This window comes from Actinoplanes regularis (assembly GCF_900188005.1).
GTDB lineage: Bacteria > Actinomycetota > Actinomycetes > Mycobacteriales > Micromonosporaceae > Actinoplanes > Actinoplanes regularis.
In genome coordinates this window covers 115,344-173,014 of record NZ_FZNR01000001.1, presented here as the reverse complement: position 1 = coordinate 173,014, position 57,671 = coordinate 115,344, and the positions used below count along the sequence as shown (strand labels likewise).

Annotated in this window: 45 protein-coding genes and 1 pseudogene (1 of these 46 only partly in view); 27 read left to right on the top strand and 19 right to left on the bottom strand. The window is 70.7% G+C overall.

Annotated features, from left to right (window positions below):
- Positions 1–30 precede the first annotated feature (30 nt).
- Positions 31–2,391 (top strand): ATP-binding cassette domain-containing protein, encoded by a 2,361-nt coding sequence (locus CHC09_RS00745; protein WP_089290980.1) that lies wholly within the window; start codon positions 31–33, stop codon positions 2,389–2,391.
- A 148-nt stretch (positions 2,392–2,539) separates the two neighbouring features.
- Here CHC09_RS00745 and CHC09_RS00740 read toward each other — a convergent pair whose 3' ends face one another.
- Genes CHC09_RS00740 through CHC09_RS00730 form a run of 3 tightly spaced genes read right to left on the bottom strand, consistent with a single transcriptional unit; the run spans position 2,540 to position 4,449 of the window.
- On the bottom strand, positions 2,540–3,028 hold the full coding sequence (locus CHC09_RS00740) for a beta-class carbonic anhydrase (protein ID WP_089290979.1): 489 nt from the start codon (positions 3,026–3,028) through the stop codon (positions 2,540–2,542).
- 48 nt (positions 3,029–3,076) lie between these two features.
- Positions 3,077–3,925 carry a hypothetical protein gene (locus CHC09_RS00735; protein WP_143232166.1) on the bottom strand — a complete coding sequence of 283 codons (849 nt, stop codon included), beginning with the start codon at positions 3,923–3,925 and terminating at the stop codon, positions 3,077–3,079.
- Positions 3,922–4,449: a SigE family RNA polymerase sigma factor gene (locus CHC09_RS00730; RefSeq protein WP_089290977.1), complete on the bottom strand. Its 528-nt coding sequence runs from the start codon at positions 4,447–4,449 to the stop codon at positions 3,922–3,924. The genes CHC09_RS00735 and CHC09_RS00730 overlap by 4 nt, the downstream gene beginning before the upstream one ends.
- Before the next feature lie 170 nt (positions 4,450–4,619).
- Here CHC09_RS00730 and CHC09_RS00725 point away from each other — a divergent pair, with 170 nt between their 5' ends.
- The gene (locus CHC09_RS00725; RefSeq protein ID WP_089290976.1) at positions 4,620–5,630 is read left to right on the top strand and encodes a phosphatidylinositol-specific phospholipase C; all 1,011 of its coding nucleotides are present in this window, start codon (positions 4,620–4,622) and stop codon (positions 5,628–5,630) included.
- 3 nt (positions 5,631–5,633) lie between these two features.
- On the opposite strand, the gene CHC09_RS00720 is transcribed toward CHC09_RS00725, so the two are convergent.
- From CHC09_RS00720 to CHC09_RS00700, 5 genes are all read right to left on the bottom strand, one after another.
- Entirely contained in the window at positions 5,634–6,134 is a 501-nt protein-coding gene (locus CHC09_RS00720; RefSeq protein ID WP_089290975.1) for a hypothetical protein, read from the bottom strand.
- A gap of 171 nt (positions 6,135–6,305) precedes the next feature.
- The gene (locus tag CHC09_RS00715) at positions 6,306–8,747 is read right to left on the bottom strand and encodes a glycogen/starch/alpha-glucan phosphorylase (RefSeq protein WP_089290974.1); all 2,442 of its coding nucleotides are present in this window, start codon (positions 8,745–8,747) and stop codon (positions 6,306–6,308) included.
- A 119-nt stretch (positions 8,748–8,866) separates the two neighbouring features.
- Positions 8,867–10,234, bottom strand: a complete 1,368-nt coding sequence (locus tag CHC09_RS00710) for a M14 family zinc carboxypeptidase (protein ID WP_179276903.1) — start codon at positions 10,232–10,234, stop codon at positions 8,867–8,869.
- A gap of 223 nt (positions 10,235–10,457) precedes the next feature.
- Positions 10,458–10,886, bottom strand: a complete 429-nt coding sequence (locus CHC09_RS00705) for an SRPBCC family protein (protein ID WP_089290972.1) — start codon at positions 10,884–10,886, stop codon at positions 10,458–10,460.
- 75 nt (positions 10,887–10,961) lie between these two features.
- On the bottom strand, positions 10,962–11,957 hold the full coding sequence (locus CHC09_RS00700; protein WP_089290971.1) for a LacI family DNA-binding transcriptional regulator: 996 nt from the start codon (positions 11,955–11,957) through the stop codon (positions 10,962–10,964).
- A gap of 135 nt (positions 11,958–12,092) precedes the next feature.
- Between CHC09_RS00700 and CHC09_RS00695 the strand changes: the two genes are divergently transcribed.
- The 5 genes from CHC09_RS00695 to CHC09_RS00675 are packed head-to-tail and all read left to right on the top strand — an operon-like array spanning position 12,093 to position 18,630.
- Entirely contained in the window at positions 12,093–13,322 is a 1,230-nt protein-coding gene (locus tag CHC09_RS00695; protein WP_089290970.1) for a sugar ABC transporter substrate-binding protein, read from the top strand.
- Positions 13,319–14,245 (top strand): carbohydrate ABC transporter permease, encoded by a 927-nt coding sequence (locus CHC09_RS00690; protein WP_179276902.1) that lies wholly within the window; start codon positions 13,319–13,321, stop codon positions 14,243–14,245. Before CHC09_RS00695 ends, CHC09_RS00690 begins: the two co-directional genes overlap by 4 nt.
- A complete protein-coding gene (locus tag CHC09_RS00685) occupies positions 14,238–15,047 on the top strand; it encodes a carbohydrate ABC transporter permease (RefSeq protein ID WP_089290969.1) in 810 nt (269 codons plus the stop codon). Before CHC09_RS00690 ends, CHC09_RS00685 begins: the two co-directional genes overlap by 8 nt.
- 13 nt (positions 15,048–15,060) lie before the next feature.
- Positions 15,061–16,941: a glycoside hydrolase family 127 protein gene (locus CHC09_RS00680; protein WP_089290968.1), complete on the top strand. Its 1,881-nt coding sequence runs from the start codon at positions 15,061–15,063 to the stop codon at positions 16,939–16,941.
- Between the two features lie 3 nt (positions 16,942–16,944).
- Positions 16,945–18,630, top strand: coding sequence for a carbohydrate-binding protein (locus tag CHC09_RS00675; RefSeq protein WP_089290967.1), 1,686 nt, complete (start codon positions 16,945–16,947; stop codon positions 18,628–18,630).
- Between the two features lie 41 nt (positions 18,631–18,671).
- On the opposite strand, the gene CHC09_RS00670 is transcribed toward CHC09_RS00675, so the two are convergent.
- Genes CHC09_RS00670 through CHC09_RS00660 form a run of 3 tightly spaced genes read right to left on the bottom strand, consistent with a single transcriptional unit; the run spans position 18,672 to position 20,955 of the window.
- Positions 18,672–19,814, bottom strand: coding sequence for an RNA polymerase sigma factor (locus tag CHC09_RS00670; protein ID WP_089290966.1), 1,143 nt, complete (start codon positions 19,812–19,814; stop codon positions 18,672–18,674).
- Complete coding sequence (locus CHC09_RS00665; RefSeq protein WP_089290965.1) at positions 19,811–20,218, bottom strand: YciI family protein; 408 nt, start codon at positions 20,216–20,218, stop codon at positions 19,811–19,813. Before CHC09_RS00665 ends, CHC09_RS00670 begins: the two co-directional genes overlap by 4 nt.
- 47 nt (positions 20,219–20,265) lie before the next feature.
- Positions 20,266–20,955 (bottom strand): HAD family hydrolase, encoded by a 690-nt coding sequence (locus CHC09_RS00660; RefSeq protein ID WP_239138114.1) that lies wholly within the window; start codon positions 20,953–20,955, stop codon positions 20,266–20,268.
- A 50-nt stretch (positions 20,956–21,005) separates the two neighbouring features.
- Here CHC09_RS00660 and CHC09_RS00655 point away from each other — a divergent pair, with 50 nt between their 5' ends.
- On the top strand, positions 21,006–21,986 hold the full coding sequence (locus CHC09_RS00655; RefSeq protein ID WP_089290963.1) for a LacI family DNA-binding transcriptional regulator: 981 nt from the start codon (positions 21,006–21,008) through the stop codon (positions 21,984–21,986).
- 88 nt (positions 21,987–22,074) lie between these two features.
- Here CHC09_RS00655 and CHC09_RS00650 read toward each other — a convergent pair whose 3' ends face one another.
- Positions 22,075–22,446 carry a hypothetical protein gene (locus tag CHC09_RS00650; RefSeq protein WP_089290962.1) on the bottom strand — a complete coding sequence of 124 codons (372 nt, stop codon included), beginning with the start codon at positions 22,444–22,446 and terminating at the stop codon, positions 22,075–22,077.
- Positions 22,447–22,669: 223 nt separating this feature from the next.
- Between CHC09_RS00650 and CHC09_RS00645 the strand changes: the two genes are divergently transcribed.
- The 4 genes from CHC09_RS00645 (at position 22,670) to CHC09_RS00625 (ending at position 27,649) form a co-directional block, all read left to right on the top strand.
- On the top strand, positions 22,670–23,302 hold the full coding sequence (locus CHC09_RS00645; RefSeq protein WP_089290961.1) for a 4'-phosphopantetheinyl transferase family protein: 633 nt from the start codon (positions 22,670–22,672) through the stop codon (positions 23,300–23,302).
- Positions 23,303–23,366: 64 nt separating this feature from the next.
- Positions 23,367–24,596, top strand: a complete 1,230-nt coding sequence (fes, locus tag CHC09_RS00640) for an enterochelin esterase (protein WP_179276901.1) — start codon at positions 23,367–23,369, stop codon at positions 24,594–24,596.
- A gap of 109 nt (positions 24,597–24,705) precedes the next feature.
- Positions 24,706–26,205, top strand: coding sequence for a glycosyltransferase family 39 protein (locus CHC09_RS00635; protein WP_239138115.1), 1,500 nt, complete (start codon positions 24,706–24,708; stop codon positions 26,203–26,205).
- A gap of 601 nt (positions 26,206–26,806) precedes the next feature.
- On the top strand, positions 26,807–27,649 hold the full coding sequence (locus CHC09_RS00625) for an LLM class flavin-dependent oxidoreductase (RefSeq protein WP_089290959.1): 843 nt from the start codon (positions 26,807–26,809) through the stop codon (positions 27,647–27,649).
- Positions 27,650–28,105: 456 nt separating this feature from the next.
- Here CHC09_RS00625 and CHC09_RS00620 read toward each other — a convergent pair whose 3' ends face one another.
- The 3 genes and pseudogenes from CHC09_RS00620 to CHC09_RS47330 all read right to left on the bottom strand — a co-directional run.
- Positions 28,106–29,293 (bottom strand): CynX/NimT family MFS transporter, encoded by a 1,188-nt coding sequence (locus CHC09_RS00620; protein ID WP_089290958.1) that lies wholly within the window; start codon positions 29,291–29,293, stop codon positions 28,106–28,108.
- A 167-nt stretch (positions 29,294–29,460) separates the two neighbouring features.
- Positions 29,461–30,303, bottom strand: coding sequence for a siderophore-interacting protein (locus CHC09_RS00615; RefSeq protein WP_089290957.1), 843 nt, complete (start codon positions 30,301–30,303; stop codon positions 29,461–29,463).
- 1,049 nt (positions 30,304–31,352) lie between these two features.
- Positions 31,353–31,892, bottom strand: a pseudogene (locus tag CHC09_RS47330) (hypothetical protein); the annotation flags it as partial.
- Positions 31,893–32,688: 796 nt separating this feature from the next.
- Between CHC09_RS47330 and CHC09_RS00605 the strand changes: the two are divergent.
- From CHC09_RS00605 to CHC09_RS00535, 15 genes are all read left to right on the top strand, one after another.
- Positions 32,689–34,200 (top strand): GMC family oxidoreductase, encoded by a 1,512-nt coding sequence (locus CHC09_RS00605; RefSeq protein ID WP_239138116.1) that lies wholly within the window; start codon positions 32,689–32,691, stop codon positions 34,198–34,200.
- A gap of 4 nt (positions 34,201–34,204) precedes the next feature.
- Entirely contained in the window at positions 34,205–35,239 is a 1,035-nt protein-coding gene (locus tag CHC09_RS00600; protein WP_089290955.1) for a quaternary amine ABC transporter ATP-binding protein, read from the top strand.
- Positions 35,240–35,413: 174 nt separating this feature from the next.
- Complete coding sequence (locus CHC09_RS00595; protein ID WP_089290954.1) at positions 35,414–37,309, top strand: ABC transporter permease; 1,896 nt, start codon at positions 35,414–35,416, stop codon at positions 37,307–37,309.
- Entirely contained in the window at positions 37,309–38,265 is a 957-nt protein-coding gene (locus CHC09_RS00590) for an ABC transporter substrate-binding protein (RefSeq protein ID WP_089290953.1), read from the top strand. The genes CHC09_RS00595 and CHC09_RS00590 overlap by 1 nt, the downstream gene beginning before the upstream one ends.
- A 3-nt stretch (positions 38,266–38,268) precedes the next feature.
- Complete coding sequence (locus tag CHC09_RS00585) at positions 38,269–40,587, top strand: GcvT family protein (RefSeq protein WP_089290952.1); 2,319 nt, start codon at positions 38,269–38,271, stop codon at positions 40,585–40,587.
- A gap of 2 nt (positions 40,588–40,589) precedes the next feature.
- Entirely contained in the window at positions 40,590–41,753 is a 1,164-nt protein-coding gene (gene solA, locus CHC09_RS00580) for an N-methyl-L-tryptophan oxidase (RefSeq protein ID WP_089290951.1), read from the top strand.
- Between the two features lie 4 nt (positions 41,754–41,757).
- Positions 41,758–42,870, top strand: a complete 1,113-nt coding sequence (locus tag CHC09_RS00575; RefSeq protein ID WP_089290950.1) for an aromatic ring-hydroxylating oxygenase subunit alpha — start codon at positions 41,758–41,760, stop codon at positions 42,868–42,870.
- Between the two features lie 84 nt (positions 42,871–42,954).
- Positions 42,955–43,728, top strand: a complete 774-nt coding sequence (locus tag CHC09_RS00570) for an L-type lectin-domain containing protein (protein ID WP_089291775.1) — start codon at positions 42,955–42,957, stop codon at positions 43,726–43,728.
- 133 nt (positions 43,729–43,861) lie between these two features.
- Entirely contained in the window at positions 43,862–44,707 is an 846-nt protein-coding gene (locus CHC09_RS00565) for a glycosyltransferase family 2 protein (protein ID WP_089291774.1), read from the top strand.
- Complete coding sequence (locus CHC09_RS00560) at positions 44,704–45,813, top strand: glycosyltransferase family 4 protein (RefSeq protein WP_089291773.1); 1,110 nt, start codon at positions 44,704–44,706, stop codon at positions 45,811–45,813. Before CHC09_RS00565 ends, CHC09_RS00560 begins: the two co-directional genes overlap by 4 nt.
- Positions 45,810–47,801 carry a hypothetical protein gene (locus CHC09_RS00555; RefSeq protein WP_239138117.1) on the top strand — a complete coding sequence of 664 codons (1,992 nt, stop codon included), beginning with the start codon at positions 45,810–45,812 and terminating at the stop codon, positions 47,799–47,801. Before CHC09_RS00560 ends, CHC09_RS00555 begins: the two co-directional genes overlap by 4 nt.
- The gene (locus CHC09_RS00550; RefSeq protein WP_089290949.1) at positions 47,798–48,682 is read left to right on the top strand and encodes a hypothetical protein; all 885 of its coding nucleotides are present in this window, start codon (positions 47,798–47,800) and stop codon (positions 48,680–48,682) included. Before CHC09_RS00555 ends, CHC09_RS00550 begins: the two co-directional genes overlap by 4 nt.
- Positions 48,676–49,950, top strand: a complete 1,275-nt coding sequence (locus tag CHC09_RS00545; protein ID WP_089290948.1) for a lipopolysaccharide biosynthesis protein — start codon at positions 48,676–48,678, stop codon at positions 49,948–49,950. Before CHC09_RS00550 ends, CHC09_RS00545 begins: the two co-directional genes overlap by 7 nt.
- The gene (locus tag CHC09_RS00540) at positions 49,947–51,188 is read left to right on the top strand and encodes a glycosyltransferase family 4 protein (RefSeq protein ID WP_089290947.1); all 1,242 of its coding nucleotides are present in this window, start codon (positions 49,947–49,949) and stop codon (positions 51,186–51,188) included. Before CHC09_RS00545 ends, CHC09_RS00540 begins: the two co-directional genes overlap by 4 nt.
- Positions 51,166–52,359, top strand: a complete 1,194-nt coding sequence (locus CHC09_RS00535; protein ID WP_239138118.1) for a glycosyltransferase — start codon at positions 51,166–51,168, stop codon at positions 52,357–52,359. The genes CHC09_RS00540 and CHC09_RS00535 overlap by 23 nt, the downstream gene beginning before the upstream one ends.
- 109 nt (positions 52,360–52,468) lie before the next feature.
- Here CHC09_RS00535 and CHC09_RS47050 read toward each other — a convergent pair whose 3' ends face one another.
- The 4 genes from CHC09_RS47050 to CHC09_RS00500 all read right to left on the bottom strand — a co-directional run.
- Positions 52,469–53,965: a S8 family peptidase gene (locus CHC09_RS47050; RefSeq protein ID WP_244911586.1), complete on the bottom strand. Its 1,497-nt coding sequence runs from the start codon at positions 53,963–53,965 to the stop codon at positions 52,469–52,471.
- Between the two features lie 230 nt (positions 53,966–54,195).
- Positions 54,196–55,965 (bottom strand): glycoside hydrolase 5 family protein, encoded by a 1,770-nt coding sequence (locus tag CHC09_RS00510; protein WP_089290945.1) that lies wholly within the window; start codon positions 55,963–55,965, stop codon positions 54,196–54,198.
- 117 nt (positions 55,966–56,082) lie between these two features.
- A complete protein-coding gene (locus tag CHC09_RS00505; RefSeq protein ID WP_089290944.1) occupies positions 56,083–57,594 on the bottom strand; it encodes a precorrin-2 C(20)-methyltransferase in 1,512 nt (503 codons plus the stop codon).
- 16 nt (positions 57,595–57,610) lie between these two features.
- Positions 57,611–57,671: the end of a precorrin-8X methylmutase gene (locus CHC09_RS00500; RefSeq protein WP_089290943.1), read on the bottom strand. The gene runs 557 nt beyond the window's last position; the window shows 61 of its 618 coding nt (coding positions 558–618); the start codon falls outside the window, past its right edge — the gene reads right to left on this strand; its stop codon occupies positions 57,611–57,613.

Here is a 57,671-nt window from a genome sequence, read left to right as displayed (position 1 = left end):
GGGCCGCCACCCGCCACTAGCCTTTCGGCCATGGAGAGAACGCACGCAGCCGACAGCCATGACCTGATCCGCGTGCACGGCGCGCGTGTCAACAATCTCAAGGATGTCAGCGTCGAGATCCCGAAGCGCCGGCTCACCGTCTTCACCGGGGTCTCCGGCTCCGGCAAGAGCTCCCTGGTCTTCGGCACCATCGCGGCCGAGTCGCAGCGGATGATCAACGAGACGTACAGCGCGTTCGTGCAGGGGTTCATGCCGACCCTGGCCCGTCCCGAGGTGGACGTGCTGGAGGGCCTGACCACGGCCATCCTGGTCGACCAGGAGCGGATGGGCGCCGACCCGCGCTCCACGGTCGGCACCGCCACCGACGCTAACGCCATGCTGCGGATCCTGTTCAGCCGGCTCGGCGACCCGCACATCGGCTCCCCGCAGGCGTACTCCTTCAATGTCGCCTCGATCTCCGGCGCCGGCGCGGTGACCATGGAGAAGGGCGGCGTCACCACCAAGGAGCGGCGCAGCTTCAGCATCACCGGCGGGATGTGCCCGCGGTGCGAGGGCCGCGGCGCGGTCACCGATTTCGACCTTTCCGCGCTGTACGACGACAGCAAGTCGCTGAACGAGGGCGCGCTGACCATCCCCGGCTACAGCATGGAGGGCTGGTTCGGCCGGATCTTCCGGGGCTGCGGGTACTTCGATCCGGACAAACCGATCAAGAAGTACACCAAGCGGGAGCTCAACGACCTGCTCTACAAGGAGCCCACGAAGATCAAGGTCGACGGGATCAACCTGACCTACTCCGGCATCATCCCGTCGATCCAGAAGTCCTTCCTCGCCAAGGACCGGGAGGCGATGCAGCCGCACATCCGGGCCTTCGTCGACCGCGCGATCACGTTCACCACCTGCCCCGACTGCGACGGCACCCGGCTCAACGAGGGCGCCCGCTCCTCGAAGATCAAGGGTGTCAACATCGCCGACGCCTGCGAAATGCAGATCAGCGACCTTGCCGAGTGGGTGCGCGGGCTGGACGAGCCGTCGGTCGCCCCACTCCTGGCGAAACTCCAGCACACCCTGGACTCGTTCATCGAGATCGGGCTCGGATACCTGTCGCTGGACCGGCCGGCCGGCACCCTCTCCGGTGGCGAGGCGCAGCGGACCAAGATGATCCGGCACCTCGGTTCGTCGCTGACCGACGTCACGTACGTTTTCGACGAGCCGACCATCGGGCTGCACCCGCACGACATCCAGCGGATGAACAAGCTGCTCCTCGAGCTGCGGGACAAGGGCAACACCGTGCTGGTGGTGGAGCACAAGCCGGAGGCGATCGCGATCGCCGACCATGTCGTCGATCTCGGCCCGCGCGCCGGGTCCGCCGGCGGCGAGGTGGTCTTCGAGGGCACCCTGGACGGGCTGCGGGCCAGCGGCACGCTGACCGGGCGGCATCTGGACGACCGGGCGGCGCTCAAACCCGACGTCCGCAAGCCCTCCGGGCATCTTCCGGTACGGGGGGCGGACTCCCACAACCTCCAGAACGTGGACGTGGATGTCCCGCTCGGGGTGCTCGTCGTGGTCACCGGCGTGGCCGGGTCCGGCAAGAGCTCCCTGATCCACGGCTCGGTCGCCGGCCGGGACGGCGTCGTGGCCGTCGGCCAGGGCGCGATCAAGGGTTCCCGGCGGAGCAACCCGGCGACGTACACCGGCCTGCTGGACCCGATCCGCAAGCAGTTCGCCAAGGTCAACGCCGTGAAGCCGGCGCTGTTCAGCGCGAACTCGGAGGGCGCCTGCCCGAACTGCAACGGCAACGGCGTCATCTACACGGACCTGGGGATGATGGCCGGGGTGGCGACCCCGTGCGAGGTCTGCGAGGGGCGGCGGTTCGACGCCTCGGTGCTGGACTACAAGGTCGCGGGGAAGGACATCAGCGAGGTCCTCGCGATGCCCGTCTCCGAGGCCGTGGAGTTCTTCGCCACCGGGGACGGCAGGAACCCGGCCGCTCACAAGATCCTGGAGCGCCTCGCGGACGTCGGTCTCGGATACCTGACGCTGGGGCAGCCGCTGACGACGCTCTCCGGCGGTGAGCGGCAGCGGGTCAAGCTCGCCGTCCACATGGGGGAGAAGGGTGGCGTCTTCATCCTCGACGAGCCGACCACCGGCCTGCACCTGGCCGACGTGGAGCAGCTCCTGGGCCTGCTGGACCGTCTCGTCGACGCGGGCCGCTCGGTCATCGTGATCGAACACCACCAGGCCGTGATGGCTCACGCCGACTGGATCATCGACCTGGGGCCGGGCGCGGGCCACGACGGTGGTCGTGTCGTCTTCGAGGGCACCCCGGCCGACCTGATCGCCGCCCGCTCCACCCTTACCGGCGAGCACCTGGCCGAATACGTCAAGTCCTGACCTCTTCCGGTCGCCCTATCGCCATCGGATTTATGGGGATAGGGCGACCATCCCTGGACGGGATCGCGGCTCCGCGCCCTCCGCTCCGCCGATTTCCGACAGGCAGGTGAGGCGTGCGGGTGCCGAGGCCGGAACGGAGCGGGGGCGGTCAGGCGACTTCGGTGAGTTTGCCGGTGGCCACGTCGAAGACGAAGCCACGGACGGCGTCCTTGTGCGGCACGAACGGATCGGCCCGGATCCGGCGGATCGACTGGCGCACGTCCTCGTCCAGGTCGGAGAACGCCTCGGCGGCCCACTGCGGCCGGATTCCGACCTCGGCCTCGACCGCCGCCTTGAACTGGTCGTCGGTGAAGGTGAGCATGCCGCAGTCGGTGTGGTGGATCAGGATGATCTCGGTGGTGCCGAGCAGTCGTTGGCTGATCGCCAGGCTGCGCAGCGCGTCCGCGGTGACCACCCCGCCGGCGTTGCGGATGACGTGCGCGTCGCCCTCTCGCAGGCCGAGCACGGCCTGCGGGTCGAGCCGGGCGTCCATGCAGGCCAGCACGGCGACGTGCCGGGCGGGCGGCAGGGGCAGGGGGCCGCCGAAGCCGGCGGCGTAATGCTCGGCGTTGTCGATCAGTTCGTCGGTCGCGCTCATGGCCGCATGCTATCCCTATCTAGCCGATAGGAATACCCTCCTGATGGCTCAGTTCGACGGGAAGAAGTCGCCGTAGACGTCCAGTTGCCGGCCGCTCGCCGTGGTGGCGACCGCCGCGTAGGTGTCGCCACCCGCGTCCCGGTCGCCCGAGGCGTGGGAGTACTTGGCGGTGAACGTGTACGTGCCCGGTGCCACCTCGTCCGACGGCGACAGCGTGAACGTGTAGAGCAGGACTTCCGGCTGGTCGGTCACGTCCACGCCGACGCTCGCGCCCGGCACCGATTTCGTACCGCCGCGGGAGGTCAGACCCGGGGTCTTCACGACGCGGACCGTGACTTTCAGGGCGGTCAGCCGCTCCGTCGTCTTCAGGGTGATCACGCTCGCGCCCTGGGTGTCGCCGCTGTCCGGATCGACGGAGCCGTCGGACCAGAGCGGACCCTGCTCGGGCCGGGTGCCGCCGGGCCCGCCCGCGGAAGGGGCCGGTGAGCCGGTGGCCGGGGCCGTCGCCGGTGCGCTCCTCGACGCATTGCCGGACGTGGACGGGTGGGGCGTGCCGGCGGACGGTGCGACCGCGGGTGTGGCGGTCTGCGGTGTCCCGGGCGTGGTGACGACCACCGGCGGGACGGCGTCCTGCCGGTCGGAGTCACCGGCCAGGGCCCACTGCACGGCGAACCCGCCGCCGCCGAAGAGCGCGACCAGCGCGCCGACGACCACCGGCCGCAAGCGTGGGCCGCCGCGACGGGCCGGGGCCGGGTCGTTCATCGCGGTCGACGTGATCCGGGCCAGCATCGCCTCGCGGTCGGGTCGGTGCGTGGCCGCCTCGGCGCTCAGGACTGACCGCAACTGATCGTCGGACAGTCGCGCGGGACCGCCGGGGTTCTCGCCCGAGGGGCTCATCGGGCCGCCTTCCATCCGTCGATCCGGGTGACCGGTCCGCCGAGCAGCCCGGCCAGCTGTCGCGCGCCCCGAGAGGTGGCGCTCTTCACCGCTCCGGCGGAGATGCCCAGCGTCGTGGCGACCTCCTGCTCGGAGAGGCCGAACGCGTACCGCAAGACTACGCACGCCCGCCGGCGGTGCGGCAACCTCCGCAGGGCGCTGCGGACGTCCAGGACCGCGGGCACATCATGATCATCGCGGGTACGCCCGGACGACCCGAAAGTGAGCCCGGAGAGCCCGGAAGTGAGCAGCCGCTCCCGCCCACGGCGGCGGACCCACCGGCGGGCCAGGTTCATCAGGATGCCGTGCCCGTACGCGGCCGGATCGTCCGCCGACCGGACCCGGTCCCAGTGCCGCCACACCTCGGTCAGCGCGTCCGCGGCCAGGTCGTCGGCGATCGACGCGTCCCCGGTCATCAGGAACGCCAGCCGCGACAGCGACGCGTGATGTCGCTCGAAGTACGCGCGGAACGCGTCGTCGCGCATCGGCGCCTCTCCTCACGACCGCTGGGCTTCCCGGACCGGATGACGCTAGAGACGAGCCGGTTGTGCTGGCAAGGTCCGAGCGGCCGGTGAGACGCGATCCATCCGAGCGTTCCCTGTCGATAACCCGGTAAGGGTTCTCGCGATCCCGAAAGATAGATAATCTTCGTCGCGTGAAGCGTGTGATGGCCGCCGTGGGCGGATTGGTCCTGTGTCTGGGTCTGCTCGTGACGCCGTCGGCGGCGCTCGCGGCCGACGCGTCCTACCGGACGTTGAGCACCGCGAACCACCCGGACTGGATGCGGCCGCTGCCCGACGGGACGAGCCTGGCCGCGCTCTCGATCCCGGGCACCCACGAGACGCTGTCGATCCACGGCGGCTCGTGGACGCAGACCCAGGAGGACTTCGGGGACGGCGCGGCCACCCTGACCGCCCAGCTGAACGCCGGGATCCGGATGATCGACATCCGGGCCCGGGTGAACAGCGGGAACACGTTCACCATCCACCACGGCGCGACGTACCAGAACGCGAACCTCGACGACGTGCTGGCCAGGCTCGGGGCGTTCCTCGCCGCGCATCCGGGCGAGAGCGTGGTGATGCGGCTCAAGCAGGAGTGCACCGGCGAACTGGGCTCCTGCACCGACGTCTCGGGGCAGAGCGCGTTCCAGGACATCTTCGACGCGTACGTGGCCCGCCGCCCCGGACTCTTCTGGACGCCGTCGGTGACCCGTTCCGCCGGAGCGGCCATGCCGACGCTCGGTCAGATCCGTGGCAAGGTCGTGCTGGCGGTGCTGAACGGCTCGCGTGGCGGTGTGATCGAGCGTTACGGGCTGGCGCAGTTCGCCGGCTGGCACGACGGCTCGTCGGCGTACGTGCAGGACGAGTACAACGTCCCGAACGTCGGGGCGATCGCGACCAAGCGTGACCAGGTGCGGCGCTTCCTGGACGCGACGAGCGCCGCGAGCCCGGCCCTGATGTATGTCAACTTCGCCAGCGGCGCCAGCGTGTTCGCCCAGCCCCAGCAGGTCGCCGGCGGTGCGTGGGGGGTCCAGGGTGTGGACCCGTTCCTGCTGGCCTACCTCAACCAGGGGCCGGAGGTGCACACGCCGGTCGTCCGGACGGGAGCGCTGATGCTCGACTTCCCTGGTGGTGGGCTGATCGACAAGATCCTGTCGTACAACTGAGGCTCAGGTGGCGGAGCATCGTGCGACGGCGTGCGGGCCGTAGGCCTCGTCCTCGAACAGGGGCGGGCTGAGGGGACCGGCCTCGCTGCTGGAGACGCGGCAGGCGACCGTGGCGTCCGGGCTGTCGGCCGTCGCGGTGGCGGTCAGCGTGATGGCGTTGGCCGCGATGTGCGGCGGTGCCTGCACGGTCTCGGTCCACGGTGTCTTGACCCTGGTCCGGACCTCCGCCCCGCCCGGGCCGGGGAAGTAGGCGACGTCGACCTCCCCGCCACCGGTGACCTCGAAAGTGAGCGGCAGGGGCTCGTCCCCGTCGACGACCTCAACGGTGAGCGAGGACGACGCGTTGATGCGCAGCTCGAGGGTGTGGGGGTAGTCCGGACCGGGCGACCTGGTCGCGGTCACGGTCTGCGGTTGCCCGGGCCACGCCTCGACCGTGTGGTAGGCGATCGCGCTGACCGCGACGGCGGTCAGCGCGACGAGGGACAGCTCGAGACGGCGGCGCATCGATGCTCCTAAGCCAGAAGATGATCATGAGATCATCGCGCATCGAGGGCTTCCGGGGGAACCCGGTGGGAGCCGCGTGGCGGTCTGGAGCGGAGGCGGTGTCGCGCGGGACCGCTACGGGGCTTGGCTCGTAGCCTGTGAGCGGGACTCCTTAAATCGTAAAATATAGGGTTATTGATCTTCTTTAGGGACCGTGACCGGAGCGACCCGCCAGATCCGGGCGGCGTAGTCGGCGATCGTGCGGTCCGAGGAGAAGAATCCGCTGTGCGCCGTGTTCAGGATCGACATGCGGGTCCAGCGGGCCGGGTCGCGCCAGGCGCGTTCGACCTCCTCCTGGGCGTCGAGGTACGACCGGTAGTCCGCCAGCGTCAGGTACTCGTCCCAGCCGAGCAGGGAGTCCACCAGTTCGCGCCCGGCCCCGTCGAACCGCCCGGCGGTGATCGCGTCCAGCGCCGCCTTCAGCTCGGTGTCCCACTCGTAGTGCTCCCGCGGGTTGTAGCCGCGGATCTGTACCTCGGCGGCCTGGTACGCGTCCAGACCGAAGAGGAAGAAGTTCTCCTCGCCGACCCGGGCCCGGATCTCGATGTTCGCGCCGTCCAGCGTGCCGACGGTGAGGGCGCCGTTGAGCGCCAGCTTCATGTTGCCGGTGCCGCTCGCCTCCTTGCCGGCCAGCGAGATCTGTTCGCTCAGATCGGCGGCCGGGATGATCCGCTCGGCGAGCGTCACGTTGTAGTTCTCCGCGAAGACCACTTTGAGGTACGGCGATACGACCGGATCGGCCGCGATGGTGGCACCGACCGCGTTGATCAGCCGGATGATGTTCTTCGCCGCGTGGTAGGCCGGCGCGGCCTTGCCGGCGAAGAGCACCGTCCGCGGCACCCAGTCACCGGCCGGATTCTGCCGGATGCGCTGGTACATCGTGATGACGTGGAGCAGCTTGAGCTGCTGCCGCTTGTACTCGTGGAACCGCTTGATCATCACGTCGGTCAGCGAGTCCGGATCACCGGCGGCGAGGTCCACCTTGTTCGCCCGCTTCACCGCCCGCCAGCGCTCCATGAAAGCCGCGTCGTCGGCGAGGGACTCCAGCTCGGCGAGGCGTTCCAGGTCGTTGAGCCAGCCGTCGTCGCCCAACCCCTCGGTGATCAGGTCGGCGAGCCGCGGGTTGGCCAGCTTGACGAACCGGCGGGGCGAGACCCCGTTCGTGACGTTCTGGAACTTGGCCGGCCACAGGTCGGCGAAGTCCTGCAAGACTGTCTCCCGCAGCAGCTTCGAGTGCAGCTCGGCGACCCCGTTGACGGCCTCGGTGCCGACCACCGCCAGGTGCGCCATCCGGACCCGGCGCTCGTCGCCCTCGCCGATGATCGACATCCGGCGGAGCCGGTCGTTGTCGCCGGGGAAGCGGGCCTCCACCTCACGCAGGAACAGCAGGTTGATCAGGTAGATGATCTCCAGGTGCCGGGGAAGCAGCCGCTCGAACAGGTGCACCGGCCAGGTCTCCAGCGCCTCCGGCAGCAGGGTGTGGCAGGTGTAGGCGAACGTGCGCCGGGTGATCGACCAGGCCTGGTCCCAGTCCAGCTCGTACTCGTCGACGAGCAGCCGCATCAGCTCGGGGATGGCGATCGTCGGGTGCGTGTCGTTGAGCTGGATGATCGTCTTGGCGGCGAAGTCCGCCCAGTCGCTGTTGCGCAGCCGGAACCGGCGGATGATGTCGCGCAGGGAGCAGGAGCAGAGGAAGTACTGCTGCTTGAGCCGCAGCTCACGGCCCAGCTCCGTGCTGTCGTCCGGGTAGAGGACCTTGCTGATGTTCTCGGCGCGGACCGCCTCCTGGACCGCCTCGGCGTACTGCCCGGCGGAGAAGCGCGACAGGTCGAAGGAGGCCTCGCTGCCCCGGGCCCGCCACAGCCGGACGATGTTGACCGTCTCGGTGCCGTACCCGGGAACCAGCATGTGGCTGGGCTCGCCGAGAACGATCTCACCCGGCACCCAGCGCTTGCGGGTCTGCGAGCCGGCGATCGGCTCGGTGTGACCGTAGAAGCCGACGGTCTGCCGGTCGTCGGGGGCCGGGAACTCCCACGGGTTGCCCTGGAACGCCCAGTCGTCGGGGCGCTCGGCCTGCCCGCCGTTCTCCAGGGACTGCTTGAAGATGCCGAAGTCGTAGCGGATGCCGTAGCCGACCGCCGGGATGTCCCGGGTCGCCATCGAGTCGACCAGGCAGGCGGCGAGCCGGCCCAGGCCGCCGTTGCCCAGCCCGGGCTCGACGTCGAGATCCTCGATCTCCTGCAGCGAGCGGCCGAGCGCCTTGACCGCCTGCGCGGCCACCTCGCCGGTGCCGGAGTAGAGCAGGTTCTGTTCGAGCTGGGCGCCGAGCAGGTACTCCGCGGAGAGGTAGTAGACCCACCGGGGGTTGCTGGCGTAATGCGCGGCCGCGGTGCGAGCCCGGCGATCAGCGAGGCGGTCGCGGACGGTGAGAGCGAGAGCGTCGTACGCGTCGTGCGCGCTCGCCGATTCGACGGTCGTGCCCCTGCGGTAGTAGAGGCTGCTCAGCAGATCTTGTTGGAACTCGTCCGTGGTGGTGCCCAGTCGTCGCAGACCGATGCCTTGGCGAAGATCCATGGGGCCCATTCTGCCGCGAGCACGTTTCCGGCGGCTGACGTTCCCCATTCCCTCAGGAGAAGAGGCCTCCGGCGGCCGGGTAGGGCGGGGTCCGTGACCCCGCTCCACCCGGCCCGGCGTCAGCTCCCGGTCGGATAGGGGCGGGCCGCCGCGTTCGCCAGCGTCATGAAGGCGGGCAGGTTGAGGCTCCAGAACGACGACATGCAGGAGTACGCCGGAAAGAAGCCGCTGCACCCGGAAGCGCTCGGGCCGACCTCGATCGTGTAGCCGGGAACGCCCAGCGTGCCGTAGATCCAGTCGTCGGTGGCCCCCGGTGCGAAGTAGTTCAGACCGCCGTCGCCGTGCACGGCGTCGTACCCGTTCGACCGGCTCATCGCCGTGGCGATCGCCTTGAGATCGGTGTTGTTCGGCGCGAGCGAGTTGGTCCAGCCGTACGGATAGATGTTGAGCTCGGCGTAGCTGTGCAGGGTGAGGAACGTGCCGGTGGTGGCGGTCGTCGCCGGGGAGAAATCGGCGGCGGGCTTGGTGTCGCGGTAGATCTGGGACAGTAAGCCCTGGATGCCTTTCGTCTCCGGCTCGCTCGCAGCCGCTGTGCCCGGGTAGGTCTCGCTGCACTTGGTGCCCTGGTTGACGTCCCAGTGGTAGCTGGAGTTGCGGTTGAGGTCGACCCCGAGGCCGGTGCCGGAACACCCGTTGGTGTGGGCGTTCTTGCGCTGGGAGACGGGCCGGGTCGAGTTCGACGACACGATGTCGACGCCGTCCGGGTTGGCGATCGGGATGACCCACAGCTCGGTCGTGTTCATCAGGTTGGTCACCGCGGCGACGTTGCCGTAGTTGCCGACCAGGTAGTCGATCCATTTGTAGGCGAGTTCGCCGGTCGCGAGCTCGCGGGCGTGCATCTGGGCCATGAGGGTGAACTTCGGCTTCGAGCCGCTGGTGTTCGCCGCGCAGTCGCCCGTAGCGATCTTGGTGATGCACAGGGCCTGAATGTCGTGGCCCCCGGAGCCCTGGGTCTTGCGCCACGACTGCCCGATCGTGCGCAGGACGGCCAGGTCGGGGTGCGCGGTGACGACCTGCTGGTTGTGGGTCTCGTGCCCGGCGGCGGTGTGGTAGCCGCCGTAGTAGGTGTCGGCGGCCGCCTGGAACGACGCTGCCACCGGCTGGTACAGCGGGCCGGCGTAACGGACCGTCAGCCCCTGCCGCCGCAACCGCTGCGCGGCGGCCTCTGTCGCCAAGATCGGCACGCCGTTGCTGAGCGGACCCTCCAGTACGTCGTAGCCGCGCCGGGTGAGATCGGCGGCGAGGCTCCCGGCCGGCGCGGACGGCGACGTGACGTCGTAGTAGGCCAGGTCGGCGCTGCTCGGGGTGGCAGCGGCGGCGTTGCCGGGCGTGGTGAGCCCGGCGCCGAGCAGTACGAGCAGCACGGCTGTTCCGGTGGCGATCAGCCTCCGGAGACGCGACTGCGGGAAGAGCGAGAACCAGTTCATCGGTACCTCGATCGTGGATGGGCCGGGGCACAGTGCCCCAGACCGCAAGACATCCATGATCATCGATACAACTGTTTCGCGTCAACCACGCGGGCATGACAATCGAAGCCTGCGTCGCCCCGATTTCGCCCCGTGGCCAGGAAGGTTTCCAGTCGGGAAAACCGAGCGGACCCGCTGGAAGGCGGTGCTCGGCTTCCTGCCCAACCCTCGTTTGCGGCCGCTTCTAGGCGGTCATGCGGCGGGTCAGTTCCGTGGCTCGGTGCTGTTGGACGGAGCGGGCCTGGCCCAGGACGAAATTGCGGAGCGGGGCCGGGGCGGTGAGCGCGATCGACTCGTGGACCGTGGTGCCGTCGCCGGCCGGGGTCAGGGTGACGATCAAGGTCAGGGTGACGAAGCCGGGGCTGCGGACGGCGCTGACGATCGTCCGGCCGTCGGCTGAGCCGGTCATCCTGACCTTGATCGGGTTGTTCCAGTGAAACGGGCCGAAGTCGAAGCGCTCGACCGCGACGTACGAGATCGCCTCGTCGGTCTCGGTGATGTCGCGAACCGCGACCACCAGCGGGGACAGGCCGATGTAGCTGCGCGGATCGATCAGGTGGGCGTAGACCTGGGCGGGCGGCGCGGCCACCGTGAACGAGTGCGCGAGCTCCATGAGCGCGCACCCTAATGGATCGCGGTCGTGCTGCGGGAGAGCGCTTGACGGATCGGGCGACCGGCGGGGGACCGCTCAACGGATCGCGGTCGACTCCCGGGGGACGAGGCGGCACGGCCGGGTGATCGGGCCGTGCGCCGGTGAGCCGTTGATCGCCGCCAGCAACACCTCCGCCGCGGTCCGGCCGATCCCCTCCAGGTCCATGTCGACGCTGGTCAGCGCGGGCCGGCAGGCGTCGACCATGACGTCCCAGTTGTCGAAGCCGACCAGCGCCACCTCGCCCGGCACGTCCCGCCCGGCCTCCCGCAGCCCTTCCGCGACCCCACGGGCGATCTGGTCGTTCCCGCAGAAGACCGCGTCGAGGTCGGCCCCGCCGGAGAGCAGCATCCCGGCCGCCTGCCGCCCCCACGCCTCGGTCCACTCGCCGTGCAGCACGGGCGCGGCGAGCTCCACCTCAGCGGCCGCGGCGGCGGCCCGGACCTGCGCCGAGTGGTGGTGCTCCGGGCCGGTGACGTGCGCGATCCGGCGGCGGCCGGTGTCCAGCAGGTGGCGGATCGCGCGGCGGGCGCCGTCCGCCTCGTCCGGGACGACCGAGCAGTCCCGCGGGTCGGTCGAGCTGATGAACGCGTACACCACCGGCACCGGAAGCTCCGCGCCGATCGGGGTGCGCGCCTGGGTCCGGCGGCCGGTCACGATGATCCCGTCGACCTTGCGGCTCAGCAACGTGCGCAGGTAGTACTGCTCCCGGATCGGATCGTCGCGGGCGTCGCAGAGGAAGACCGACATCTGACCGGCGCCCAGCGCGTCTTCCGCACCGATGAGCAGCGGGATGCTGAACCGGCCGATGGTGTCCGTGGTGATCATCCCGACCGTGTACGTCCGGCCGGTCTGCAGGCTGCGCGCGGCCGCGTTGACGACGAATCCGAGCTGGTCGGCGGCCTGTCGCACGCGCAGGCGGGTCTCCGGGCGCATGGTGCCGCGGCCGTTGAGCGCCTTCGAGGCCGTACCGGTGGAAACCCCCGCGAGTGCGGCGACCTCGCTGATCGTGGCGCCGCGTCGATCGTTGCTCAGTTTTTCCTCCCAGGTTTCCGTCGCCCCGTGTAATGCGACGGTAACTTCCTATTGACAGCCCTGCAAGGACCTCTTTAGCGTCTAGGCAATCGTTTTCCTAGAGTTTCCCCACACCGCTCTTGAGGGGTAACAACCATGAATCTCCGAGGCCTCGGCGCCGTCCTCGCGGTCACCGTCTGCCTGCTCTCCGCCTGCTCGTCCGGTGGTGGCGGCGGGGACGCGACTTCTTCCAAAGCAACCGACTACGCCATCTGGGACCCGTACCCGCAGTTCGACGACAGCTCGGACTGGGTGAAGCTGCTGACCAAGTGCGGCACCGACGCCGGCGTCACGGTCAAGCGCACCGGTTACGACACCACCGACCTGACCAACAAGGCGCTGCTCGCCGCTCAGCAGGGCAACTCCCCGGACGTGCTGATCGTCGACAACCCGGTGGTCTCCACCCTGGCCGAGGCCGGGGTGCTGACCACCACCGAGGAGATGAAGGTCGACACCGCCGCGGTGTCGCCGAACCTGCTCGCCGCCGGCCAGCAGGGCGGCAAGACGTACGGCATCCCGATCGGCGCCAACACGCTCGCGCTCTACTACAACAAGAAGGTCCTGGACGCGGCGAAGGTCGACCCGTCGACGATCAAGGACTGGGCCTCGCTGACCGCCGCGCTGGAGAAGGTCAAGGCGGCCGGCAAGAAGGGCATCACGTTCTCCGCGATCGGCACCGAGGAGGGCTCGTTCCAGTTCCTGCCCTGGTTCTGGGGCTCCGGCGCGAACCTGACCCAGCTCGACTCGCCGCAGGGCGTCGCCGCGCTGACCCTCTGGACCGACTGGCTCAAGAAGGGCTACGCCCCGAACTCCGTCCTCAACAACACGCAGACCACCAGTTGGCAGGAGTTCGCCGCCGGTGACTTCGCGTTCAGCGAGAACGGCACGTGGCAGCTGGCCAACGCCAAGAAGACCGGTTTCGAGTACGGCATCATCCCCATCCCGTCCCAGGCCGGCGGAACCGCCCCGGCGCCGACCGGCGGTGAGTTCGTCACCGCCCCGGTCCAGTCGGACACCGGCAAGTACGCCACCACGCAGAAGCTGATCTCCTGCCTGACCAGCGCGGACAACGCGCTCACCACGGACACCACGCTCTCCTACGTGGCGGCCACCGACGCCGTCCAGCAGAAGCAGGTCGCGGCGAACCCGGAGCTGACCGTCTGGGTCGCGGCCGTCAAGGCGGCCAAGGGCCGGACCAGCGACGACCTCGGCACCAAGTACCCGAAGATCTCCGAACCGATGTGGGGCGCGTTCCAGGCGGCCCTCTCCGGATCGAAGCCCCCGCAGCAGGCGCTCACCGACGCCCAGGGCGCGGCGGGCAAGTGACGACGCACGCGGAAACGCTCGTCCGGACCCGGGGCACCACCCGGGTCCGGCGGGCCCGGGGACCGTGGGCGGCCTGGGCGTTCCTCGCCCCGGTGATCATCTACCTGGTCGCGTTCTACGCCTACCCGCTCTACCGGAACCTGGACCTGAGCCTGCGGCACTACACCGTGCGCTCGTTCGTGCAGGGGGACGCGCCGTTCTCCGGGCTCGACAACTACCGGGCCGTGTTCGACGACGCGACGTTCCTGCCGGCGCTGCTGCACACGATGGTGTTCACGCTGGTCAGCATCGCGTTCCAGTTCGCGATCGGGCTGGCGCTGGCGGTGTTCTTCACTGCTCACTTCAAGCTCTCCGCGACGTTGCGGGCGTTGTTCCTCGTACCTTGGCTGCTGCCGTTGATCGTCTCGGCGTCGACCTGGTCCTGGATGTTGAACAGTGACTCCGGGATCGTGAACTACGCGCTGAGCATCGTCGGCGTCGAGCAGATCAACTGGCTGACCTCACCGGACTGGGCGCTGACCAGCGTGATCATCGCGAACATCTGGATCGGTATCCCGTTCAACCTGGTCATCCTCTACTCGGGACTGCAGACCGTCCCGGGCGAGATCTACGAGGCGGCGGCGCTCGACGGCGCGACCGGCTGGCAGCGCTTCTGGCGGGTCACCTTCCCGCTGCTGCGTCCGGTGTCGGCGATCACCCTGCTGCTCGGCCTGGTCTACACGCTCAAGGTGTTCGACCTGATCTGGATCATGACGAAGGGCGGCCCGACCGACGCGTCGACGACCCTGGCGACCTGGTCCTACCGGCTGTCGTTCGGCAATCTGCTGCCCGAGTTCGGCCCCGGGGCCGCGGTCGGCAACCTGCTGATCCTGATGGCGCTCTTCTTCGGCCTGTTCTACATCTGGAGGCAGCGTCATGACTAAGCCGCTGAGGACCGGCATCGGCGTGATCCTGACCGCGATCATGCTGTTCCCGGTCTATTGGATGATCAACGTGTCCTTTACCCGGGACACCGACATGCGCGCCGATCCGCCACACCTGTTCCCGTTCAACGGCACCCTCGAGGGCTACCGGGCCGTGCTGGACCAGCAGATGCCGTACCTGGGAACGAGTCTGATCATCGGTCTCGGCACCGTCGCCCTGACTCTGATCATCTCCGCGCCGGCCGGATACGCCCTGGCCAAGCTGCGCTCGCGCGGCGCGGGGGTGCTGAACTTCGTGCTGCTGATCGCGCAGATGATCCCCGGGATCATCATGGCGATGGGCTTCTACGCCATCTACCTGCGCGCCGGCGTGCTGAACACGGTGCCCGGCCTGATCCTGGCGGACTCGACCATCGCCGTACCGTTCGGTGTCCTGATCTTCACGGCGTTCATGTCCGGCATCCCGGACGAACTGATCAACGCCGCGATGATCGACGGCGCCTCGAGGTGGCGGACGTTCCGTTCGGTGGTCCTGCCGGTGTCACGCAACGCGATCGTCACTGTCAGCCTGTTCGCCTTCCTCTGGGCCTGGTCCGACTTCGTCTTCGCGACCACGCTCGACGGCGGCGGTGAGTACCAGCCCATCACGCTCGGCATCTACCACTACATCGGCAACAACAACCAGCAGTGGAACGCCATCATGGCCACCGCCGTGATCGCGTCCATCCCGGCGACGTTGCTACTCATCGTTGCCCAGCGTTACGTCGCCGCCGGTGTCACCGCCGGCGCCGTCAAGGATTGAGGAAGACTCCGCCATGGACGTTTCGAACGGGCCCGTCGTGCCCACCTCCCGTGCCGTCTCCGCGCTGCGGCCGCTGCCGCGCGAAGCGGTGACGCTGCGGCCGGAGAGCCTGTTCGGCGGCTGGCAGGCCCGCAACACCGCCGCCACGCTGCCGCACTGCGTCGACCGGCTGGACGCCTACGGCAACCTCGCCAACCTGCGCCGGGTCACCGGCGACGACGACGGGGAGTTCCGCGGGTTCTGGTTCGCGGACTCCGATGTGTACAAGACGCTTGAGGCGGCGTTCTGGGCCGGCACCGGCGCCCCCTTCGTCGCCGACGCCGCGGCCCTGCTGGAGAAGGCGCAGGACGCGGACGGCTACCTCGACTCGTACTACCAGGTCGACCACCGCGACAAGCAGTGGAGCGAGCTGCACTTCAGCCACGAGATGTACTGCGCCGGGCATCTGTTCCAGGCCGCGGTCGCGGCGGCGCGCTCCGCGCCCGGCGACCCCGCGGCGCAGCAGGTGCTCACGGTCGCCCGCCGATTCGCCGACCTGCTGGTACGCCGGTTCGCCGAGTCCCCGGAGGTCGACGGGCACCCGGAGGTCGAGACGGCGCTGGTCGAGCTGTACCGGGTGACCGGCCACCGGCCCTACCTCGACCTGGCCGCCCACTTCGTCGAGAGCCGCGGCCACGGGGTGCTCGGGGAGGGCCGCTTCGGCCCGCGCTACTTCCAGGACCACGAGCCGGTCCGCTCCGCCGGCGAGGTCACCGGGCACGTGGTCCGGCAGGTGTACCTGCTGGCCGGGGCGGTCGACGTGGCCGTGGAGAACGGCGACGCGGAGCTGCTGGCGGCCGCGGAGCGGCTGTGGGACTCCGCGTTGGAGAGTCGCACGTACCTCACCGGCGGCCAGGGGTCGCGGCACCGGGACGAGGCGTTCGGGGATCCGTACGAGCTGCCGCCGGACCGTGCGTACGCGGAATCCTGCGCCGCGATCGGCAGCTTCCAGTGGGCCTGGCGGCTCCTGCTCGCCACCGGCGCCGCGAAGTACGCCGACGAGATGGAACGGCTGCTGCACAACGGCATCGCCGGGAGCACCGGGCTGGACGGCGCCACCTTCTTCTACTCCAACCCGCTGCAGCTGCGCACCGGCCACGACGGCTCGCACGAGGACGCCCCCTCGCAGCGTCTGCCCTGGTACTCGTGCGCCTGCTGCCCGCCGAACCTGGCCCGGCTGATGGCCTCGCTGGACGCGTACGCCGCCACCGGCGACCCCAGCGGCCTGCAGCTGCACCTGTACACCGCGGGCACGTTCCGGTCCGGCGGGCACACCGTCGACGTGCGGACCCGGTACCCCTGGGACGAGACGATCAGCGTGACGATCACCGAGGTCGGCCCCGGCCCGTGGACGCTGTCGCTGCGCGTCCCGGCCTGGTGCACCGACGCGCGCCTGACCGTCAACGGTGAACCGGTCGCGGCGGAGGCCGGCTACGTGCGGCTCACCCGTACCTGGCTGGTCGGCGACCGGGTCGAGCTCACCCTGGTGATGCTGCCCCGGCTGATCGCCGCCCACCCGCGGGTCGACGCGGTCCGCGGCGCGGCCGCCGTCGTCCGCGGCCCGATCGTCTACTGCCTCGAGCACGCGGACGCCCCCGCCCACGTGCCGTTCGAGGACCTGGAGCTGGACGCCACCGCCCCGCTGCAGGTCAGTCGCGACCCGGACGGGATCGCACCGGTGCTGCTGCGGATCCCGCTGCGCGCCCGTCCCACCGACACCCCGCATCTCTACCGGCCCCTCCCGGCCCCGGCGCGCGCCACCCCACCGGTGGCCGTCACCGCCATCCCCTATTTCCTCTGGGCCAACCGGGAGCCGGGTCCGATGCGGGTGTTCATCCCCCTATCCGAGAGGTGACCCATGCGCCGCTCCGTAGTACCCGTCCTGTTCCTCGTCGCCGCCGGGTTGTTCGTCCCCAGCCCGGCGTCGGCCGCGGGTAACACCCTCACCGTCAACGTCGGCACGACCGTCCGGCCCGTCACGCACGTGGCGTCCGGTGGTCTCTACGCCGTCGACACCGGCACCAAACCGCCGCTCGAGCAGATGTACCCGCTCAAGATGAACCACCTGACCCAGCCGCCGTACGGCGTCCAGCAGCTCGGCAACGGCGCGACCGTCCCGTGCTGCGACGGCCTGCAGGTCGCCGGCAAGGTCACCGCCGCCGGCGCGCGGCAGTTCTGGCGCCTGCCGGACATCTACAAGGACTTCCCGTACAAGTGGGTCAGCTGGGCCGACTGGGAGTCCAAGGTCCGCACCATGGTGAACGCGCGGCTCGGCGCGACGACCACCACGAACATCGACGGCTACGAGCTGTGGAACGAGCCCGACTGGACCTGGAACACCAGCTCCGCCGGGGCGTTCAACGCCGGCTGGACCCGCACCTACCAGCTGATCCGCACGCTCGACACGGTCACCCCGATCGTCGGGCCGAGCTACTCGATCTACAACCACGACTGGCTGGTCGCGTTCCTGACCAACGCCAAGAACACCGGCACGCTGCCCGACGTGATCGTCTGGCACGAGCTGGACGTGCACAGCTACAACAACGTCGCCGCGCACGTCAGCGACTACCGGGCGATCGAGCAGTCGCTGGGCATCTCCGCCCGGCCGATCTCGATCAACGAGTACGCGTCGCCGGACCAGGTCGACATCCCCAGCGTCGCCGCGCACTACATGGCGGTCTTCGAGCGGTACGGCATCCGGGACGCCGAGCGCGCCTACTGGTACGAGGCGGGAACGCTGAACGGCCTGCTCTACAACAACTCGCCGACCGCCAGCTACTGGGCCTACAAGTGGTACGGCGACATGGCCGGCAACATCGTCCAGACCGTCCCGCAGTCGTGGCTCGACGGTGTGGCCGCCTATGACAGCACCCGCAAGATCGTCAACGTGGTCTTCGGCGGTGACAGCGGTGCCAACACCGTCAAGGTCAACGGCCTGAGCGGGCTCGGTTCGCAGGTCAGCGTGGTGCTGTCCAGGACCGGCACCACCGGCCGTACCACCAATTCCTCCCCGACCACCGTCTCCACCAGCACCTACCCGGTGTCCGGCGGCAGCATCACCGTCCCGGTCTCCGGCATGGACGCGCTCGCCGCCTACCAGCTGCTGATCACGCCCACCTCCGGGGTCTCCACGTGGCAGCAGCGCTACGAGGCGGAGAACGCGACCGCCGTCAACGCCAACCGCTTCTCGTCGGGTTCCGCCTCCAACGGCGGTTACGTCGGCCAGATCGACGGCACGGCCAACATGCGCAACCAGTCGTTCGTGGACTTCATCGTCAACGTCCCGGCCGCCCGCGCGTACACGATGACCATCGGCTACGCCAACGCCACGGGCGCCACCGCGACCCAGGGCCTGGCCTACAACGGCGGTGCCTGGCAGACCGTCAGCTACCCGCCGACCGCCGCCTGGGGCGTCTTCGGCTCCACGATCAGCACCTCGGTGACGCTCAAGGCCGGCTACAACGTGATCCGGCTCGCGAAGGGCGCACCGAACTTCGCCGGTGGTACCGGCTACGCCGAGCTGGACTACCTCCAGCTCGCCTGAGGTCCGCTCCCGGCCGCCGGGTCCGTCGCGGGACCTGGCGGCTACCTCTCCCGTACGTTCAACCGGGCCGCCTGCCGCGTCAGGTGATCGCGTTCGGCGAGGTTGGTGGCCTTCCGCGCCGCCTCGGCGTAGAGCCGGGCCGCCGTCGCCGGATCGCCGTCGCGCTCGTGCAGGTACGCCGCCACCGCCGTGTAGCGGGGCAGCGAGTCGTCCAGCTCGGCGAGCGCGGCCAGCCCGGCGCGCGGCCCGTCCGCCGCACCGACCGCCACCGCGCGGTTGAGCCGGACGACCGGGCTGTCGGTCAGGCGCAGGAGCTCGTCGTACCACTCGACGATCTGCACCCAGTCGGTCTCCCCGGCGGTGGGCGCGTCGGCGTGCAGCGCCGCGATGGCGGCCTGGGCCTGGAACTCGCCGAGCCGGTCGCGGGCGAGCGCGGCCTGCAGGATCTCGACGCCCTCGGCGATCAGCCCGGTGTCCCACCGGCCGCGGTCCTGCTCGGCCAGCGGTACCAGGCCACCGTCCGGCGCGGTCCGCGACGCGCGCCGGGCATGGTGCAGCAGCATCAGGGCGAGCAGCCCGGACACCTCCGGATGGTCGATCGCGGCCGCGAGCCGCCGGGTGAGCCGGATCGCCTCGGCGGCGAGGTCGACGTCGCCGGAGTAGCCCTCGTTGAAGACCAGGTAGAGGACGCGTAGCACGGTGCCGACGTCACCGGGCCGGTCGAACCGCACGCTGGAGACGGTGCGCTTGGCCCGGCTGATCCGCTGCGCCATGGTCGCCTCGGGCACCAGGTAGGCCTCGGCGATCTGGCGGGTGGTCAGGCCGCCGACGGCGCGCAGGGTGAGCGCGACCGCGGACGACGGCGTCAGCGACGGGTGGGCGCAGCGGAAGTAGAGCTCGAGCGTGTCGTCCGCCGTGGGCGCGGGACCGGGCGGCGGCTCCCGGTCGAGGAGCTCCTCACGCCGGCGGCGGGCGGTGTCCGCCCGGGTCGTGTCGAGGAACTTGCGCCAGGAGACGGTGACCAGCCAGCCCCGCGGGTCCCGTGGCGGGTCGTCCGGCCAGACCCGGATCGCCTCCACCAGCGCGTCCTGCACAGCGTCCTCGGCCGCCGCGAAGTCTGCTCCGCGGCGGACGAGGATGCCGAGCACGCCCGGGATGAGGCTCCTGAGCAGTGCCTGGTTCATTCCGTGACGGTCGGTGACGCGGTGTAGAACGGGCGCACCTCGAGCCACTCGTGGATCGGCTTCCCGCCGGCTCCGGGAGCGGCCGACAACTCCCCGGCCAGCTCGATCGCCCGCTCGTGGCTGTCCACGTCGATCACCATCCACCCCGCGATCAGGTCCTTGGTCTCGGCGAACGGGCCGTCGGTGACCGGCGGGCGCCCCTCACCGTCGAACCGGACCCAGCTCCCCTCGGCGGCCAGCGCCTGGGCGTCGACGAACTCGCCGGTCTGCTCCAGCCGGGCCGCGAAGTCGCTCATGTACTTCATGTGCGCCGAGATCTCCTCCGGCGTCCACTTCTCCATCGGTACGTCGTTGACCGGTGCCGGTGCGCCGCGGTAGTGCTTGAGCAGCAGGTACTTGGCCATGATGTGCCCTCCTGAGGTTCTCCGTCGCGACCGGCTCCGGTCACGCTTCACGGCTGGGACGGAGCCGCCACCGGGTTCTCGACATCACCCGCCAGAATTTTCCCGAGAATCTCCGGGAAGGTGTCGACCGCCGCGGTGACGTAGCGCGGATCGAACTCGTCGAGACGGCGCACCCCGCTCTGCAGACAGGCGATGAACCGCAGGCCCGCGCCGCCGGCGGCCACCGCGTCGCCCGGCGAGTCCCCCACGTAGACGCACTCCCGCGGCTGCAGCCCGGTTTCGGCGAGCAGTTCGTCGAAGACCCGCGGGTCCGGCTTACGGAAGCGCGTGTTGCCCTGGTGGTAGGCGCCGGTGACCCGGCCGGCGAGCACATGGTCCGGTTCGAGCAGGTGCTGGACCTCGGCCTCGGCCCGGGAGGTCAGCAGCAGCACGGCGTATCCGTTCTCGATCAGCCGGTCCAGGGTGTGCAGATTCTCCGGCGGGATCACGTCGAGCCGGCCGTCGGCGAGATAGCGCTGGTGCCACACGGGGAACAGCTCGGCGAACCGGTCCAGATCCACCCCCGGCGACCGGTGCGGCATGGCGTCCAGCAGCACCTCGCCCCAGGTGGCGAGGTGGATCTCCCGGGACATGGGCGGCCGGCCCAGCTCGACCAGCACCTCGTTCTCCAGCTCGAACGAGGCCGCCTCGGTCAGGCACAACGTGTCATCGACATCAACGATCACTGCTCGAATCACGCTGCCAGCGTAGGTCGGCGTCCCGGGACCGGGCACGGTACGTTCTCGGGATGCCCCGTCCGCGTCCTGCCACCATCCGCGACGTGGCGGCGCTGGCCGGCGTCTCGGTCGGGACCGCCTCGAAAGCGCTGAACGGGCGCGGATCGCTGCGCGCGGAGACCGTGGCGCGGGTGCGGCGGGCGGCCGGGCAACTCGACTTCCGCCCCAACCAGGCGGCGCGCAGCCTGCACGCCGACCGGACGTACACGGTCGGCATGATCACTACGGACACCATCGGGCGGTTCAGCATCCCGCTGCTCATCGGGGCGGAGGACATCCTCGGCGCGGGGCAGGTCTCGGTGCTGCTCTGCGACGCGCGCGACGACCCGATCCGGGAGCGGCACCACCTGCAGGTGCTGCTCAGCCGCCGGGTCGACGGGATCATCGTGACCGGCCGGCGGGCCGGGACGAGGGCGCCGGTCGGCACCGGCCTGCCGGTGCCGGTGGTGTACGCGTTCATCAGCTCGACCGAGCCGGGGGACTGCTCGGTCGTTCCGGACGAGACCGGCGGGATCCGGCTGGCCGCCGATCACCTGCGCAGCACGGGGCGGACCCGGCTGGTGCACGTCACCGGTCCGGCGCACCACCACTCCGCCCGGGTGCGGGCGGAGGCCCTGACGGACCTGGTGGCCGAGCCGCTCTTCGGGGAGTGGAGTGAGGCCTGGGGGCGGCGGGCGGCCGGGCTGCTGCTCGCCCGGGGCCTCGACCTCGACGGCGTGGTCTGCGGGAACGATCAGATCGCGCGGGGGATGACGGAGGCGCTCCGCGAGGCCGGCCGGGATGTGCCGCGCGAGGTCGCGGTGACCGGTTTCGACAACTGGGACGTGATCGCGGAGGCCAGCCGGCCACCGTTGACCAGCGTGGACATGGATCTGGAGGGGCTCGGCAGGGCGGCGGCCGGTCTGCTCCTGGAGGCCGTCGCCGGAAATCCGGCGCCCGGCGTCCACCGCCACCCCAGCCGATTGATCATCCGAGACTCCACGGTCCGCTGAGCGGCTCGAGCCGGCTTCCTCCGGTCGTAGCGAGACCGCTGACGCGACCGGAGGAAGCCGGCCGGGCTCCCGGGCATGGCGCTCTTGATCAAATGTCGATCGTCCGCTCGATCGCGCGCAGCTGGTGGCGGGCCATGGCCAGGTTCGCCCGGTCCTTGTTGAGGACCAGGTAGAGGAACAGCCCCCGGCCGGACCGGGCACCCAGGGGACGGATCAGGTGATATTGGGTGTCCAGGGTGATCAGGATGTCCTCCACCTTCTCCGTGAGGTTGAGCATCTCCATGGCGCGCAGCTTCGCCCGCACCACATCCGTGTTGCCGGCCGCGGCGACCGTCAGGTCGAGATCCTTGCCGCCACCGACGGTGCCCAGCGCCATCCCGCTGGTGTGATCGACAAGCGCGGCGCCGACGGCACCGTCGATCTGCATCGTCTCCTTGAGCGCAACATCCATTTCCGGCATCTCCCACTCCTCAGGGCTCGTAGGTCGTGATGCGTCGAGGATGGTTTCGGTGTACGGCGGGGTGTCGCACGCGCTGTCCGGTCCCGATCGATTCACGCTTGCGATGCTGAAGCGGTCGATGAATCGACTTGAAGACTTTTGCAATTGACGAAGTCGTCAGTAGGCCACCGCCGATCGCCGGCCTCATGCGCCGCCCGGAAAAGGAGGTGGGACACTCCCGTACGTGCTGAATCGGTTGTTGCCACCGCCGGTGCGATCGTCCGTGGCCTACGCCGATGATCCGGACGAGGCGTGCTATCCCGGCGAGGAGTCGCTGGTCGAGTCGGTCGTGCCGAACCGCCGCCGGGAGGTGCTGACCGCGCGGCGCTGCGCCCGCGAGGCGCTGCGGGCGCTGGGTCACGCCCCGACGGCCATCCCGCGCGGGCCCCGCCGCGAGCCGGTGTGGCCGGACGGTGTGGCCGGCAGCATCACCCACTGCACCGGGTTCCGGGCCGCCGCGGTCGCGCGCACCAGCGAGATCACGAGCGTCGGCATCGACGCCGAGCCGCACGGGCCGCTGCCGCCCCGGGTGCTCGGCGCCGTGACCACCCCCGCCGACCGGGACCTGCTGGCCCGGCTCGCGTCGACGCGTCCGGAGGTCTGCTGGGACCGGTTGCTGTTCAGTGCCAAAGAGTCGATCTACAAGGCGTGGTACCCGGTGACCGGCCGCTGGCTCGGTTTCGAGGACGCCTCGCTGCACATCGACCCGGACGCCGGGACATTCACCGGCGAGATCCTGATCGACTCGCCGATTCCCGCGATCCACGGTCGCTACCTGGTCGATCGGGGGCTGATCGTCACCGCTGTCTGCCTGTGACTCACGGAGCGTGCTAGTTAGGGTAGCCTAACTATATTCGCGCGGCCCCGTGATGGAGGTTCGTATGTCTTCGTCCCGGCCGGCGAGGGTGCCTCCCACCTCTGTTCCGCCTCGCACTCCGCGTCCGTGGCCCGCCCCGATCGCGGCGAGCCCGCGGATCGCGGCGCTGCGCCCGGAAGACGTCGAGGAGTTCTGGGCGGACGTGACCCGCGAGGGCGCTCCGCTGGTCGAGAAGGACGGCGACGGCACCCTGCTCACCTTCCTGTGGCGCGACCGGGGACCGACGAACGACGTGCTGGTGCTGGTCAACAAGCTGGCCGACCGGAACCGCCTGGACCTCTCCCGGATGAGCCGGCTGCCCGGCACCGACCTGTGGCACCTGACCTACCGGGTCCGGAACGACTGGCAGGGCAGCTATCAGCTCGCCCCGGACGAGGAGCCGGCTCCACCCGCGGAACGGGACGCCGCGCACTGGCGGCGGGTGGCCACGAATCTGACGGCCGACCCGCTCAACCCGGAGACGCTGCCGCAGAGCCGCCCGCCACACCGGTCGGTGGCCGCCGCGCCCGGTGCCGCCGCCGGTCCGCGCTGGTGGCAGCCGCGCCACGGGACGCCGGCCGGAACCGTCGACGTCGTCGAACTGCCCCGGCGGGTCTGGCGGTACACGCCGCCGGGATACCGGCCGGCGGCCGGGCCATACCCGTTGCTGGTGCTGCTCGACGGGGACGTCTGGGGGCCGCTGCTGCCGGTCGCCCCGATCCTGGACAACCTGATCGCGGCCGGCCGGATCCCGCCGCTGGTCGCGTTGCTGCCGCACAGTGTGGACCGGCCCACCCGGTTCACCGAGTACGCCTGCCGCCCTGACTTCATCTCCTTCCTCGCCGACGAACTGATCCCGCGGAGCGGTCTGTCCGTCACGGCAGACCCGGCGTCGACAGTGGTCGCCGGGCAGAGCCTGGGCGGGCTGACCGCGGCGTTCGCCGGGCTGACCCGGCCGGACCGGTTCGGCAACGTGCTGAGCCAGTCCGGGGCGTTCTGGTGGCAGAGCAACTCGCCGGACGATGTGGACGCCGAATGGTTCGCGCGACAGGTCGCGGTCACCGAGCGGCGGGCGGTGCGCTGGCATGTCGAGGTCGGGCTGGACGAGTGGGTCAACCTGCGGCCCAACCGGCACCTGCGTGACGTGCTGACGGCGCGGGGATATCGGCTGACCTACGCCGAGTTCGCCGGCGGGCACGACCGGCTGTGCTGGCGTGACCGGTTCGGCGACGCCCTCGCCGGGCTGTTCGTCTGAGCGGTTCAGCGCAGACCCCGTACCGCCCGGGCCGTGTAGGGGTGCCGGCGTAGGAAAACCGTACTGAAGAAGGGTGTGAAGCCCGGTCGGCGCCGCATATTTTTGCTGCGTGACCGAAACGCTGACGCCGCGGGCGGAGGTCGGCCGCGAGCCGATGGCCTGGCTGCCGGTCGGCCTCATCGCGTCCGCCGTGACCCTGCTTCTGTTGGCTACCGCCAGCCGATATGACTACCACCGCGACGAGCTTTACTTCCGGGTGCTCGGCAACCACCCGGCCTGGGGCTATGTCGACCAGCCTCCGTTCACCCCGCTGCTCGACCGCCTGGCGATCGAGATCTTCGGTGACTCGGTCTGGGCGATCCGTGTTCCCTACGCCCTGATGCTCGGCCTGGCCGCGCTGCTGCCCGCCGTGATCGCCCGTGAGGTTGGCGGCGGCGCGGGCGCTCAGTCGCTCGCGGCGTCCGTCGTCTTCGGCACCTTCCCGCTCAGTTCCGCCCACATCGGTTCGACCGCCGCGCCTGACCTGCTGGTCTGGCTCGGCGTGATCCTGTTCGTGATCCGCGCGCTGCTCCACGACCGGCCCCGCGCCTGGCTGTGGGCGGGTCTGGTCGCCGGGCTGGGCCTCTACAACAAGCATCTGGTCGTGCTGCTGTTGCTGTGCCTGGCCGCCGCGCTGCTCGTCCTCGGGCCACGCCGGGCGTTGCGGTCCCCGTGGCTGTGGGCCGGAGCCGCTGTCGCGCTGCTCGCCGGCCTGCCGAACCTGATCTACCAGGTGGCCGACGGCTTCCCGCAGCTGGAGATGGCTCGGGCGCTGGCCGAGGACAAGGGCGACGAGTCCCGGGTGCTCCTCCTGCCGTTCCAGTTCCTGCTGCTCGGACTGCCCCCGGTCTGGATCGCCGGCATCGTCACCCTGCTGCGCGATCCACGCTGGCGTCCGATCCGAGCGCTCGCCGTCGCGTACCTCTTGATGTTGATCCTGTTGTTGGTGGTCGCCGGGCAGCCCTACTATCCGTTGGGCCTGCTCACGGCCCTGTTCGCAATCGGTGCCGTGCCCACCGCGCGCTGGCTGGACGGACGTCCGGCGCGGCTGCGCTGGCTGGTCGCCGGTGTGGTGGTCTTCAGCGCGATGGGCATCGCCACGTCGCTGCCGGTGATCCCGGAGGACAGACTGGCCGGCTCGATCCCGGCCGCGATGAACCAGACGATCGCCGACCAGATCGGCTGGCCGGAGTACGTCGCCCAGGTCGCCGACGCCTACCGGACCCTGCCCGCCGCGGACCAGGCCCGTGCGGTGCTCTTCGCCGGCAACTACGGCGAGGCCGGCGCCCTCGATCGGTATGGTCGCCCGCTCGGCCTGCCCACGGTCTACAGCGGACACAACGAACTGCACCACCTCGGCCCGCCACCGGACGACAAGACCGTGGTCGTCGCGCTCCTGCAGGCCGATCCCGCGAGAGCCGGCCAACTGCTCGGCGCATGCACCGAGCACGGCGCCCTGCGGAACTCCGCCGGCGTCGAGAACGAGGAGACCGAGGAGGCACACGTCTACATCTGCCGGCCGGCTGTGCCGTGGCGGGCGCTCTGGCCCAGCCTTCAGCACTACGGCTGACCCCCCAACAACCCGCCTCGCCTCGCGCCGCCTCGCCTCGCGCCGCCTCGCCTCGCGCCGCCTCGCCTCGCGCCGCCTCGCCTCGCGCCGCCTCGCCTCGCGCCGCCTCGCCTCGCGCTGCCTCGCGCCGCGCCGCCTCGCGCCGCCCCGCGCCGCCTCGCGCTGCCTCGCGCCGCGCCGCCTCGCGCCGCCTCGCGCCGCCTCGCGCCGCCCCGCGCCGCCTCGCCCCGGGCCCCGCCACACTGCGTCGCGTCGGGCTGCGTCGCGTTGGGCCGCGCTGTGTTGGGCAGTGCCCGGGTGTGCGGTTAGGCGATGCGCGGACTTCTCCCCGACGAGTTCTTTGTATGCGGGTGAGCACGCAGCTCAGTGGGCGGCTCGGCGTGCGGATCGAGAAGCCGCTGCGCGGCGTGCGGTTCGGTGACCAGGGGAGTGGGCGTTCGGCGGTTTGGTGGCGGGGTGGGTGGGCTGGCGGCTGCGGGCGTGTTCGGTGGCGGGTGAGACTGGGGGCGCAGGCCGGGGGTGTTCGGTACGCCGGTGGGCGTACTCGGGAAGTCATCCTGGAGGGGACGCGGCTCGGCGTCGCGTTCGCGAGAGTGGGTGAATGACTGAGCGTGCGTTTCGATTCGGGGTCATCGCCGGGCAGGGCCGTACCGGCGCGGAATGGGCGGCGACCGCGCGGCGTGCCGAAGAGCTGGGGTACGACATCCTTCTTATCCCGGACACGCTGTTCACCCTGTCGCCGTTCGCGGCGCTGGCCGCGGCCGCCGCGGTAACCAGCACCCTCCGGGTCGGAACCTACGTCCTGAATGCCCCCAACCGCACTCCCGCGCATGTTGCGTGGGAGACCCGGAGTCTGCAAACGATCAGCGACGGCCGGTTCGAGCTCGGGGTCGGGGGCGGCCGTCCGAACGGGCATGCGGACACTGCCGCGCTCGGTGGGCTCTGGGGTACGCCGGGCGAGCGCCTGCGGCGGACCGCGGAGACCATCGCCGCCGCGCGGGACCTTCCCGTGCCGCCTGAGGTTCTGGTTGCCGCGTCCAAGGCGGGCATGATGCGGCTCGCCGCGGAACAGGCGGACGTGGTGACGTTCGGGCTGCCACCGGCCACCACATCGTCCGGATTGTTCCGTGCGGCGGAGGAGTTCCGGGCCATGTCGAACCGCGCGGATCAGGTTGAGCTGCTCTCCGGGGTGACCGCTTTCGCCCCGAGCATCTTCGCCCTGCCGGAGTGGCTGTCCCGTCAGGTCGGCGGCGATCCGCGAGAGATGGCCGCGTCGGGCGCTGCCGCTTTCCTGATCGGCGACGCTGATCGGGCAGCCGAGGAGTTGCTCCGGCGCCGGGCTGAGGGCGGCTTCTCTTATTTCGCGGTGAATGGCATGTTCATGGAGGATTTCGCCCCGGTTCTGCAGCGGCTGCGCGCCACCGAACCGCTTCCGGTCGCGTAGCGCGTCCAACGCTGGGACCACACTGCGGCTTGCCGAGATCTGCCGGAGTGTGCGGTTGTCGCGGCGCAGATCTAGGCAAGCTACGCCCACATATCAACCACAAGTTGCCAAGATCGAAACGGAAGCGGCGTTGGCTGCTACCGCGCAATTCCCTCGGCGTGCTCGCCTGTCGGGAGCAGGCCGGATCAGGCGCTCGGGATCGGCCTGTAGCAGGCCGGATCAGGTGCGCAGATCGTCGTCATGGGTGGCTGCTTAGCTCTGGCGGTCACGGTCGGCGTGGATGGGGTGTTCAGATCTGGCGGTCGCGGTCGGTGAAGGAGCCGGTGATGGTCTGCGGGGCGGTCGGGCTGGTTCGGGTGTGGGTGGTTGTTGGGGTTTTAGATCTGGCGGTCGTGTCCGGTGAAGGAGCCGGTGATGGTCTGCGGGTGGTCGGGCCAGCTCGAGTGTGTGGGTGGTTTAGATCTGGCGGTCGCGGCCGGCGAAGAAGCCGGCGATGATCTGCGGGACCATCAGGCCGATCATGACCGCCAGCGGTGCTTTCCAGCCGTCGGTGACGTCGTGCAGGAGGCCGATCAGAATCGGCCCCGGGATGGCGATCAGGTAACCGACGCCCTGGGCGAAGGCGGACAGTCTGACTACCGTCGCGGGATTCCGGCCGCGGAGCGCGATCATCGTGAGAACCAGTGGGAAGGCGGTGTTCACGATGCCCAGCAGGACGGCCCACAACCACGGCGCGGCGGCCGGATCAACCCATAAACCGAAATAACCGGCAATTCCGAAAATGCCGAGAGTGACCGCGATGCCGCTCTGCGAGCGCACCCGCCCGGCAAGCGCCGAGAGCCCCATCCCCAGCGGTACGCCGAGCAGCGACGTCGTCGCGAAGAGCACCCCCGCGAGCCCCGCCGAGAGCCCCGCGTCCCGGTAGATCTGCGGCAACCAGCCGATGATCACGTACGCCGAGGTCGACTGCATCCCGAAGTAGACGGCGAGCGCCCAGGCGATCGGCTGCCGGATGACCCGGACCGGCGGCGCACTCGTCTCCGGCTGATTCGTCTCGGTCCGCTCGCGGGCCAGCAACAGCCACGGCGGCAGCGCGACCAGCGCCGCGAGCGCCCAGCAGGCCAGGCCCAGCCGCCAGTCCCCGAACCCGTCGGTCAGTGGCACGGTCGCCGCGGCCGCCGTGGTGGCGCCCAGGTTCAGTGCGACCGTGTAGAGCCCGGTGACCGTGCCGACCTGGTCCGGGAAGTGATCTTTGACGATCGACGGGAGCAGCACGTTGACCAGTGCGATGCCGCCGAGCGCGACCCCACTGAGCAGCAGGAACAGCACCGGACCGGGTGCGTAGGGCCGGACCGCCAGCCCGGCGGTGAGCAGCGTCAGACCGACGGCGATCACGCGCCCGGCACCGAGGCGCCGGGCGAGGCGCGGCGCCAGCAAGCCGATCGAGGCGAAACACACCACCGGTACGGAGGTGAGCAGGCCGGCGACGGTCGCGCTCATGTGAAGACCGCTGCGGATCTCGGTGAGCACCGGCCCGACGCTGGTCACCGCGAGCCGGAGGTTGACCGCGGCCAGCAGCAGGGCGACGAGCGTGAAGACCCGCCCACGACGCGGGCGGGTCAATTGTTCTTCCAGTACTGCCACGGCACCATCATCGTCCGGCCACCGCACATCCGCGAACCGAGGGTGCGCCGTGGCCGCACGCCCGTAACCTGCGAAGAAGCCGAAATCGGGATATGCCCGATCTCGGCCTCGGTCGTTACATCAGTTACGAAGTCAGTAGATCCACCGGGGTGATCGACGGGGCGGCCTCAGGCAGGGGAGGCCGCGCTCTGCTGCTCCCGCTCGACCTGCTCGTTCCACTCGCGCTTGCTGGACTGCCAGCCGTCCTCGTTCAGGCCGCAGCGCCAATACCCGGAGATCGACAGCTGATCCATGGTCAGCCCACGATCGAGCCGCAGATGTCCGCGCAGATCCTTGACGGACCCGGCCTCGCCGTGCACGAACGCGTGAACCCGCCCGGACGGGAACTCCGCCGCCCGGACCGCCGCGACGAGCGCCTGGCCGACGGGACGGGCGCCCCGGTGCAGCCAGACGATCTCGGTGTCGCCAGGGGTCTCCAGCTTCTGCTCCTCGTCCGGCCCCTCGACCTCGATGAACGCCCGGACCAGCGCACCCTCCGGCATCCCGGCGAGGGCGGCGCCGATCGCCGGCAGCGCGCTCTCGTCCCCGGCGAGCAGGTGCCAGTCGGCTTCCGGGCTGGGCGAGTATGCCCCGCCGGGGCCCATGAACCGGAACGTGTCGCCCGGCTTGGCCCGCGCCGCCCACGGCCCCGCGATGCCGGCGTCGCCGTGCACCACGAAGTCGACCCACATCTCCGAGATCTCCGGCAGCCACTTGCGCACCGTGTAGGTCCGCACCACCGGCCAGGTCTCGTGCGGCATGGTCTCCCGGATCGTGCCCATGTCGAAGGGCTCCGGGTACTCGACGCCGACCGGCGGGAAGATCACCTTGATGTAGTGGTCGGTGAAGCGGCCCGCGTCGATCCGGGCAATCGCCTCGCCACCGACCACCACCCGCACCATGTGCGGGGTGAGCTGCTCCACCCGGGTGACCACGCCTTCGTGGGCGGGCCGCGCCGGTCTGTTCGCCATGTCTGCACCTCACTGCCGGTGGACGGATCTCCGGCAAGTAAGGCTACCCTTATTCCGGGCTGTCAACCGCCCCCGGTGTGCAATCTTCGCCTTCTCGGACCAGATGGCGACAAATGTTCCCGAGCATTCCATCGACCGATGTGCTGCGGGCGGTGCCTGGCTGAGGCTGATCGATTCGGGACATGATGCGGGCGGTGCCGGGTCGAAATCGATCGGTTTGGTACGCGACGCGGGCGGTGCCGGGTCGAAATCGATCGGTTTGGAACGCGACGCGGGCGGTGCCGGACGACGCGGAGGAGGTTTCGCGTACGCCATGGGCACCGCCCGTGCGTTTGATCAGTGGCGCCGAGGCGCCGCCTGAGCGTGCGGGATCAGTAGCGCTGCGGCCGGGACCGGGAGAAGGCGAACCCGATGATCGCCAGCAGGACCAGCACCGCACCGCCTCCGAACCAGGCCGGGTGCGCGCTCACCAGCGAGAACGGCCCACCATTGTCGGTGGCCGGCGGCTCGGCGAGCTGCTGACCGGAGGTGCTGGCCGGAGCGGCCTCGTCCGGCGCGCCGACGTCGACGCCGTAGTCGGACGCCGCGCCGACGTTCTCGCTCTCGGTCGACTGCGGCTCCGGGTTCTTGGTCTCAGCCGGAGCGGCCGTGTCGTCCGAGTCCGAGGAGGAGTCGTCCGAGGAGGAGCCGGAGTTCGACGAGGTGGTGGACTTCGTCGTGGTCGGCTTGACCGTCGCCTTGGTCGTCGCCTTCGCGGTCGGCTTGACGGTGGTCTTCGTGGTGGCCTGGGTCTCCTCGTCGGAGTCGTTCCCAGTGGTGTTCTTGGTGCTCTCCGGCTTGACGGTCGCCTTCACCGTGGCCTTGGTGGTGGCCGTCGCCTTGGGCGTCGCGGTCCCGGTGTTCGTGTTGTTCCCGGTGTTGTTGTTGCCCCCGGTGTTGTTGTTCCCACCGGTGTTGTTGTTCTGGTTGCCGCCGTTGTTCTGGTTGCCGCCACCCTGGTTGCCACCGTTGTTGTTGCCACCGTTGTTGTTGCCGCCACCGGCGCCGGCGCGAACGGTGATCCGCACGGCGTCGATCGCCGGCGTCTGGTTGGCGCGCTCCATCATCGGCGTACGGTGCGAACCGTCACCGGCCCACGACGCGCACTGCGCCGTGCCCTCGGTCGGCAGGCCCGGCACCTGGATGGTCACGAAGTCGGGCGTCCGCCCGCCCTTCTTGTCCTCGGTGGCCACGAAGAAAGCCGGCACCGGCTGCGGGTCCGGCGCCGTGTTGGTGCTGGCGAGCATCCGGCACGCGGTGTGGAAGTGTCCGCGGACGATCCCGTTCTGCAGAACGCTGGACTCCACGTAGTACCCACCCTGGCCGGCAGCCAGGAAGCGGTCGCGGATCAGGTTCCGGGTGCTGACCTGGAGCGTGAACGGCGTGTTGGGCGCCACCACCCGGGGCGCCTGGGTGATCAGCAGGGACGCGTCGTTCGCCGCCGAGGCCACCTCACCGAACTCGGTGGAGACGCAGCGGTCGCCCTTCTGGAAGCCGTCGTGCGCCAGCAGGTTGCTGTCGATGCAGGTGTCGGTGAGGATCGTCTGCCCGTTGACGACCTTGCCGCGCCCGCTCTCGCTGGCGGCTTTGGTCTGCGGCTGTTCGTCGGCGTGCGACAACTGGGCGAACCCGATCGCGCCTCCGACGGCGACGACCACGGCCCCGACGGCCAGCAGTCGACCGCGTCCCGACCCGGCGGCCGCAAGACCGGTACGACGGTGACCCGAGCTTCCCATGACGTGCCTTTCGAGTGTGGCGTTCGCCATTACGTGGCGCCGACGCCCAGACGTTAGGAGCACCTCTCACAGAAAGCAATTCCCGAACGAGAATTAAGGATCTCGCGACCAAAACTTAAAGAAAAAATATGGGAGGGGTCGTGAACCCCGGACATCCACCGAACGGATGATGCCGAGAGTTCAACGCGATCACGGGAAACTTCGCTGACCTGGCCTAACTCAACCACAGCCCACGCGCAGAGTAAACGTCCCGCAACGCCTCGACACGACCGGGCCCGGCCGGTCCGGGCTCCCGCCGAGAAGTCTGCCAACTTTTTCGGGTCCCGGCGATCCTCCGCGCGTGCAGTTCCCGGCCACCTTGGGGGATGCATTTCGGGAATGGTTCGGCGGCCTGGAGGAATAGTGCCGTGCGGCGGCGGGCGGCGCCGGGCGATGTCACCGCCCGCCGATGGAGGTCCGCCCGGGGCCGGCCGCCGCGCGGGAGGGCGGAGGCGGCGTCCATGATCGACAGTGGCGGTATGCCAGGGTTGTTGCACAGGCGTAAAAGAAACCGAACCCCATTGACCGCCGACATTGTTATGTTGATCATTGGTCGACGGCGCGGCGAGGGGTGACGGAACTGGAAACCATCGAGTACGACGTGGTGATCGTCGGCGGTGGCACGGCCGGTTCGGTGGTGGCGTCGCGGCTTTCGGCGGACCCGAGCCTCTCGGTCTGCGTGCTGGAGGGCGGCCCGTCCGATGTCGGGGACCAGCGGGTTCTCCTGCTCCGGAACTGGTTGAGCCTGCTGGAGACCGAATTCGACTACGACTATCCGACCGTTCCCCAACCGCGCGGCAACTCGCGGATTCGGCACTCCCGGGCCCGGGTGCTCGGCGGCTGTTCCTCGCACAACACCATGATCAGTCTCCTGCCGCCCGCGGCGGATTTCGCCGACTGGGTGGCGGCCGGCGCGACCGGCTGGTCGGCCGAGGAGATGCTGCCGTACTGGAAGAGGCTGGCCATCAACATCACGCGGGTCGCGGAGAAGGACCGCAATCCGCTCGCCGCCGACTTCGTGGCCGCCTGTCACACCGCGCTCGGCGTGCCGGTGTACGACGACTTCAACGCCGCGCCGTTCAGCGACGGGGCCGGCTTCCTACCGGTCGGGTACCACCCGGAGACCGGGATCCGGTCCTCGGCCTCGGTCGCCTACCTGCACCCGCACCTGGACCGGCCGAATCTCACGATCATGACCGAGACCTGGGCGTATCACCTGGATCCGGAGCGTGGCGTGACGGTCCGGACGGCCGATGGCGACCGGCTGGTCCGGGCCCGGCACGAATACGTCCTCTGCGCCGGCGCCGTGGACACCCCGCGACTGCTGCTGCTCTCCGGGATCGGCCCGGCCGGCGACCTGAAACGGCTCGGCCTCCCGGTCCGCCTCGACCTGCCCGGGGTCGGTGAGAACCTGCTGGACCACCCGGAGTCGCTGATCCTCTGGGAGGCGAGCCGGCCGCTTCCGCCGATGTCGGTGATGGACGCCGACGCCGGGCTCTTCATCCGGCGTGACCCGTCCGACAGCCGCCCGGACCTGATGTTCCACCTGTACCAGATCCCGTTCACGGTCAACACCGCGCGACTCGGTTACGACGTGCCGGCGCACGGCTTCGGGATGACCCCGAACGTGCCCCGCCCGTGCAGCGTCGGCCGGCTGACGCTGGCCGATTCTGATCCGGTGACCAAGCCGCTGCTGGACTTCCGCTACTTCACCGACCCGGACGGTTACGACGAGCAGACCATCGTGGACGGCCTGCGGCTGGCTCGCCAGGTGGCCGCCACCGAGCCGTTCGCGTCGTGGATCGCCCGCGAGATCGCCCCCGGCCCGCTGCTCCGCACGACCGAGGAGCTTTCCGCGTACGGGCGGGCCGTGCACCACACCGTCTACCACCCGGCCGGAACCTGCCGGATGGGCGCCGCCGACGACCCGGGCGCGGTGGTCGGCCCGGACCTGCGCCTGCGCGGTTTCGAGAACGTACGCGTCGCGGACGCCTCGATCTTCCCCACCATGCCCACGGTCAATCCGATGGTGCTGGTGCTGATGATCGGCGAGCGGGCCGCCGACCTGATCCGGCGGAGGTGACCCGGTGACCCCGACGATCGCGGTGCGGCAGCTGTGGAAGGTGTTCGGCCCCCGTCCGGAACGTGTCGTCGGAACGCCGCTGGCCGACCTGTCCCGGGCCGAGTTGCGGGCGCGGACCGGCTGCCTCGCCGCTGTCCGGGACGTCAGCTTCGAGGTGGCCCGCAATGAGGTCTTCGTGGTGATGGGCCTCTCCGGCAGCGGCAAGTCCACCCTGGTCCGCTGTCTGACCCGGCTGATCGAGCCGACCAGCGGCGAGATCGAGATCGACGGCGAGGCGGTCCGCGAGATGTCCGCCAAGCGGCTGCGCGAGCTGCGCCGGCACCGGGTGGCCATGGTGTTCCAGCACTTCGGCCTGCTGCCGCACCGATCGGTGCTGGACAACGCCGGGTACGGCCTGGAGATCCAGGGGGTGGGCCGCGCCGAGCGCCGGCGGCGGGCCGCCGAGGTGCTGGAGCTGGTCGGGCTGACCGGGCACGAGCAGCAGTTGCCCGAGGAGCTCTCCGGCGGCATGCAGCAGCGGGTCGGCCTGGCCCGGGCGCTGGCCACGGACCCGGCGGTGCTGCTCTTCGACGAGCCGTTCAGCGCCCTGGACCCGTTGATCCGCCGGGACATGCAGGCCGAGGTGCGGCGGCTGCACGCCGAGGTCGGCAAGACCCTGGTCTTCATCACGCACGACCTGGCCGAGGCGTTGACCCTGGGCGACCGGATCGCGGTGCTGCGCGACGGCGAGCTGGTGCAGGTCGGCACGCCGGAGGAGCTGGTCGGGGCGCCGGCCGACGGGTACGTGGCGGATTTCGTCCGGGACGTGCCGCGTGCCGATGTGCTCACCGTGCGGTGGATCATGCGTCCGGCCGTGGACGGCGAGGAGTGCGAGGACACGCCCCTGCCGTCGGGGACCGTGATCCGTGACGCGGTGGCCCGGGTACTGCGCGCCGAACGGCCGATCGCCGTGGTCGACGGTGGTGAACGGGTCGGGGTGGTCGACGCCGAGCAGCTCCTGCCGGCCCTGCTGGGCCATCGCCGCCAGGTCCCGGCATGACCGCCTGCACCGAGCGGCACCCACGTCGCGCTGAACGACAACGCTGCAGGCGAGGGCCAGAAGGGCATGCCAAGGAGGGCACAGCATGACCGCCTGCACCGAGCGGCACCTACGTCGCGCTGAACGACAACGCTGCAGGCGAGGGCCGGAAGGGCATGCCAAGGAGGGCACAGCATGACCGCTGTCCTCACCAGACCGACGTCCGACGTGGCCGAGCCGGAGAGCCCGCGAAGGCGAGCGACCGGACGTACCGTAAGCGGGATCCTGATCGTCGCGACCGTGGTCGCGTATCTGGTCTTTCACACGACGGCGGCCGCGGACGCCCCGGACGCGGCGGCGTTCCGGTTCCTCGGCGACGTCCGCGACTGGGTGGACGCGAACCGCGACACCCACCCGGTCTTCCTGTACGGCGTGAACTACCTGCGCCTGGGGGTCCGCCTGCTGGTCGACGTGGTCCGGGCGGCCCTGGCGGGGCTCGGCCTCGCCGGCCTGGTCGCGATCGCCGGCGCGATCGCCTTCGTCCTCGGTGGCTGGCGCACGGCGTTGCTCGCCGTCGCCGGTCTCCTCGGTTTCGGCCTGCTCGGTCTCTGGCCGGAGAGCGTCGACACGCTCGCGCTGACCTTGACCGCGGTGCTGCTCTCGGTGCTGATCGGCGTGCCGCTCGGCATCCTGGCCGCCCGGGTGCGCTGGGTCGGCGCGGCCCTGCGCCCGCTGCTCGACGTCATGCAGATCCTGCCGACCTTCGCCTATCTGGCGCCGATGACCCTGCTCTTCCTGATCGGCTCGCCGGCCGCGGTGGTCGCCACGCTGATCTACGCGGTGCCGGTCACCATCCGGATCACCGAGCTCGGCATCGCCGGGGTGGCTCCGAGCGCGGTCGAGGCGGCCACCGCCCTGGGCTCGACCCGCCGCCAGCTGCTCACCAAGGTCCGGTTGCCGATGGCCCGCCCGACCCTGGTCCTCGCGGTCAACCAGACGATCATGATGGCGCTCTCCATGGTGGTGGTGACCGCGCTGATCGACGCGCCCGGCCTGGGGGTCAACATCCTGCGGGCGCTGGAGCGGGTGAACGTCGGCGCCGCGTTCGACGCCGGGCTGGCCATCGTGATCATGGCGATCGTGCTGGACCGGGTCACCACGGCCGCGGCCCGGCGGCGGCGCCGCGACTGGCGGATCGCCGTGCCGGTGCTGGCCGCAGCCGCCGTGATCGCCGTCCTGCCGATCCCGGACGGCCTGCCGCGGATCTCCTTCGCGAAGCCGGTCAACGACCTGACCTCCTGGGTCGAGCTGCACTGGTACGACAGCACCGAGGGGCTGAAGAACACGATCAGCACGGTGCTGCTGAACCCGCTGGAGAACCTGCTGGTGACCACCCCGTGGTGGCTGTTCACGCTGGCGGTGCTCGGGTTCGGGCTGCTGGTCGCGGGCTGGCGCGCCGCGCTGATCGCCGGAGCCGCCGCGGCTGGGCTGTCCGCGCTGGGGCTCTATCAGCACTCGATGCAGACCCTGGCGACGGTGCTGGTCGCGACCGCGCTGACGATGCTGCTCGGGATTGCCGCCGGGGTGCTCAGCGCCCGCCACGACCGGCTCGCCGCGATCACGCGGCCGGTGCTGGACGCCGCGCAGACCATGCCGTCCTTCGTCTACCTGCTGCCGGCCGTGGCGCTCTTCGGTGCCAGCCGGTTCACCGCGATCGTGGCCGCCGTCATCTACGCCGTCCCCCCGGTGGTCCGGCTGGTCGAACGCGGGATCCGGGACGTGCCGGCCACCGTCGTCGAAGCCGCGCTCTCCGCCGGATCGACCCCGCGCCAGCTGCTCTGGAAGGTGCAGCTGCCGATGGCCCGGGGTGGCCTGCTGCTCGCCGCGAACCAGGGGATCGTCATGGTCCTCGCCATGGTCGTGGTCGGTGGCCTGGTCGGTGCCGGCGCGCTCGGTTATGACGTGGTCGCCGGGTTCTCCCAGCGCGAGGACTTCGGCCGGGGACTGGCCGCCGGCCTCGCGATCGTTCTGCTCGGCGTCCTGCTGGACCGCCTCACTCAAGGTTTCCACCGCGCGAAGGGTCCTTCTTGATGAAAAATCGACAACTGTCCATTGCTATGGTCGTCACGCTCCTGCTCGCCGGTTGCGGCGGCGCCAAGTCGGACGCGGGGGACAACAAGCCCAGCGCCGGGAGCAAGGGCACCGTCAAACTGGCGATCAACCCGTGGGTCGGGTACGAGGCGAACGCCGACGTCCTCGCCTACCTGCTGGAGCACCAGCTCGGGTACACCGTGGAGAAGAAGAACCTGAAGGAGGAGATCTCCTGGCAGGGCTTCGAGACCGGCGAGGTGGACGCGATCGTGGAGAACTGGGGCCACGACGACCTGAAGAAGACCTACATCGAGGAGAAGAAGGTCGCGGTGGAGGCCGGGCCGACCGGCAACACCGGGGTGATCGGCTGGTACGTCCCGCAGTGGCTGGCCGACGAGCACCCGGACATCACCGACTGGAACAACCTCAACAAGTACGCCGACCTCTTCAAGACCTCCGAGTCGGGCGGCAAGGGGCAGCTGCTGGACGGCGACCCGTCCTACGTCACCAACGACGAGGCGCTGGTCGGCAACCTGAAGCTGAACTACAAGGTGGTCTACTCCGGCAGCGAGGCGGCGCTGATCAAGGCGGCCCAGCAGGCCACGGCGCAGAAGAAGCCGCTGCTCTTCTACTTCTACGAGCCGCAGTGGCTGTTCGCCAAGGAGAAGTACGCCCGGGTGAAGCTGCCGGCGTACAGCGCGGGTTGTGACGCCGACCCGAAGAAGGTCGCCTGCGACTACCCCGACTACAAGCTGGACAAGATCGTCAGCAAGAAGTTCGCCGACACGGGCGGCGCGGCGTACGGCCTGATCAAGAATTTCACCTGGACCAACGACGACCAGAACCTGGTCTCGGACTACCTCACCAACCAGGGGATGAGCGCCGATCAGGCGGCCGAGAAGTGGGTGAAGGAGCACGAGTCCACCTGGAAGCCCTGGATCCCGGCGGGGAGCTGACCGATGCCCGGACCGCGGGTCGTGATCATCGGGGCCGGCATCGTCGGCTGCGCCCTCGCGGACGAGCTGACCGCACGCGGCTGGACCGGCGTCACCGTGCTGGAGCGGGGCCCGCTCTTCGTCACCGGCGGGTCCAGCTCGCACGCCCCCGGACTGGTCTTCCAGACGAACCCGTCGCGGACCATGGCGCGGATGGCGCGGTACACCGTGGAGAAGTACCTGGAGCTGGAGTGTTTCCGGCAGGTCGGAAGCCTGGAGGTGGCGACGACGCCGGCGCGGCTGGCCGAGCTGCACCGGCGGTTCGGCTTCGGACAGTCGTGGGGGATCCCCTCGGCCGTGCTGGACCCGGCGGCCACCGCCACGCTGTTTCCGTTGCTGGACTCCGACCGGGTGCTCGGTGGGCTGCACGTGCCCGGTGACGGGCTGGCGTCGGCGGTGGCCGCCTGCGAGGCACAGGCCAGGCGGGCGACGGCCCGGGGCGCCCGGTTCATCGCGGACGCGGAAGTGGTCGAGATCCGGAGCGCCGGTGGGAAGGTCGCAGGGGTGCGGACCGTCGATGAGACGTACCCCTGCGACATCGTGGTCAGCTGCGCGGGTTTCTGGGGACCGCGGATCGGCGAACTCGCCGGAGTCACGATCCCGCTGCTTCCGATGGCGCACCAGTATGTCCGTACCGATGGGGTCGGCGCCCACGACGACCTCCCCATCCTCCGTCACCAGGATCGTGACCTCTATTTCCGGGCCCACGGCGAAGCCGTGGGCATCGGCTCCTACCTGCACGAACCCATGCCCGTCGAGCTCGCCGACCTGCCCGGCGGCGAGCACCCCTCGATGATGCCGTTCACCCCCGACACTTTCTCGGAGTCCTGGGACGCCGCCGTCGACCTGCTGCCGGCGCTCGGTCCGAAACGGATCGTCGACGGCTTCAACGGCGTCTTCTCGTTCACCGCCGACGGCTTCCCGCTGCTCGGCGAGGCCCGTGAGCTGTCCGGCTTCTGGACCGCCGAGGCGATCTGGGTGACCCACTCGGCCGGCGCGGCTCGTGCCGTCGCCGAGTGGATGGTCACCGGACGATCCTCACTCGACCTGCACGAATGCGACCTCAACCGGTTCGACCCGGCACAGCTGGCCCCGGCCTACGTATTCGAGAGGGCGATCCGTAGCTTCGCCGAGGTCTACGACATCGTCCACCCGCTGGACCCGCCGTCGGTGCGGAACCTGCGGGTCAGCCCGTTCCACGCCCGGCAGACCGAGCTCGGCGCGGTCTTCGGCGAGGCGGCGGCGACCGGGTGGGAACGCCCGCTCTGGTACGCCGCCAACCCGCCCCCACCCGCGCCGCGCGCCCGCGACGAATGGTCGTCCCGGCACTGGTCCCCGATCGCCGAGACCGAGGCCCGGATCACCCGCGAGCGCGTCGCGATGTACGACATGACCCCGCTCACCCGCCTTGAGGTCACCGGCCCGGTCTCCTTCCTCCAGGAGCTGACCAGCGGAGACGTGGACCGCAAGGTGGGCGGCGTGGTCTACACGACGCTGCTCGACCCGGCCGGGGGGATCCGCAGCGACATCACCGTCGCCCGCCTCGCCGAGAACCGCTTCCAGGTCGGCGCCAACGGACCGCTCGACCTGGACTGGCTGCTGCGGCGTGCCCCGGCCGGCGTCGAGATCCGGGACGTGACCGGCGGCACCTGCGGGATCGGCCTGTGGGGCCCACGGGCCCGGGACGTGGTCGCCCCGCTGACCGACATCGACGTCTCCCCGGGCGCGTTCCGCTACTTCCAGTGCCGCGAGGGTCACCTCGGTACGGTCCCGGTGACCATGCTCCGGCTCTCGTACGTCGGCGAGCTCGGCTGGGAGATCTACGCCCGGGCCGACCACGGCCTGCGGCTCTGGGACACGCTCTGGGCCGCGGGTCAGGAGCACGGGGTGATCGCGGCCGGTCGCGCCGCCTTCACCAGCCTGCGCCTGGAGAAGGGCTATCGGGCCTGGGGCATCGACATGACCAGCGAGGACGACCTGTACCAGGCGGGCCTGGCCACCGGTCCGGCACCGGACCGGCGACTGACCTGCCTGGTGCTCGCGGACGCCGGGGCGGTGCCGATGGGCCGGGAGCCCGTCTACGCCGACGGGGCCCCGGTCGGCCATGTGACCAGCGCGGCGTTCGGGCACACGATCGGCGCGCCGATCGCGTACGCCTGGTTACCGGCCGCTCTGACTGTTCCCGGCACGGAGCTGGAAATCGGATACTTCGACCGGAGGCTGTCCGCCACGGTGGCGACGGAGCCACTGTTCGATCCCGAACACCAGCGGTTGAGGAGCTGAGCATGCCCGCCTTCGATGTGATCGTTGTCGGACTCGGGGGCATGGGCAGTGCCACCGTCCACCAACTGGCCGCCCGCGGCCACCGGGTGCTCGGCCTGGAGAAGTACGGGCCGGGCCACGACCGCGGGGCGAGCCACGGCGGCTCGCGGATCATCCGGCAGTCGTACTTCGAGGGCCAGGAGTACGTCCCGCTGCTGCTGCGCTCCTACGAGCTGTTCGACCGGCTCGCCACGGACTCGGGCCGCGATGTGATCACCCTGACCGGCGGGGTGATGGCCGGCCGGCCGGAGAGCCGGACGGTGGCCGGGGCGCGGGCCAGCGCCGAGCGGTGGGGGCTGGAGCACGAGATGCTCGACGCCGCCGAGCTGCGCCGCCGGTTCCCGACCATGGCGCCGTGCCCGGACGAGGTGGCGCTCTTCGAGGCCAAGGCCGGTTTCGTCCGTCCCGAGCGGACCGTTCTGGCGCAGCTGGAGCTCGCCGCCCGGCACGACGCCGAGCTGCGCTTCCAGGAGCCGATGCGGGCGTGGGAGCCGGCCGGCGACGGGGTCCGGGTGATCACCGACGTCGCCACCTACACCGCCGGCCAGCTGGTGATCACGCCCGGCCCGTGGGCTCCGGAGCTGCTCGCCGACCTGGGCGTGCCGTTCGCGATCGAGCGGCAGGTGCAGCACTGGTTCCGGCCGCGCGGCGGGGTGGACGCCTGGCTGCCGGAGCGGCACCCGATCTACATCTGGGAGTACGACACCGACGGCTCCCAGGTCTACGGCTTCCCGGCGATCGACGGCTCGGCCGGTGGCGCCAAGATCGCCTTCTTCCGGCGGGGCACGCCCACCACCCCGGACACCCTGGACACCGCGGTGCATCCGGCCGAGATCGCGGAGATGGCCGCGGCGGCCGGCCGGGTGCTGCCGGACCTGCCCGGTGAGCATCTGCGCGGCGAGCCGTGCATGTACAGCACCACTCCGGACGAGCACTTCGTGATCAGTCGGCATCCCGAGCACGCTGCGGTGACCGTGGCCTGCGGGTTCTCCGGGCACGGGTTCAAGTTCGTCCCGGTGATCGGTGAGGTGGTCGCGGATCTGGCGACGACCGGCGCGACCGCGCACCCGATCGACCTCTTCGACCCACGCCGATTCAGCGGAGCGAAGCCGATCTTCCAGGAGTGAAACCATGACCTCGTCGCTGCTGCCCACCCTCCCCGGCCGCTACTACACCGACCCGTTGATCTTCGCTGCCGAGCAGGAGGCGATCTTCGAGCGGATGTGGTTCTGCGCCGTCCGGGGCTCCGACGTCGCCGAGCCGGGAAGGTTCCGCACGGTCACCGTCGGGCGGGAGAGCGTGCTGGTCACCCGGGGGCGGGACGGCGCGGCCCGGGCGTTCCTGAACGTCTGCCGGCACCGGGGCGCGCAACTGTGCGCCGAGGAGTCGGGCTCGGTCAAGCGCACCTTCCGCTGCGTCTACCACGCCTGGGCGTACGACCTGGACGGCACGCTGGTCGCCGCCCCCAACCTGGTCAGGATGCCGGACGTCGACCGCGTCGAGTACGGCCTGAGGAAGGTGCACGTCCGCGAATGGCTCGGCTACGTCTGGGTGTGCCTCGCGGCCGAGCCGCCCTCGTTCGAGGACGACGTCATGGGCGCCTGCGTCGAGCGTCTCGGCGATCTGGCCTCGATCGAGCGCTATCGTCTGCCCGAGCTGAGCCTGGGTCGCCGGATCCGCTACGACGTGCGGGCGAACTGGAAACTGATCATCGAGAACTTCATGGAGTGCTACCACTGCTCGACGATTCACCCGGAGCTGGTGCATGTGCTCCCGGAGTTCGCCGGGGGATACGCCGCCCAGTACTACGTCGGCCACGGCGCCGAGTTCGGGCCGGACGTCGCGGGCTTCACGGTGGACGGTGGCGCCGGTCAGGCCGCCATTGAGACGCTCGCCCCGGAGCAGGGCCGCCGCTACTTCGCGATCACCATCCGCCCGCAGGTCTTCGTCAATCTGGTGCCGGACCACGCGATCCTGCACCGGATGTACCCGCTCGCCGCCGACCACACGGTGGTCGAGTGTGACTGGCTGTTCCGGCCGGACGTGGTGGCCGGGGGCGCCGATCTGGACCCGTCGGTGGAACTCTTCGATCGGGTGAACAGGCAGGATTTCGACGCCTGCGAGCGCTGCCAGCCGGGAATGTCGTCGCGGGCGTATGCGGACGGCGGAGTGCTGGTTCCGAGCGAACACCACATCGCGGGCTTCCATCAGTGGGTCCGGGATCGGCTCGAAGGGAAGAAATAACCACAACTCGGTCACGCGGCTCCGGAGACTGCCCTAACTTAAGCCAGGTCTAAGTCGGGCAAATCGACTGAAATGGAGCATGTCGTGCATCTTTCCCGTACCTCAAGGTTGGCACGGGGCGGCCTGCTGGCCACCGCCGTGTTGTCGATGCTCGCCTCGGTGCATCCCGCGAGCGCGGCCGCCGCGCCCAGCGCTCAGCGCCAGAGCCACCCGATCACCGACGCCGGCGGGCGCAACCTGGCCCTCAACGGCACCGCCTCGCTGATCACCTGGAACACCGGGCGACGGCTCATCCAGCTCACCTCCGCCGGCTTCCAGCAGATGGGTTCGGCCTGGTCCACCGAACGCGTCGGATTGAACCGCTCGTTCGAGACGTCGTTCAAGGTGTACCTGCACTCGAGCAAGGACGGGGCGGACGGCATCGCGTTCCTGTTCCAGGGCGAAGGGCCGCGCGCGCTCGGTGGCTGGGGCGGCGGGCTCGGGCTCCGCGGCATCGCGAAGAGCGTGGCGGTCGCGTTCGACACGTACCAGAACACCGACGACCCGAACAGCAACCACCTGGCGGTGATCCTCAACGGAAACCCGGATCGGCACCTCGCGACCGCGACCCCGTCCATCCCGCTCTTCGGCAAGCCGTTCGTGGCCCGGATCAGCTACAACGCCGAGGAGCATCGGCTGCGGGTCTACGTTCGCGGGCTGTACCCGCGCGCGGCCGAGAAGTTGATGCTCGACGAGAGCGTCGACGTGGCTCAGACGACAGGTGCGCAGGAGGGCTGGGTCGGCTTCACCGGCTCCACCGGTGAACTGGTCTCCCGTCAGGACGTCTACGACTGGACGGTCGACGCGCCGAAGGCGTGACGGCCTGCCGGCGCCGCCGACGCGGCGCCGGCGGACCCTCCCGGGCCGGCGCCGTGCCGCCGGCTTTCGCGATGTGCACCCATGCGCCCGGCCCGCAGTGGCCGCCTCCACCCTGCCGATCGGAGACAAATCCATGCCCACGGTCGACCGTGTGCACCCCACCGAGACCGAGACCGGCACCGGACAGGCCGTCGTCGAGCCGCCGGTCCGACCGGAACCCGAACCCGAACCGATCGTGAGCGTCGTCGTGCCGGCGCTCAACGAGGCCCGAAACCTGCCGCACGTCTTCGCCCGGCTGCCCCAGGTGGACGAGTTGATCCTGGTCGACGGGGGCTCCACCGACGACACCGTGGCGGTCGCCAGACAACTGCGCCCGGACATCCGGGTCGTCACCCAGAACCGCCGGGGCAAGGGCAACGCCCTGGCCTGTGGCTTCGCCGCCTGCACCGGCGACATCATCGTGATGATCGACGCCGACGGGTCGACCGACCCGGGCGAGATCCCCAGCTTCGTCGCGGCGCTGCGCGAGGGGGCCGACTTCGCCAAGGGCTCGCGGTTCCGCGCGGGCGGCGGCAGCGCGGACATCACCCGGCTGCGACGGGCCGGGAACAGGATGCTCAGCCTCCTGGTCAACGTCCTCTTCGGAACGAGGTACAGCGACCTCTGCTACGGCTACAACGCGTTCTGGGCCTGCCACCTCGAGGTGTTCGACCTGGACAGCACGTCACCGGCGCCGCCCGGTGCGGACGGGCGGCTCTGGGGCGACGGCTTCGAGATCGAGACCCTGCTCAACCTGCGCGCGGCCCGGGCCCGGCTGGCCATCGAGGAGGTACCCAGCTTCGAGCACGACCGGATCCACGGGGTGAGCAACCTGAACGCGTTCACCGACGGCATCCGGGTGCTGCGCACCATCGCCCGGGAATGGCCGCGCGGCCGCCGGCGCGCGTCCCGGCAGGTCGCCGGACGGTCCACACGATGAGGATCGGCGTTGTCTCGAACGCCTACCACCCCGACATCGGCGGAGTCGAAACGCACGTGCGGCGGCTCTGCGCCGGGCTGGCCGCCGCCGGCGACGACGTCGAGGTGCTCACCCAGCACGCCGTCCGGTCCACCGAGACCGTGGACGGCGTGCTGGTCCGGCGCTTCCCGCTGACCGTTCCGGCCCGCGACTACCGAATCTCCCTGCCACTCTGGCGCTGGGTGCGCGAGCACGCCGAGGAGTACGACATTCTGCACACGCACAGCTATCACGCGCTGGTGTCGCTGGGCGCCACGCGCGGCCGGCACCGGACCCCGCTGGTCTTCACCCCGCACTACCACGGAACCGGACACACCCGGGTGCGCGCCGCGTTGCACCCGGTCTACCGGCCGCTCGGGCGACGGATCATGAGCCGGGCCGGCCGGATCGTCTGCGTCACCGGCGCCGAGCGCGACCTGGTGCTGCAGGACTTCCCCGAGACCGCGGGCCGGGTGGTGATCATTCCGAACGGGACCGACCCGCGCCCGGTCGTGCCCGGGAAACGATCCGGCGTACGCGGCATCCTCTGCGTCGGCCGGCTCGAGCACTACAAGCGGGTGGACCGGGTGATCCGGGCGGTGGCGTCGCTCGGCCCGGCGTACCGGCTCGACGTGGTCGGCGACGGACCGGCGGCCTCCTCGCTCAAGCAACTCGCCGGCCGTCTCGGGGTGGCCGGCCGGGTGGTCTTCCACGGCCGGATCGACGACGCCGCGTTCGCCGGGTGCCTGGCCAGGGCATCCGTGGCGGTCTCCGCCTCGACGCACGAGGCGTTCGGGATGACGATGGCCGACGCCCTCGCGGCCGGCATCCCCACCGTCGCCGCGCCGATCCCGGCCCACCGGGAACTGGCCGCGATGGCGGGCGGCTCGGCCTGGGTACGGCTGGTCGACCCGGAGGACGAGTCGGCCCTGGCCGACGCGCTGCGCGCCGCCGCCGCGGCCGGCCGGTCGGCCACCGCGGCACCACTGCCCACCTGGGACGACGTGGTCACGGCGACCCGCGAGGTGTACTCGGCGATCACCGGGATGCCGGCGCCGGGCACGGTCACGGGAGCGGGAGGCCGGTGAGCGCGGTAACCACCCGGCCGGTACCGGGATTCACCGGGTCACGGTTCGGCGACCCCCGCTCACGACGGGTCGAAGCCGTCCGGTGCGCGGTCACCCTGACCGTCACCGGGGCGGCCGGGACAGCGGCGATCGTGATCGCGTACCGGCGGGCCGAGTGGGGTCAGCCCGGGCAGTTCGGCTGGTTCTGGGCCGGGATGCTGCTGTTCACCCTGCCGGCGGCCTACTGGGCGGTGCGCCGCCATACCTCGTCCCGGCTCCGGCTGGCCGTGCTGATCGGCTACGGCGCCTTCACCTACCTGCCGAAGCTGCTGCGCCATCCGAGCGGCCCGCTCTACCACGACGAGTACGCCCACTGGGGCCAGAGCCACAGCATCCTGGTCGACGGCCGGCTCTTCGAGGCGAACTCGATCGTCCGGGTGATCGGCGACTTTCCCGGTCTGCACGCCTGCGTCGCGGCGATGGCCGCCATCACCGGGCTGAGCATCTGGCAGGCCGCGCTGCTGGTGCTCAGCACCGCGCACATCCTGCTCACCGTCGGCGTCGGGGTGCTCGCCGGTCAGCTGCGGCCGGACCCGCGGATCACCGCGGCCGCCGTCATCCTCTACAGCTTGAACAGCTCGTTCCTCTTCTTCGACACCCAGCTCGGCTACGAGTCGCTCGCCATCTGCGCCCTGGTCTGGGCGCTCGTCGCGGCGCTGGGCGCGATCCGGGCCACCACCGTGCCGGCGCGCGTCGGGTGGTCCGCGTCCACCCTGCTGCTGGCCGCCGCGATCACGGCCACCCACCATCTCACCGCGCTCTGGCTGACCGGCGCGCTCGGCCTGTTCGCGCTGGTCTTCACGATCCACTCGGTCGTCGTCCTGGAACTGACCACCCCGGCCCGGACCGCGTGGGCCCTCACCTCGGGCACCGCGCTGATCGTGGCCGTCTGGCTGGGGCTGGTCGCCCCGCACACCGGCAGCTATCTCGATCCGTATCTGGGGCGGGCACTGGACCAGTTCGGTGGGCTGGCCGGCGGCGACGACGGCGGCCGGGAGCTGTTCAGCAAGTCGGTCCTGCCCTGGTGGGAGCAGACCTCGGCATACCTCGCCCCGGGCGTCGCGCTGCTCGCGATGGTCGCCGCGACAATCCTGTGGTGGCGCCGCCGGCACACCGACGAGCCGGTCACCCACGCCGGCACCACCGGGATGCTGCTGATCGGCGCGCTGTACTTCCCGGCCACCATGCTGATCCTCACCCCGGCCGGGGCCGAGGGCGCCCGCCGCTCCTGGGCATTCAGCTACCTGGGCCTGGCGGTCGTGGTCGCGCCGGTGGTCGTGGCGTTGCTGGACGGCACCCGCCGGCTGCCCGCGAGGCCGACCGAGACCGGAACGGTGCTCACCGGCGCGGGCCTCGCCGCGGCCTGCGCGCTGCTGCTGGTCGGCAACAACGCGGCGGGGATGAACCCGTCGTACCGGTTCCCGGGGCCGCCGGTCTACGGCTCGGACACCCGGGCGGCAACGCCGGAGGTGCAGGCCGCCGCGCACTGGCTGCTGAAGACCCAGGGGCGCGGGATCCGGCTGGTCGCCGACCGCTACTCCGGCCTGATTCTTGGCTCGTACGGCGAGCAGCACCCGACCACCGGGTCGGCGACCTTTCCGGCGTACGACCTCTACCGCGCCCGCCCCGGCCGGCCGATCTCGCCCCAGTTGCTCGCCCAGCTGCGCGCGTGGCGGTTCGAGTTCCTCGTGGTGGACCGGCGGATGGCCGAGCAGGTGCCGGACATCAACATCTACTTCGAGACGAACGAGCCGCTCCGCCACGACGGGGTGCCGGCCTTCGACCGGGCGCAGCTCACCAAGTTCGACGTCATGCCCTGGCTGATCAAGATCTATGACGGCCCGAACCTGGCGATCTACCGCTTCGACTTCGACTCCCTGAGGATCCCGGTCCGCCCGGCCGATCCGGTCAAGCCGGCCCGGCACGACGTCCGGGTGAGGACGCGATGAAAACGATCTTCCGGCCGCTCGTGGTCGCGTACGCGAGCCTCTCGGTCCTGTTGCCGGCCGCCGCACTGCCGTGGCCGGTGCTGCTGCCGGCCTGCCTGTCGGCTCTGCTGGCGGTCGGCACGCTCTGGGTTCGCGTGCTGACCGGCAGCCCCGCCGAGTCCGGTGTCCGCCCCGCCCGGGCCGGCCTGGTCGTGCTGGCCGGGCTGCTCACCCTGCCGGCGGTAGCGCTGCTGCTGCACCCGTTCGGCGTGCCGGTCGCGCCGGTCCCACTGATCGCCGGGGTGGCCCTGCTGGCCACCCTGCTCGGCGTGGCCGGCCTGTTGCGGATCCACCGCGGCCGACGCGACGGTTGGGGAGAGCGCTACGACGAACCCGGCGTCCCGGCTCAGCGTCTCGCCGGGGCGGCGCCGGGTCGCGCGGAGAGCCGGGCGCAAGGCTCGGTCCGTACCGTCGCCGCGGTTCTCGTCCCGGTCGTCCTGTCCCTGCTGGTGGGTACTCTCGCGGTCCGTGCGGTGGAGCGTGGCCCGCACCCGGCCCTGCCCGGCTACCTGACCGTCGCGCTGGACGGCTGGGCCGCCGGCATCGCCCATCCGCTCACCGTTCCGGCCCGCGGCGTGTCCGTTCCGGTCCGGGTCACCAGCTCCGGCCTGCCGGTCAGCAGCCAGTTGCTGCGACTGCGGGTCGACGGCGCGGTGATCGCGAGCCGCCGGGAGACCGTGCGGCCCGGCATGGTCTACGGGCTCACCGTCCGTGTTCCGGCACCACCTCCGGACGGCTGCGTGCGTGCGGTCGGCGTCAGCGTTGGCGCCGCGAGCACGGTCTTCTACGTGCGATCCGCGGCGCGCCAGGGACCGCGGGCACGGGGGCGGGGCGCGTGCTGATCACCACGAGCCGGCGGGTGATGAGCGACTCGCTGGCCCGCAACAGCCTGCTGATCATGGCGACCACTGTGGTCAACGGCGGCCTCGGCTACCTGTACTGGATGCTCGCCGCCCGCACGGTCGCGCAGCCACAGGTCGGCACGGCCACCGCGCTGATCTCGGCGGCGACCGCGCTCAGCATGATCGCCAATCTGGGTGCCGGGCACATGTTCATCCAGCGGCTGCCCGGAGCCGCCCCGGACCTCTGGTCCCGGATCGTCGGCGGCGGCCTGTTCTACGGCTGTGCGGCCACCGCGGCCGCCGCGGCCGCCGGGGCGGTGCTGGTCCCGATGGCCGCGGCGAACTTCGGCTTCCTGGAACGCCCGGACGGAGCCGCCGCGCTGATCTGCGCGGCGACCGCGATCACCGCCACCACGCTGCTCGACAACGTGTACGTCGCGCACCGCGCCGGGCACGGGATGTTCGTACGCAACGTCGGTCTGGCCGCGGGGAAGATCCTCGCGCTCGTCGCGATCCTCGCCGCGGGGGCGCACTCCGCCGGCGCCGTCGTGCTCTCCTGGACCCTGCCGACGCTGCTGGTCAGCGCCGTGACCATCGGTGCCGGGCTGGGCCGGCTGCGGCCCGGCGTCCGGCTGCGCCTCACCGGACTCGGCGCCGAACTGCCGCACCTGCGGGTCGCGCTGACCGGCCATCACCTGATCAACCTGACCCAGGCCGGCCCGGCCGCGCTGCTGCCGGTGCTGGTCACCGCACGGCTCGGCCCAGGCGCCAACGCCCACTTCTACCTGGCCTGGATGACCGCGTCGATGCTGTTCATGGTCTCCCCGGCGGTCGCCTCGGCGCTCTACGCCGAACGCACCAACGCCGCCCGGGCCGGACTGCGCCGCGCCGCCCTCGTGGTGCTCTCGATGGTCGGCGTGCCGGCCGCGCTGCTGCTGGCCGCCGGCGACCGGATCCTCGCCATGTTCAGCGCCGGGTATGCCGCCGAGGGCGGACAGCTGCTGCAGATCCTGGTGCTGGCCGCGATCCCGGACGCGATCACCAACCTGGCCGTGGCGCACTGGCGATCGCGGGGCGAGTTCCAGCTCTGCCGCCGGCTCAACCTGGCGCGCGCCGTCACCTGCCTGGGCCTGACCTGGCTGCTGCTGCCCGGTGCCGGGGTGACCGGCGCGGGCATCGCCTGGCTGGCCGGCCAGGCCGTCGCCGCGCTGCTGGTCGGCGCGGTCGCACTGTCCCTGACCGCCGGCGAGAAGGCACCGATGACATGAGAATCCTCCAGCTGTCCAACCTGTACACCCCGGTCATCGGTGGCCTGGAGCGCAGCATCGCGACCAGCAGCGAGGAGCTGGTCCGGCGCGGGCACGAGGTCACCGTGCTCACCCTGGCGACACCCGCGTCACGGGCCCGGGACGAGACGATCAACGGGGTCCGCGTCCACCGGGTCCGCAGCGTCGCGAACACCGTGCTCCCGAGACTGAACTCGGATCCGGGCAAGCCCTTCCACCCGACCGCACCCGACCCGCTGACTGCCGCGGCGATCGCCCGGCTGCTCCGCGCCGAGCACTACGACGTGGTGCACAGCCACGACTGGCTGATGTACAGCTACCTGCCGCTGCGCCGGTCCCGCATCGGCCGGCCGCACGTGCACACCGCGCACGACTTCGGGCTGACCTGCGTTCGCAAGATCTTCGCTCGCAACGGCCGGCAGTGTTCCGGACCCAGCCTGCCCCGCTGTGTCAGCTGCGCCTCCGCCCAGTACGGCGGCCCCCGCTCGCTGCTGCTCACCGCCGGTCTGCACGCGCACCGGCATCGTGGCATCGACGCGCTCACCGCGATCTCCACCTCCGTGGCACAGGCCCTGGGAAAGGCCAACCTGCCCGGAGCCCTGCCGATCCAGGTGCTTTCCAGCCTGGTCCCCGACGGCCTGGACCGGCTGGCCCGGGACACCCCCCGGCCGGACTGGCTGCCCGACGGCGACTACCTGCTCTTCGTCGGCGCGCTCGGCCCGCACAAGGGCATCGGCGTGCTGTTCGACGCGTACCGGAAACTGGTCGCCGGCTGGACCGGGTCACGTCCGGTGCCGGCCCTGGTCTGCCTCGGCACCCGTCGCGACGACACCCCGGCGCCCCCGCCCGGCACGCTGATCCGTCACGACGTGCCGCACCCTCAGGTGATGGCGGCCTGGCGGGGCGCCGCCGCCGGGGCGGTGCCGTCGCTCAACGAGGGGATGGGCCAGGTCGCGGTCGAGGCGATGCTGGCCGGCGCGCCACTGGTCGCCTCGGCCGCCGGCGGGCTCACCGATGTCGTCCGGGACGGCGAGAGCGGCCTGCTGGTGCCGCCCGGTGACGTGGACGCGCTGCACGCCGCGCTGCTGCGGGTGCTCACCGACGACGAACTCGCCGCCCGGCTGCGTGCCGGGGGCCGGCAGCGCGGACTGGAGTTCACCGCGGCCCGTGTCGTCCCGCGGATCGAGGAGGTCTACCGTGCCTGCATCGCAGCCTGCTGACCGGGGCCCGGGGCGGCCGCGGATCGTGGTGGTCGGATCGGGGTGGCATTTCCTCTCCGGGATCAGCTACTACACCTGCCGCCTGAGCAACGCGCTGCACGAGCGCTACGACGTGAGCGCCATCCTGATGCGACGGCTGCTGCCGTCCCGCCTCTACCCCGGGCGGGACCGGGTCGGGCAGCCGCTCAGCGACCTCCGCTACGCCGAGGGCCTGCCGGTCTTCGACGGTGTGGACTGGTGGGGGGTGCCCAGCCTGGCGCGGGCGATCGCGTTCCTTCGGGCGCGGCGGCCGGACGTGCTGGTGTTGCAGTGGTGGACCGGGGCGGTGCTGCACTCGTACCTGGCGCTGGCGGTGGCCGCGCGGCGGCTCGGGATCCGGGTGGTGCTGGAGTTCCACGAGGTGCAGGACACCGGGGAACTGCGGCGGCGATGGGCGGCGCGGTACGTGCGCGGGGCGATCCGGCCGCTGCTGAACCGGACCGCGGGGGTGGTCGTGCACTCGGCCTTCGACCGGGACGTGCTCGCTTCGGCGTACGACCTGGGCGCGGTGCCGTCCGAGATCGCGTTGCACGGGCCGTTCGACCACCACGCCGCCCGCAGCGAGCGGGTGCCGGGGCCGGACGGGGTGTGCCGGCTGTTGTACTTCGGGACGATCCGGCCGTACAAGGGGCTGGAGGACCTGATCGAGGCGTTCGGGACGCTCGGACCGGAGTACCACCTGACCGTGGTCGGCGAGACCTGGGAGGGATGGACGCTGCCAGCCGCCCGCATCGAGGCGTCGCCCGCCCGTGAGCGCATCACCTTCGTCAACCGGTACGTGCCGGACAGCGAGGTGAACGCGTACTTCGCGGCGGCCGACGCGGTGGTGCTGCCGTACCGGCGCAGTTCGGCCAGCGGGCCGCTGCACATCGCGATGAGCCACGGCCTGCCCGTGGTGGTCACCTCGGTGGGCGGGCTGGTCGAGGCGGCCGGACCGTACTCGGGAACCGTCTTCGTCGCGCCGGGCGATCCGGCGGAACTCGCCGCGAGAATCGGCGAAGCCGCCGCCCTGACCGGCCGGCGGCACGCGGATCCGTCGTCCTGGGAGCGGACGGCCGAGGCCTACGCGCGCCTGTTCGAGCGGATCGGAATCGGTCAGACAACGTCCCTGTCGACACCCGGAGCGAGATGAGACCGGGCCGCGTCCCTGTCGTCGCCCGGAGCGAGGTGGGACCGGGCACGGACAGCACGACGCCGCGCGACGCAGGACGCGTCGCGCGGCGGGTGTGCCGTAATCAGGGTCAGCGGAGCCCGGCGCCGCTGAGGTAGCCGGTGTCGAGGGTCCGGTTGGGCGAGCCCGCACCGGGGTCGCTGATCCGGTTCGAGCCGGCGTGCGCGACCAGGTCGTCACGGACCTGCTGCGGGGTCCAGTCCGGGTGGGCGCGCAGAACCAGGGCGGCGGCGCCGGCGACGTGCGGGCTGGCCATCGAGGTGCCGCTCATCACCTTGGTGCCGGTGTTCGACGTGTTGGACGCGGAGGTGATGTTGACGCCCGGGGCGAACAGGTCGAGGCAGGAGCCGTAGTTCGAGAACGAGGCCCGCTGGTCGTTGCTGTCCACGGCACCGACCGTGATCGCGTTGGCGGTGTCGGCCGGCGAGACCTGGCAGGCGTCCTTGCTGTCGTTGCCGGCCGCGATGACGTACGTGACGCCACGCGCGATCGACCGGTCGACCGCGTCGTCGAGGGCCTTGCTCCGCGGGCCGCCGATGCTCATGTTGGCCACGGCGGGCAGCTGAGCGTGCTCGGTCACCCAGTCGACGCCGGCGATGAAGTCGGAGAAGGAACCGGAGCCGTTGCAGCCGAGGACCTTGACGCCGACCAGCTTGGCGTCCTTGGCCACGCCGTAGGTGGCGCCGCCGACGGTGCCGGCCACGTGGGTGCCGTGCCCGTTGCAGTCGTTCGCGTCCTGGTCCCTGTCGACGAAGTCGTAGCCGCTGGTCGCCCGGCCGCCGAAGTCGCTGTGCGCGGTGTTGATGCCGGTGTCGAGGACGTAGGCGGTGACGCCGTTCGCCGTCACCGGAGTGTCGTTGCGGTCCGGCGCGGGGGTGTCGTTACGGTCCGGCGCCGGGGTGTACCCGTCGTTCGGGCCCGGGTTCTGTGGGTTGTAGGGCTGGTTCGGGTTCTGCGGGTTGTACGGCTGGTTCGGGTTCTGCGGGTTGTACGGCTGGTTCGGGTTCTGCGGGTTGTACGGCTGGTTCGGGTTCTGCGGGTTGTACGGCTGGTTCGGGTACTGCGGGTTGTACGGCTGGCCCGGGTTCTGCGGGTTCTGCGGGTTGTAGGGCTGGCCAGGGTTCCACGGGTTGTAACGCTGGCCGGGCTTCCACCCGATGAGGTTCTGGCCCGGGAACCAGGCGTTGCGCTGGCCGGCCGCCACGCCGATCATGGCGTCCTGCTCGACATACTTGACGGCCGGGTCGGCGGCGAGGCGGGACGCCTCGGTCTCGGACATCCGGGCGTGGAATCCGCGCACCGTGGCCTCGTAGTTGTCGAGGACCTTGCCGCCGTACTGGGAGGCCAGGTTCGACGCGGCGGCGGCGACGGCCTCGGCGCCGTCCTTGAGCACGATGATGTAGCTGTTCGGGATGGCGTCCGGGACGCCGGCGTTCTGGATCGTCCCGACCGCCGGAGCGGCCAGAGCGGCCGAGGCCGGAGCGGCGAAACCGTACAGCGAGGCGGTGGCGGCGCTCGCGACAGCCGTGAAACGGACAGCCATGCGCTTGGCGTCGGAACCGAACATCAAGTGCGTCTCCCTCGTTAGGTGCCCGGCCTCTGGAGGATGCCGAGCAACGTGAGGGAAATGTTGTCGAGCGAGAAGTGCAGACCCGGGTCTCGCTCGGGTGCGAGACCGTTACACCGATCCGGATCTGACCGATCGGCCATTGACAGTGCGGTGCCGCCGGCCTGATCGGCCATTGACAGCGCAATGCCGCCGGCCTGATCGGCCGGCGGCACGCGGATCGGAATCGGTCAGGAAAGCACTACATCGTCGAACCAGACGGTGCCCTTGTTGTCGCCCGACTTGAGGTGAAGCTGCACGCTGGCGGCACCGGCCGGGGCGGTCGCGTCCACGGTCAACCGGATCCAGCCGGTGGTGCCGGCGGCCACCTGCTTCGACTGGGCCTGGCCCAGCCACTTGTTGTTCGCGTCGAACCAGCTCAGCGCGATCTGGTTGGTGCCGGTCACGTTCTTGCCTTTGGCCCAGGCCTCGGCGTGCCACTTCGCACCCGGCTGAACCGGAGTGATCGGAGCGATCCGCAGCGACGGCAGGTCGGTGCCGTTCCGGCGGGTGTCGGAGAACGACACCGACCCGGTGCCGGTGCGGGCGTTGCCGGTGACACGCACGGCGGAACCCCGCTCGGAGAGGTACGGCCTCCACGGCGAGTTGCCGTTACTCACCTCGAAGCCCAGGTCGAGCACGTTGTTGCTGAGCGCCTGACCGGCCCAGTACGCCTTCACCACGTTCACCGCCGGCTTCGCCGAGCCGTCCGCCCGGTACAGGCCGAACTTGTACTGCGCGGGGATCTTGGAGACCGCCGAGTTCGACGGGATCGCACCGTTGCTGAAGTCGTAGAGGGTCCACGGGGACACCGAGCCGACCTTGGCGGCCCGGGCCGCCGCGAACACCCGGGCCAGGAACGCGGCCTGGTCACCCTCGCTGTCGGCGCCAGCCGTGCTCAGCCCGGTCTCGCCGATGACGATGGGGAGGGAACCGGCCGCCGCCTGCGCCTTGCGGATCTCCGTGAGCGCCCGCTCGGAGTTGCCGTAGAAGTGGAAGTCCAGGTAGTCCAGCGGAGTGGCGGCAAAGGCGGTGCGAATTTGGCTCAGCCCGGCGATCCCGGCCGTGCCGGAGACCGACAGGGTCAGCGGCATCGTCGGCACGGCCGCCCGCAGGCCGGGAATCACCTTCTTGGCCCAGGCGACGGCCTGCGTGTTGGTCGCGTCGAACTCGTTCTGCACCTCGACCGAGAGCACCCGCCGGTCGTTCGCGTACGGCGTGAGCAGCGACTTGGCCCACGCCACACTGCCGGCCGTGTCGTAGTACCCCGCCCACCAGTCGAAGAGGGTCAGCCGGACGGTCATGCCCCTGGCGTCCGCGATGCTGATGAACTTGGCCAGGTTCGCCGTGTAGTCGGCCTTCGGCTTCGGGAAGCCGAACGAGGTCGGGAAGACGATCACCCGGACGTTGTCGGCGCCCAGGGCCTTCGCCTTGGTCAGGTCCGCCTCGATCTTCGCGGCGTTGAAGTTGGTCCACATCGCCGACCAGCCGGCGTCCGAGGGGTAGTAGTTGATCGACTTGGCGGTCTTCACCAGGGCCAGGCGGCTCGCCCGGGTCGGCACGGAGGTCGTCTTCACCGCGGTGGCGCGGACGACCTTCTTCACCGGTGCCTTGACGACCTTCTTCGGCGCCGCCTTGACGACCTTCTTCACCGGGGCCTTGACAACCTTCTTGGCCGGGGCCTTGACAACCTTCTTGGCCGGGGCCTTGACAACCTTCTTGGCCGGGGCCTTGACAACCTTCTTGGCCGGGGCCTTGGCGACCGTCTTCTTGGCCGCCGCCTTCCCCGTGCTGACGGTCTTCTTCTTGGCCGGCACCGGGGCCACGTGCACCGCGGCGGCCTTCTTCTTCGCCGTCGTCGGGGCGGTCCGCACCGCGGCGGTCGCGACAACGGGCGAGAGGAGAACCGAGCAGAGGAGTGAAGAGACCAGGATGGTTGCGCGTCGACCGGCGAAGCCCATGTCTAGGAGTCCTCCACAAGGTTGCTGTTCGGTGTCCCCCTTCAGTTCGGCGCGACGGACGTCGGTAGCAGGTCAGTGCGGTTGCCCTTCGTTGCAATTCGGGAGCGTGGAGCGCCCTCAGCCCGGATAGTGCCGCGGGGTAAAGACGAACGCGTCGCCGTTTCCCCTGGTCACGGCCTTGGTCTGGGACGATCCGACGATCAGCAGGCACCGCATGTCGACCGTCGCCGGATCGAGCTCACCCAGCGTGGTGACCCGCACCGACTCCTCCGGGCCACCGACGTCCCGCCCGACGACCACCGGCGTGCTCGCCGCGCGGTGCTCCAGCAGCAGTTCCCGGGCGCGGACCAATTGCTCCCTGCGGGTCTTCGAGGCCGGGTTGTAGATCGCGATGACCAGGTCCGCGGCGGCCGCGCCGGCCAGCCGGGTCTCGATCACCGGCCACGGCTTGAGCCGGTCGGAGAGCGACACGACGCAGAAGTCGTGCCCCAGCGGTGCGCCCACCCGGCTCGCCACCGCCTGCGCCGCGGTCAGGCCCGGCACGATCCGCACCGGGACGTCCTTCCACTGCGGGTCCTCGGCCACCTCCAGCACGGCGGCGGCCATCGCGAAGACGCCCGGATCACCGGAGGAGACCACCGCGACCCGGCGGCCCCGCTTCGCCAGGTCCAGCGCGAACGCGGCCCGCTCCGCCTCGACCCGGTTGTCCGAGGCGTGCCGGCGCTGCCGCGGACCGATCGGCACCCGATCCACATAGGTCTGATATCCGACGACGTCGTCCGCCTCGGCCAGCGCCCTTCTCGCCTCCGGGGTCAGCCACTCGCCGGCGCCGGGGCCGAGCCCGACCACGGTCACGCCGCCGGCTCGCGGCTCGGCGGTCCCCGTCATGAACGCCGTCGCCGCCGGGCTCGGCAGCAGAGCCATCGAGAAGTACGGCACGGACGCCGGATCCACCTCGCTCAGCCGGCCGACCCGCTCCGCGGCCATCGTCGCCCGCTCCACGTAGAACGCGTCGTCGAGCCGGCCGGCCCGCTCCAGGGCCGATCGCACCCCGTCGAAGGTCCGGCCCAGCTTCATCACGGCGGCCGAGTCGGTCGCCGCGAGCCGGTGCGCCAGCTCGTCCGGCGGCAGCGTCCCGGGCAGCACGGTGAGCACCTCGTCGCGTTCCATCAGCGGCCGCCCGAGCACCGCCGCGGCGGCGCTGACCGAGGTCACGCCGGGAACGACGGTGGTCTCGTAGCGATGTGCGAGCCGCTTGTGCATGTGCATGTACGACCCGTAGAAGAACGGGTCGCCCTCGGCCAGCACCACCACGTTCCGCCCGGCGTCCAGGTGCGCGGCGAGCCGGGCCGCGGCCTGTTCGTAGAACTCGTCGATCGCGCCCTGGTAGCCGCCCGGGTGGTCGGTGGTCCCGGTGGTCACCGGGTAGATCAGGGCCTCCTCGAGCTGCCCGTCCCGCAGATAGCCGGCGGCGATCGCGCGGGCGTTGCTGCGCCCGTGCCCCGCCGCGTGATAGGCGACCACGTCGGCCGCCTCGATCAGCCGGGCCGCCTTGACCGTGACCAGCTCCGGGTCGCCGGGCCCGAGCCCGACACCGTAGAGCCGCCCGGGAACCACGTCGTTCGTCATCGTTTTCAGTTCCGCTTCACTCGGTTTCCGAGGCCAGGGCGTTCACCGCGGCCGCGGTCATCGCGCTGCCGCCCCGC

Bases quoted from the DNA above. Each gene is read 5' to 3' on its own strand.
- CHC09_RS00675 (WP_089290967.1), top strand. From the start codon at position 16,945: ATGCGCCGCTCCGTAGTACCCGTCCTGTTCCTCGTCGCCGCCGGGTTG.
- CHC09_RS00665 (WP_089290965.1), bottom strand. From the start codon at position 20,218: ATGGCCAAGTACCTGCTGCTCAAGCACTACCGCGGCGCACCGGCACCG.
- CHC09_RS47050 (WP_244911586.1), bottom strand. From the start codon at position 53,965: ATGTTCGGTTCCGACGCCAAGCGCATGGCTGTCCGTTTCACGGCTGTC.
- CHC09_RS00655 (WP_089290963.1), top strand. From the start codon at position 21,006: ATGCCCCGTCCGCGTCCTGCCACCATCCGCGACGTGGCGGCGCTGGCC.
- CHC09_RS00685 (WP_089290969.1), top strand. From the start codon at position 14,238: ATGACTAAGCCGCTGAGGACCGGCATCGGCGTGATCCTGACCGCGATC.
- CHC09_RS00575 (WP_089290950.1), top strand. From the start codon at position 41,758: ATGACCTCGTCGCTGCTGCCCACCCTCCCCGGCCGCTACTACACCGAC.
- solA (WP_089290951.1), top strand. From the start codon at position 40,590: ATGCCCGCCTTCGATGTGATCGTTGTCGGACTCGGGGGCATGGGCAGT.
- CHC09_RS00560 (WP_089291773.1), top strand. From the start codon at position 44,704: ATGAGGATCGGCGTTGTCTCGAACGCCTACCACCCCGACATCGGCGGA.
- CHC09_RS00590 (WP_089290953.1), top strand. From the start codon at position 37,309: ATGAAAAATCGACAACTGTCCATTGCTATGGTCGTCACGCTCCTGCTC.
- CHC09_RS00540 (WP_089290947.1), top strand. From the start codon at position 49,947: ATGAGAATCCTCCAGCTGTCCAACCTGTACACCCCGGTCATCGGTGGC.
- CHC09_RS00695 (WP_089290970.1), top strand. From the start codon at position 12,093: ATGAATCTCCGAGGCCTCGGCGCCGTCCTCGCGGTCACCGTCTGCCTG.
- CHC09_RS00615 (WP_089290957.1), bottom strand. From the start codon at position 30,303: ATGGCGAACAGACCGGCGCGGCCCGCCCACGAAGGCGTGGTCACCCGG.
- CHC09_RS00565 (WP_089291774.1), top strand. From the start codon at position 43,862: ATGCCCACGGTCGACCGTGTGCACCCCACCGAGACCGAGACCGGCACC.
- CHC09_RS00730 (WP_089290977.1), bottom strand. From the start codon at position 4,449: ATGCGCGACGACGCGTTCCGCGCGTACTTCGAGCGACATCACGCGTCG.
- CHC09_RS00510 (WP_089290945.1), bottom strand. From the start codon at position 55,965: ATGGGCTTCGCCGGTCGACGCGCAACCATCCTGGTCTCTTCACTCCTC.
- CHC09_RS00670 (WP_089290966.1), bottom strand. From the start codon at position 19,814: ATGAACCAGGCACTGCTCAGGAGCCTCATCCCGGGCGTGCTCGGCATC.
- CHC09_RS00585 (WP_089290952.1), top strand. From the start codon at position 38,269: ATGCCCGGACCGCGGGTCGTGATCATCGGGGCCGGCATCGTCGGCTGC.
- CHC09_RS00710 (WP_179276903.1), bottom strand. From the start codon at position 10,234: ATGAACTGGTTCTCGCTCTTCCCGCAGTCGCGTCTCCGGAGGCTGATC.
- CHC09_RS00650 (WP_089290962.1), bottom strand. From the start codon at position 22,446: ATGCCGGAAATGGATGTTGCGCTCAAGGAGACGATGCAGATCGACGGT.
- CHC09_RS00720 (WP_089290975.1), bottom strand. From the start codon at position 6,134: ATGCGCCGCCGTCTCGAGCTGTCCCTCGTCGCGCTGACCGCCGTCGCG.
- CHC09_RS00505 (WP_089290944.1), bottom strand. From the start codon at position 57,594: ATGACGAACGACGTGGTTCCCGGGCGGCTCTACGGTGTCGGGCTCGGG.
- CHC09_RS00705 (WP_089290972.1), bottom strand. From the start codon at position 10,886: ATGGAGCTCGCGCACTCGTTCACGGTGGCCGCGCCGCCCGCCCAGGTC.
- fes (WP_179276901.1), top strand. From the start codon at position 23,367: ATGTCTTCGTCCCGGCCGGCGAGGGTGCCTCCCACCTCTGTTCCGCCT.
- CHC09_RS00625 (WP_089290959.1), top strand. From the start codon at position 26,807: ATGACTGAGCGTGCGTTTCGATTCGGGGTCATCGCCGGGCAGGGCCGT.
- CHC09_RS00680 (WP_089290968.1), top strand. From the start codon at position 15,061: ATGGACGTTTCGAACGGGCCCGTCGTGCCCACCTCCCGTGCCGTCTCC.
- CHC09_RS00715 (WP_089290974.1), bottom strand. From the start codon at position 8,747: ATGGATCTTCGCCAAGGCATCGGTCTGCGACGACTGGGCACCACCACG.
- CHC09_RS00595 (WP_089290954.1), top strand. From the start codon at position 35,414: ATGACCGCTGTCCTCACCAGACCGACGTCCGACGTGGCCGAGCCGGAG.
- CHC09_RS00735 (WP_143232166.1), bottom strand. From the start codon at position 3,925: ATGAGCCCCTCGGGCGAGAACCCCGGCGGTCCCGCGCGACTGTCCGAC.
- CHC09_RS00740 (WP_089290979.1), bottom strand. From the start codon at position 3,028: ATGAGCGCGACCGACGAACTGATCGACAACGCCGAGCATTACGCCGCC.
- CHC09_RS00550 (WP_089290949.1), top strand. From the start codon at position 47,798: ATGAAAACGATCTTCCGGCCGCTCGTGGTCGCGTACGCGAGCCTCTCG.
- CHC09_RS00745 (WP_089290980.1), top strand. From the start codon at position 31: ATGGAGAGAACGCACGCAGCCGACAGCCATGACCTGATCCGCGTGCAC.